54 protein-coding genes and 1 tRNA gene (1 of these 55 running past the window's edge) are annotated in these 56255 nt (G+C 68.2%); 27 read left to right on the forward strand and 28 right to left on the reverse strand.

From position 1 onward, the window contains the following. The 6 genes from AC3WRT_RS01830 to AC3WRT_RS01855 form a co-directional block, all read left to right on the forward strand. On the forward strand, positions 1 to 879 hold an 879-nt coding region (locus AC3WRT_RS01830; protein WP_492718447.1), incomplete at its 5' end, for a substrate-binding domain-containing protein. 74 nt (positions 880 to 953) lie between these two features. After that, positions 954 to 2024 carry an ABC transporter permease gene (locus tag AC3WRT_RS01835; RefSeq protein ID WP_492718449.1) on the forward strand — a complete coding sequence of 357 codons (1071 nt, stop codon included), beginning with the start codon at positions 954 to 956 and terminating at the stop codon, positions 2022 to 2024. 1 nt (position 2025) lies between these two features. Next, the gene (locus AC3WRT_RS01840) at positions 2026 to 2841 is read left to right on the forward strand and encodes an ATP-binding cassette domain-containing protein (RefSeq protein WP_492718451.1); all 816 of its coding nucleotides are present in this window, start codon (positions 2026 to 2028) and stop codon (positions 2839 to 2841) included. 13 nt (positions 2842 to 2854) lie between these two features. Next, on the forward strand, positions 2855 to 3268 hold the full coding sequence (locus tag AC3WRT_RS01845) for a universal stress protein (protein WP_492718453.1): 414 nt from the start codon (positions 2855 to 2857) through the stop codon (positions 3266 to 3268). Positions 3269 to 3349: 81 nt separating this feature from the next. Further along, a complete protein-coding gene (locus AC3WRT_RS01850) occupies positions 3350 to 4090 on the forward strand; it encodes a GntR family transcriptional regulator (RefSeq protein ID WP_492718455.1) in 741 nt (246 codons plus the stop codon). 104 nt (positions 4091 to 4194) lie between these two features. Then, the gene (locus AC3WRT_RS01855) at positions 4195 to 5172 is read left to right on the forward strand and encodes a Gfo/Idh/MocA family protein (protein WP_492718457.1); all 978 of its coding nucleotides are present in this window, start codon (positions 4195 to 4197) and stop codon (positions 5170 to 5172) included. Positions 5173 to 5203: 31 nt separating this feature from the next. Here the strand turns inward: AC3WRT_RS01855 and AC3WRT_RS01860 are convergent, their stop codons facing one another. From AC3WRT_RS01860 to AC3WRT_RS01875, 4 genes are all read right to left on the reverse strand, one after another. Further along, a complete protein-coding gene (locus tag AC3WRT_RS01860; protein ID WP_492718459.1) occupies positions 5204 to 5938 on the reverse strand; it encodes a sulfite exporter TauE/SafE family protein in 735 nt (244 codons plus the stop codon). A 37-nt stretch (positions 5939 to 5975) separates the two neighbouring features. Continuing rightward, entirely contained in the window at positions 5976 to 6869 is an 894-nt protein-coding gene (locus AC3WRT_RS01865) for a sugar phosphate isomerase/epimerase family protein (protein WP_492718461.1), read from the reverse strand. Next, on the reverse strand, positions 6866 to 7870 hold the full coding sequence (locus tag AC3WRT_RS01870) for a Gfo/Idh/MocA family protein (protein WP_492718463.1): 1005 nt from the start codon (positions 7868 to 7870) through the stop codon (positions 6866 to 6868). The genes AC3WRT_RS01865 and AC3WRT_RS01870 overlap by 4 nt, the downstream gene beginning before the upstream one ends. 179 nt (positions 7871 to 8049) lie before the next feature. Next, positions 8050 to 9102 carry a LacI family DNA-binding transcriptional regulator gene (locus AC3WRT_RS01875; RefSeq protein WP_492718465.1) on the reverse strand — a complete coding sequence of 351 codons (1053 nt, stop codon included), beginning with the start codon at positions 9100 to 9102 and terminating at the stop codon, positions 8050 to 8052. Between the two features lie 162 nt (positions 9103 to 9264). Here AC3WRT_RS01875 and AC3WRT_RS01880 point away from each other — a divergent pair, with 162 nt between their 5' ends. Together AC3WRT_RS01880 and AC3WRT_RS01885 are read left to right on the forward strand one after the other, a co-directional pair. After that, a complete protein-coding gene (locus AC3WRT_RS01880; protein ID WP_492718467.1) occupies positions 9265 to 10446 on the forward strand; it encodes a phytanoyl-CoA dioxygenase family protein in 1182 nt (393 codons plus the stop codon). Positions 10447 to 11438: 992 nt separating this feature from the next. Next, a complete protein-coding gene (locus AC3WRT_RS01885; protein ID WP_492718469.1) occupies positions 11439 to 12341 on the forward strand; it encodes a hypothetical protein in 903 nt (300 codons plus the stop codon). A 494-nt stretch (positions 12342 to 12835) separates the two neighbouring features. Here AC3WRT_RS01885 and AC3WRT_RS01890 read toward each other — a convergent pair whose 3' ends face one another. From AC3WRT_RS01890 to AC3WRT_RS01905, 4 genes are all read right to left on the reverse strand, one after another. Continuing rightward, complete coding sequence (locus AC3WRT_RS01890; protein ID WP_492718471.1) at positions 12836 to 13378, reverse strand: hypothetical protein; 543 nt, start codon at positions 13376 to 13378, stop codon at positions 12836 to 12838. Between the two features lie 135 nt (positions 13379 to 13513). Next, on the reverse strand, positions 13514 to 14044 hold the full coding sequence (locus AC3WRT_RS01895) for a DUF4304 domain-containing protein (protein WP_492718473.1): 531 nt from the start codon (positions 14042 to 14044) through the stop codon (positions 13514 to 13516). A gap of 115 nt (positions 14045 to 14159) precedes the next feature. Then, positions 14160 to 14888: a DinB family protein gene (locus AC3WRT_RS01900; protein WP_492718475.1), complete on the reverse strand. Its 729-nt coding sequence runs from the start codon at positions 14886 to 14888 to the stop codon at positions 14160 to 14162. Positions 14889 to 15014: 126 nt separating this feature from the next. After that, positions 15015 to 15446 (reverse strand): PH domain-containing protein, encoded by a 432-nt coding sequence (locus AC3WRT_RS01905; protein WP_492718477.1) that lies wholly within the window; start codon positions 15444 to 15446, stop codon positions 15015 to 15017. Between the two features lie 155 nt (positions 15447 to 15601). On the opposite strand from AC3WRT_RS01905, the gene AC3WRT_RS01910 reads away from it, so the two are divergent. The 3 genes from AC3WRT_RS01910 (at position 15602) to AC3WRT_RS01920 (ending at position 18383) form a co-directional block, all read left to right on the forward strand. Continuing rightward, positions 15602 to 16270, forward strand: coding sequence for a hypothetical protein (locus AC3WRT_RS01910; protein ID WP_492718479.1), 669 nt, complete (start codon positions 15602 to 15604; stop codon positions 16268 to 16270). Positions 16271 to 16932: 662 nt separating this feature from the next. Further along, a complete protein-coding gene (locus AC3WRT_RS01915) occupies positions 16933 to 17439 on the forward strand; it encodes an ANTAR domain-containing protein (protein WP_492718481.1) in 507 nt (168 codons plus the stop codon). Between the two features lie 203 nt (positions 17440 to 17642). Further along, positions 17643 to 18383, forward strand: coding sequence for a hypothetical protein (locus tag AC3WRT_RS01920; protein ID WP_492718483.1), 741 nt, complete (start codon positions 17643 to 17645; stop codon positions 18381 to 18383). 1047 nt (positions 18384 to 19430) lie between these two features. Here the strand turns inward: AC3WRT_RS01920 and AC3WRT_RS01925 are convergent. After that, on the reverse strand, positions 19431 to 20351 hold the full coding sequence (locus tag AC3WRT_RS01925; RefSeq protein ID WP_492718485.1) for a helix-turn-helix transcriptional regulator: 921 nt from the start codon (positions 20349 to 20351) through the stop codon (positions 19431 to 19433). A 156-nt stretch (positions 20352 to 20507) separates the two neighbouring features. On the opposite strand from AC3WRT_RS01925, the gene AC3WRT_RS01930 reads away from it, so the two are divergent. Continuing rightward, the gene (locus tag AC3WRT_RS01930) at positions 20508 to 21410 is read left to right on the forward strand and encodes an SDR family NAD(P)-dependent oxidoreductase (RefSeq protein ID WP_492718487.1); all 903 of its coding nucleotides are present in this window, start codon (positions 20508 to 20510) and stop codon (positions 21408 to 21410) included. Between the two features lie 211 nt (positions 21411 to 21621). Here AC3WRT_RS01930 and AC3WRT_RS01935 read toward each other — a convergent pair whose 3' ends face one another. From AC3WRT_RS01935 to AC3WRT_RS01950, 4 genes are read right to left on the reverse strand one after another with little or no spacing between them, the layout of a single operon-like run. Next, entirely contained in the window at positions 21622 to 22611 is a 990-nt protein-coding gene (locus AC3WRT_RS01935) for an aldo/keto reductase (protein WP_492718489.1), read from the reverse strand. 45 nt (positions 22612 to 22656) lie between these two features. Next, positions 22657 to 23706, reverse strand: a complete 1050-nt coding sequence (locus tag AC3WRT_RS01940; protein WP_492718491.1) for a zinc-dependent alcohol dehydrogenase family protein — start codon at positions 23704 to 23706, stop codon at positions 22657 to 22659. A gap of 51 nt (positions 23707 to 23757) precedes the next feature. After that, positions 23758 to 24132, reverse strand: a complete 375-nt coding sequence (locus AC3WRT_RS01945; protein WP_492718493.1) for a DUF2255 family protein — start codon at positions 24130 to 24132, stop codon at positions 23758 to 23760. After that, positions 24125 to 25549 carry an MFS transporter gene (locus tag AC3WRT_RS01950; RefSeq protein WP_492718495.1) on the reverse strand — a complete coding sequence of 475 codons (1425 nt, stop codon included), beginning with the start codon at positions 25547 to 25549 and terminating at the stop codon, positions 24125 to 24127. Before AC3WRT_RS01950 ends, AC3WRT_RS01945 begins: the two co-directional genes overlap by 8 nt. 100 nt (positions 25550 to 25649) lie before the next feature. Between AC3WRT_RS01950 and AC3WRT_RS01955 the strand changes: the two genes are divergently transcribed. Further along, positions 25650 to 26555: a helix-turn-helix transcriptional regulator gene (locus tag AC3WRT_RS01955; RefSeq protein ID WP_492718497.1), complete on the forward strand. Its 906-nt coding sequence runs from the start codon at positions 25650 to 25652 to the stop codon at positions 26553 to 26555. Positions 26556 to 26695: 140 nt separating this feature from the next. Here AC3WRT_RS01955 and AC3WRT_RS01960 read toward each other — a convergent pair whose 3' ends face one another. Further along, positions 26696 to 27112 carry a nuclear transport factor 2 family protein gene (locus AC3WRT_RS01960; RefSeq protein WP_492718499.1) on the reverse strand — a complete coding sequence of 139 codons (417 nt, stop codon included), beginning with the start codon at positions 27110 to 27112 and terminating at the stop codon, positions 26696 to 26698. A 168-nt stretch (positions 27113 to 27280) separates the two neighbouring features. On the opposite strand from AC3WRT_RS01960, the gene AC3WRT_RS01965 reads away from it, so the two are divergent. The 6 genes from AC3WRT_RS01965 to AC3WRT_RS01990 all read left to right on the forward strand — a co-directional run bounded on the left by AC3WRT_RS01965 (position 27281) and on the right by AC3WRT_RS01990 (position 31943). After that, on the forward strand, positions 27281 to 27676 hold the full coding sequence (locus AC3WRT_RS01965; protein ID WP_492718501.1) for an ester cyclase: 396 nt from the start codon (positions 27281 to 27283) through the stop codon (positions 27674 to 27676). Positions 27677 to 27885: 209 nt separating this feature from the next. After that, positions 27886 to 28257: a hypothetical protein gene (locus AC3WRT_RS01970; RefSeq protein ID WP_492718503.1), complete on the forward strand. Its 372-nt coding sequence runs from the start codon at positions 27886 to 27888 to the stop codon at positions 28255 to 28257. A 140-nt stretch (positions 28258 to 28397) separates the two neighbouring features. Next, complete coding sequence (locus AC3WRT_RS01975; RefSeq protein ID WP_492718504.1) at positions 28398 to 28988, forward strand: suppressor of fused domain protein; 591 nt, start codon at positions 28398 to 28400, stop codon at positions 28986 to 28988. A gap of 297 nt (positions 28989 to 29285) precedes the next feature. Next, the gene (locus AC3WRT_RS01980; protein ID WP_492718506.1) at positions 29286 to 30176 is read left to right on the forward strand and encodes a PAS domain-containing protein; all 891 of its coding nucleotides are present in this window, start codon (positions 29286 to 29288) and stop codon (positions 30174 to 30176) included. A 223-nt stretch (positions 30177 to 30399) separates the two neighbouring features. Then, positions 30400 to 30852, forward strand: coding sequence for a hypothetical protein (locus tag AC3WRT_RS01985; protein WP_492718508.1), 453 nt, complete (start codon positions 30400 to 30402; stop codon positions 30850 to 30852). A gap of 575 nt (positions 30853 to 31427) precedes the next feature. Continuing rightward, the gene (locus AC3WRT_RS01990; protein ID WP_492718510.1) at positions 31428 to 31943 is read left to right on the forward strand and encodes a lytic murein transglycosylase; all 516 of its coding nucleotides are present in this window, start codon (positions 31428 to 31430) and stop codon (positions 31941 to 31943) included. A 388-nt stretch (positions 31944 to 32331) separates the two neighbouring features. Here AC3WRT_RS01990 and AC3WRT_RS01995 read toward each other — a convergent pair whose 3' ends face one another. From AC3WRT_RS01995 to AC3WRT_RS02010, 4 genes are all read right to left on the reverse strand, one after another. Then, positions 32332 to 33036, reverse strand: a complete 705-nt coding sequence (locus AC3WRT_RS01995) for a CE1759 family FMN reductase (protein WP_492718512.1) — start codon at positions 33034 to 33036, stop codon at positions 32332 to 32334. Between the two features lie 16 nt (positions 33037 to 33052). Continuing rightward, positions 33053 to 34234, reverse strand: coding sequence for a CE1758 family FMN-dependent luciferase-like monooxygenase (locus AC3WRT_RS02000; protein ID WP_492718515.1), 1182 nt, complete (start codon positions 34232 to 34234; stop codon positions 33053 to 33055). A gap of 101 nt (positions 34235 to 34335) precedes the next feature. Next, complete coding sequence (locus tag AC3WRT_RS02005; RefSeq protein WP_492718518.1) at positions 34336 to 34716, reverse strand: DoxX family protein; 381 nt, start codon at positions 34714 to 34716, stop codon at positions 34336 to 34338. A 42-nt stretch (positions 34717 to 34758) separates the two neighbouring features. Then, on the reverse strand, positions 34759 to 35337 hold the full coding sequence (locus AC3WRT_RS02010) for an NADPH-dependent FMN reductase (protein ID WP_492718520.1): 579 nt from the start codon (positions 35335 to 35337) through the stop codon (positions 34759 to 34761). 80 nt (positions 35338 to 35417) lie between these two features. Here AC3WRT_RS02010 and AC3WRT_RS02015 point away from each other — a divergent pair, with 80 nt between their 5' ends. The 3 genes from AC3WRT_RS02015 (at position 35418) to AC3WRT_RS02025 (ending at position 38914) form a co-directional block, all read left to right on the forward strand. Beyond that, a complete protein-coding gene (locus tag AC3WRT_RS02015) occupies positions 35418 to 35906 on the forward strand; it encodes a MarR family winged helix-turn-helix transcriptional regulator (protein WP_492718523.1) in 489 nt (162 codons plus the stop codon). Positions 35907 to 36221: 315 nt separating this feature from the next. Then, positions 36222 to 36623, forward strand: a complete 402-nt coding sequence (locus AC3WRT_RS02020; protein WP_492718526.1) for a hypothetical protein — start codon at positions 36222 to 36224, stop codon at positions 36621 to 36623. A gap of 824 nt (positions 36624 to 37447) precedes the next feature. Next, the gene (locus AC3WRT_RS02025) at positions 37448 to 38914 is read left to right on the forward strand and encodes a right-handed parallel beta-helix repeat-containing protein (RefSeq protein ID WP_492718528.1); all 1467 of its coding nucleotides are present in this window, start codon (positions 37448 to 37450) and stop codon (positions 38912 to 38914) included. 355 nt (positions 38915 to 39269) lie between these two features. On the opposite strand, the gene AC3WRT_RS02030 is transcribed toward AC3WRT_RS02025, so the two are convergent. Then, positions 39270 to 39746 carry a transposase gene (locus tag AC3WRT_RS02030; RefSeq protein WP_492718531.1) on the reverse strand — a complete coding sequence of 159 codons (477 nt, stop codon included), beginning with the start codon at positions 39744 to 39746 and terminating at the stop codon, positions 39270 to 39272. Between the two features lie 662 nt (positions 39747 to 40408). Further along, positions 40409 to 40483, reverse strand: a tRNA-Ser gene (locus AC3WRT_RS02035). 342 nt (positions 40484 to 40825) lie between these two features. On the opposite strand from AC3WRT_RS02035, the gene AC3WRT_RS02040 reads away from it, so the two are divergent. The 5 genes from AC3WRT_RS02040 to AC3WRT_RS02060 all read left to right on the forward strand — a co-directional run bounded on the left by AC3WRT_RS02040 (position 40826) and on the right by AC3WRT_RS02060 (position 46533). After that, positions 40826 to 41908, forward strand: a complete 1083-nt coding sequence (locus AC3WRT_RS02040; protein WP_492718535.1) for a sugar-binding transcriptional regulator — start codon at positions 40826 to 40828, stop codon at positions 41906 to 41908. A 194-nt stretch (positions 41909 to 42102) separates the two neighbouring features. Then, entirely contained in the window at positions 42103 to 43662 is a 1560-nt protein-coding gene (locus AC3WRT_RS02045) for an FGGY-family carbohydrate kinase (RefSeq protein ID WP_492718538.1), read from the forward strand. Beyond that, positions 43659 to 44651: a sugar phosphate isomerase/epimerase family protein gene (locus tag AC3WRT_RS02050; protein ID WP_492718541.1), complete on the forward strand. Its 993-nt coding sequence runs from the start codon at positions 43659 to 43661 to the stop codon at positions 44649 to 44651. Before AC3WRT_RS02045 ends, AC3WRT_RS02050 begins: the two co-directional genes overlap by 4 nt. Next, complete coding sequence (locus AC3WRT_RS02055; RefSeq protein ID WP_492718543.1) at positions 44648 to 45562, forward strand: transketolase; 915 nt, start codon at positions 44648 to 44650, stop codon at positions 45560 to 45562. The genes AC3WRT_RS02050 and AC3WRT_RS02055 overlap by 4 nt, the downstream gene beginning before the upstream one ends. After that, positions 45562 to 46533, forward strand: coding sequence for a transketolase family protein (locus AC3WRT_RS02060; RefSeq protein ID WP_492718545.1), 972 nt, complete (start codon positions 45562 to 45564; stop codon positions 46531 to 46533). The genes AC3WRT_RS02055 and AC3WRT_RS02060 overlap by 1 nt, the downstream gene beginning before the upstream one ends. A 651-nt stretch (positions 46534 to 47184) precedes the next feature. Here AC3WRT_RS02060 and AC3WRT_RS02065 read toward each other — a convergent pair. The 8 genes from AC3WRT_RS02065 to AC3WRT_RS02100 form a co-directional block, all read right to left on the reverse strand. Continuing rightward, on the reverse strand, positions 47185 to 48231 hold the full coding sequence (locus AC3WRT_RS02065; protein ID WP_492718547.1) for a D-ribose ABC transporter substrate-binding protein: 1047 nt from the start codon (positions 48229 to 48231) through the stop codon (positions 47185 to 47187). 93 nt (positions 48232 to 48324) lie between these two features. Then, on the reverse strand, positions 48325 to 49419 hold the full coding sequence (locus tag AC3WRT_RS02070) for an ABC transporter permease (RefSeq protein ID WP_492718549.1): 1095 nt from the start codon (positions 49417 to 49419) through the stop codon (positions 48325 to 48327). Continuing rightward, entirely contained in the window at positions 49416 to 51023 is a 1608-nt protein-coding gene (locus AC3WRT_RS02075; RefSeq protein WP_492718551.1) for a sugar ABC transporter ATP-binding protein, read from the reverse strand. Before AC3WRT_RS02075 ends, AC3WRT_RS02070 begins: the two co-directional genes overlap by 4 nt. Further along, positions 51020 to 51709: a DUF2291 family protein gene (locus AC3WRT_RS02080; RefSeq protein ID WP_492718553.1), complete on the reverse strand. Its 690-nt coding sequence runs from the start codon at positions 51707 to 51709 to the stop codon at positions 51020 to 51022. The genes AC3WRT_RS02075 and AC3WRT_RS02080 overlap by 4 nt, the downstream gene beginning before the upstream one ends. A gap of 1006 nt (positions 51710 to 52715) precedes the next feature. Beyond that, positions 52716 to 53813 (reverse strand): 4-hydroxy-2-oxovalerate aldolase, encoded by a 1098-nt coding sequence (gene dmpG, locus AC3WRT_RS02085; protein WP_492718556.1) that lies wholly within the window; start codon positions 53811 to 53813, stop codon positions 52716 to 52718. After that, positions 53810 to 54790 (reverse strand): acetaldehyde dehydrogenase (acetylating), encoded by a 981-nt coding sequence (locus AC3WRT_RS02090; protein ID WP_492718558.1) that lies wholly within the window; start codon positions 54788 to 54790, stop codon positions 53810 to 53812. Before AC3WRT_RS02090 ends, dmpG begins: the two co-directional genes overlap by 4 nt. A 104-nt stretch (positions 54791 to 54894) precedes the next feature. Then, complete coding sequence (locus AC3WRT_RS02095; RefSeq protein ID WP_492718560.1) at positions 54895 to 55749, reverse strand: 2-keto-4-pentenoate hydratase; 855 nt, start codon at positions 55747 to 55749, stop codon at positions 54895 to 54897. Positions 55750 to 55829: 80 nt separating this feature from the next. Continuing rightward, positions 55830 to 56255, reverse strand: partial view of an IclR family transcriptional regulator gene (locus tag AC3WRT_RS02100; protein WP_492718563.1) — the 3' portion only. The gene runs 381 nt beyond the window's last position; the window shows 426 of its 807 coding nt (coding positions 382-807); the start codon falls outside the window, past its right edge — the gene reads right to left on this strand; it ends in the stop codon at positions 55830 to 55832.

Genomic DNA, 56255 nt, shown 5'->3' on the forward strand with positions numbered 1-56255 from the left:
GGCGGGGGAGGCGGCGGCAACAGCGGCTACACCTTCGCCATGATCACCCACGAGACGCCGGGCGACACGTTCTGGGATCGCATCAAGGCCGGCGCGCAGCAGGCCGCCAAGGACACTGGCTCCACCTTGAAGTACTCCGCAGACCCGGACGCCAGCAAGCAGGCTGTGCTGATCCAGAACGCCATCGACTCCAAGGTCGACGGCATCGCGACGACGCTGGTGACCCCGGACGCGCTCATCCCCACGATCAAGAAGGCCCAGGCGGCCGGCATCCCGGTCGACACCTTCAACTCGGGCATCGACTTCTTCCAGAAGGCGGGGGCCCTGACGCACTTCGCCTCCAACGAGAAGCTGGCCGGTCAGCAGGCAGGCAAGCGGGCCGCCGCCGACGGCGCCACCAAGATCCTCTGCACCATCCAGCAGTCCGGGTCGGTGGCCCTGGAGGACCGCTGCGCCGGCGTGAAGGATACCTTCCCGAACACCGAGAACCTGCAGGTCAACGGCGCCGACGACGCTGCCGTCACCAGCGCCATCCAGGCCAAGCTGACCCAGGACAAGACGATCAACTGGGTCGTCACCCTCGGCGCGCCGCAGGCGCTCGACACGATCAAGGCGGCCCAGACTGCCGGAGCGAAGGTCAAGATCGGGACGTTCGACACCAACCCGGACGCGGCCCAGGCGGTGAGCGACGGCAAGATCGAGTGGTTCATCGACCAGCAGCCCTACCTGCAGGGCTACATGGCCATCACCCAGCTGTACCTGTTCAAGAAGAACGGCAACGTCCTCGGCGGCGGCCAGGCCGTGCTGACCGGCCCCTCCTTCGTCGATAAGTCGAACATCGCCCAGGTCCTCCCGTTCATCAAGCAGAACACTCGCTAACCGCCTCCAGGGGGTCGGGTCCGTCCAGATCTGTCTGGGCGACCCGGCCCCCGCCGAACAGCACTGGAGCTGTCATGAGTAGCACCCCCGTCAAAACCGACCCTTCGCCCCCCGCTCCTGCCGAGGCGTCCAACCGGGTCACCCTCGGCTGGTCGAACCGGCTGCTGGCACGACCCGAGATCGGCGCCCTCGTCGCCGCGGTGGTCATCTTCATCTTCTTCCTCATCGTCGCCCCGGCCTTCCGCACCCCGGCATCCTTCTTCACCGTCCTCTACCAGTCCTCGACGATCGGCATCGTGGCCGTCGGGGTCGGCATGCTGATGATCGGCGGCGAGTTCGACCTCTCCGCCGGAGTGCTGGTCACCACTGCGGGGCTCTTCAACGCGATGTTCTGTTACCAGCTCGGGATCAACCTGTGGGTCGGCGCGATCCTGTCGCTGGTGGTCTGCCTGGCGATCGGGTTCCTCAACGGCTACCTCGTCATGAGGACCGGCATCCCGAGCTTCCTCATCACCCTGGGCACGTTCTTCGTGCTGCAGGGTGCCAACCTCGGCGTGACCAAGCTCGTCACGGGATCGGTGTCCAGCCCGAACATCAACCAGATGGCCGGGTACGACTCCCTCAACTGGATCTTCGCCCACGAGTGGGAGATCGGCTCGGTCACGCTGTCGATCACGGTCATCTGGTGGTTCCTCTTCGTCGCGCTCGCCGCCTACGTGCTGCAGCGCACCAAGATCGGCAACTGGATCTACGCCGTCGGCGGCAACGCCGCCTCGGCTCGCGCGGTGGGTGTCCCCGTCACCCGGGTCAAGGTCGGCCTGTTCATGACCGTTGCCTTCCTCGCCTGGTTCGCCGGCATGCACTACCTGTACAACTACAACACGCTCCAAGCCGGCAACGGCGTGGGCAACGAGTTCCTCTACATCATCGCCGCGGTCGTGGGTGGCACGCTCCTGACCGGCGGCTACGGCAACGCCATCGGCGTGGCCATCGGTGCCTTCATCTTCGGCATGACCAGCCTCTGCATCGTGTACGCCGGATGGGACCCGAACTGGTTCAAGGCCTTCCTGGGCGTCATGCTCCTGCTCGCCGTGATGGTCAACCTCTACGTCAAGCGACTCTCGACCGCCCGAAAGGTGAGTTGACATGACCGACACCCTTCACGACCACGCCGATCGCGACCTGTACAAGGGCGAGCCGCTTGTCGAGATGACGAACATCGGCAAGACCTACGGCGCGGTCCGCGCGCTCAAGGGGATCAACCTGACCGTCAACGCCGGCGAGGTCACATGTGTCCTTGGTGACAACGGCGCGGGCAAGTCGACCCTCATCAAGATCATCTCCGGGCTGCACCCGCACAACGAGGGGACGTTGAAGGTGGACGGCAAGAAGGTCTCGTTCTCGTCGCCGCGCGACTCCTTGGCGCACGGCATCGCGACCGTCTACCAGGATCTCGCGGTCGTCAACCTGATGGAGGTCTGGCGCAACTTCTTCCTCGGCTCCGAGATGGTCTCGGGCGGGGCACCGTTCGCCCCGCTGAAGATCAACGACATGAAGCGAATCGCCGACGAGGAGCTGCGCAAGATGGGGATCGTCGTCAAGGACATCAACCAGCCCATCGGCACACTGTCCGGCGGCCAGCGCCAGTGTGTGGCGATCGCCCGCGCCGTGTACTTCGGCGCCCGCGTACTCATCCTCGACGAGCCGACCGCTGCCCTCGGCGTCAAGCAGTCGGGCGTGGTGCTCAAGTACACCGCCGCGGCCCGTGACGCGGGCCTGGGCGTCGTCTTCATCACGCACAACCCGCACCACGCGTACCTCGTCGGCAACCACTTCGTGATCCTCAAGCTGGGACAGGCCGTGCTCGACAAGAAGCGCGCCGACGTGGGACTCGACGAGCTGACCCGCCAGATGGCCGGCGGGGACGAGCTCGCCGAGCTCTCGCACGAGCTGCAGAAGTGAGCGAGGTGACGTCATGAGCGTCGCCGTCGCGCACCACACCCGCAGCTCGAGCGCGCTCGCGCTGGAGGAAGGAGCTCGCCAGGCGGCCTACCGCGGGACCGACCTCGTGGTCATCCACATCGTCGAGTCGCTCGACAACGACATCGCGGAGGCCAACCGGGCCGGCATCTCCGACGCCGTCGAGAAGGCTCTCGAGGCTACCTGCCTGCCCGACCTGCGGTGGGGCGTCCAGGTGGTGCCCGGCGGCCGCGACATCGCGGACGTCTCCAGCGCGATCCTGCGCACCGTCGGCGAGCTCGGACCCGACGTGCTCGTCATCGGAGCGCGTCGACGGTCCCCGGTGGGCAAAGCGTTCCTGGGCAGCGTTGCCCAGAACCTCATCCTCGATGCCGACATCCCGGTTCTCGTCGTCAAGAGCCCGAGATGACGACCCGGCAGACGATGCCAGGAGCGGGCGCTGCTCCGAACGCTCTGCTGCGTGCGTTGCACCGCTCGCTAGTCTGCGGCCATGCCCGAGCCCATTGACGTCCGCATCGACCGCGAGACGCCTATCCCGCTCTACCACCAGCTGGCCGAGCAGCTGAGTGCGGCGATCGCCAAGGGTCAGCTGCAGCCGGGCGACGCGTTCGAGAACGAGGTCGCGATGGCCGACCGTCTCGGCGTCTCGCGGCCGACGGTGCGGCGGGCCATCCAGGAGCTCGTCGGGCAGGGCCTGCTCCTCCGGCGGCGCGGTCTGGGCACAACGGTGGCCGGCCGGCAGATCCACCGGAGGGCCGAGCTGACGAGCCTCTACGACGACCTCCGACGCGAGGGCTCGGGGGACCCCCGCACGGAGGTACTCACTCACGAGCTGACGACGGCCGACGTCGCAGCCAAGGCCATGGGTCTGCCCGTCGACACTCCGTTGCTGCGCCTCGTCCGTCTCCGTCTCGACGGGGATCGGCCGCTCGCGATCCTCCGGAACTGGCTGCCGCCGGCCTACTCCGACCTGAGCCGCGACGAGCTCGAGCACAATGGCCTCTACGCACTGCTCCGTGCGCGCGGCGGCAAGCCGGTCGTCGCCCACCAGCGCATCGGCGCCCGACAGCCGTCCGCCTCTGAGCGCAAGCACCTGCACCTCACGCCGTCCCAGCCGGTCCTGACCATGTCACGCACTGCCTTTGACGCCGTCGGCGGCCCGGTCGAGTACGGCGACCACTGTTACCGCGCCCAGGACTACTCCATCGAGGTCATGCTCGACGAGCGCTGACCTGGCGCCGGGCAGTCCGTGGCGCCCCACCGGAAAGGTATGCCGTGTCGCCGCTCTCGTTGCCCGACTCCCTCCCTCCCCCGCGCCGTCCGTCGCCGTCGTCCGTGCCGAGCCTGCGGTGGGGCGTGCTCGGCACCGGGTGGATCGCAGACCGCTTCGTCACGTCCGTGATGACATCGACGACGCAGCAGGTCGTGGCCGTGGGGTCTCGTTCGCAAGGGTCCGCCGACGCCTTCGCAGCTCGAGCCGGAATCGAGAAAGCATTCGGTTCGGCTGACGGTCTCGTCTCGGACCCGGACGTCGACGTCGTCTACGTGGCGACGCCGCATCATCTGCACCGGCCAGGCGCGCTCCTGGCGGTGCGCGCCGGCAAGCACGTACTCGTCGAGAAGCCGTTGGGCCTGGATGCCTCTGAGGCTGAAGCGATCTCGTCGGCGGCAGCGGCTGCCGGCATCTTCTGCATGGAGGCGATGTGGTCGCTCTTCCTGCCGCGCTTCGACGTCGTTCGCCGTGTGCTCGACGCGGGACTCCTCGGCGACCTCCGCACGGTCATCGCCGACCACGGGGAGCGCTTCAGTCCGCCGCACCGCATCCTCGACCCGGCGATGGCAGGCGGGTCGCTGCTCGACCTCGGCACCTACGTCACGACGCTGGCGACGTGGGTGCTCGGACCGGCGCTGACAGTCCAGGCAGCCGGGGAGATGACCGCGTCCGGCGTGAACGGTCAGGCAGGCATGGTGCTGACCCATGCCAGCGGCGCGACGAGTGTCCTGCACTCGACGCTGCTCACGCGTACGCCCACGTCCGCGACCATCGCTGGGACCTCGGCCACGCTGACGCTGCCCGGACCGTTCTTCCAGCCGGGCGACGTCGTCGTCACGTCTGCCGACGCCTCACGCTCGGTGCGGTGGACCGACCCCGAACCGATCGGCCACGGGGCGCTCTACCACTGTGCCCTCGAGGTGGCCCGCTGCATCGGCGCCGGCGAGCTCAGCTCACCGCTGCACCCGCCCTCGTCCGTGCTTGCCAACATGCGGGCCCTCGACGAGGTCACCCGGCAGGTCGGCGTCGCTTACCACTAGTGGCGGGACGCTCGCGGCGACGGGGCCGCTCTCAGCGCACGAGCAGCGTGAGCGCCGACACGACCGTGGCGGCCAACACCGCCTGGTCGAACCGGGTCTGGCTCAGACGACGGGCCGTGTGGAGGCCGACCCACGTGCCGACCAGCACGAACGGCAGGAGCGCCAGCGTCCGCCAGAGCGTCTCGCTGCCGAAGAGGCCCAGTTCGACGCTGAAGGGCACCTTGCAGAGGTTGACGCCGAGGAAGAACAACGCGCTCGTGCCGAGGAACCGCCGCTTGTCGACTCCCTGAGCGACGAGGTAGAGCGTCATGACCGGGCCTGCGGCATTCGCGGTCATCGTGGCGAAGCCGGCGGCTGCCCCTGTGCCCACGGCAGCCGCTCGTGACGAGCCCACGCGGGCGGCGTCCGGCGTCCTCCAGGTCAGGACGAGCTGCAGTGCCGCGAGGAGGAGGAGCAGGCCGCCGATGGCGCGACGGAGCGTGCTGTCGTCGACGCGGGAGAGGAAGAGCGCGCCGAGGACCAGGCCCGGCAGGACGGCAGGGATCAGCCGCCGGAGCAGAGCGAGGTCGCCATCGCGGCGGTAGTGCCACACCGCGACGACGTCACCGACCAGGAGCAGCAGCAGGATCGCCGCCGTGGACTCCTTGGTGGGCAGCACCAGGGCGAAGATGACGACGGCGATGCTCGCGACACCGCCGATGGCGGTCTTGGCGAAGCCGATGAGCAGGGCGGCGACGGCCAGCAGCGCCAGAGCCGCGAGCGTCATCGCCTCTTCCTGCGCCGCCGGCTGGCCGAGGCGCACCTCATCGAGCCACGACGCCCTGGTCGGCTCGCTCCAAGACGTGGCGTGCGGTGGCGGCGGCGCGGGCGAGAGCCTCGCGGACCGGCTGGGCTCGATGCTCGTCGGAGAGGATCTCGACGCCCCATGGCCCGTTCCACCCGGCCTTGCGCAGCGCGCTGATCATGCCCGTGAGGTCGAAGACGCCTTCACCGCAGTAGCGGCGGCGGTGCACGGTGTCCTCGAACAGGGTCCCGACGATGTGCGCGTCGGCGTCGTTGAGCTCCACGCCGACGATGCGGTCCAGCGGGACGTCCGCGAGCTCGGAGGCCGGCGTCTGCGCGCGCGCGACGTGCCACGTGTCGATGATGACGCCACCTGCCGGGTGTCCGGAATCGACGACGAGCCGCAGACCGTCGCGCAGCGTCTTGACGTTGGACCAGGGGAAGAACTCCAGGCCCAGGCGTGCGCCGACGTCGGCGGCCTGGGCCGCCAGTGCGGCGAACCGAGCTGTCCACAGGTCACGGTTCCACGGGCCGTCGTCGCCATCGGGAGTGACCTTGAGGTGTCGTGCGCCGAGCGCCTCCGCGGCTTGGAGCAGCTCCTGGCGGACTCGATCCGACTCCACGCGGTGGCGCCCGTCGTCCCACCAGTACGGGATGCCCTCGAGCTCCAGGGGGGCGATCCCGTTGTCGGCGAGCAAGACGCGGATGCCATTGAGACCATAGGCCGCCACGGCCGCCGGGAGGTCGTCGGAGAGCAGCCCGAAGCCGCGGAAGCCGGCCGCTGACGCGGCTTCCACCCGATCGCGCAGGCTCAGCAGGCTGCGCACGTCGGACCGGTCGGAGGCAGCATCGCCGGCGCTGGTCCAGCAGGTTGCGAGCAGGTCATCAGGCTGTTGAGGCGCAGCAGTCCTCATGACTGCCGGACCTCGTCGAGCCGCACCGGACGGTGCTCTGCCAGGGACAGGGCAGCGGCCTCGGCGATGTGAGCGACGGCAAGGGCGTCATCGACCGTGCACGGCGACTGCCGTCGCCCGGCGACCACATCCGTGAAGGCTTGCAGCTCCGCCTGGAACGCGGCCGCGAGCCGGTCCATGAAGAACGTGGCGGCTGGCCCGGAAGGCCACGCTGCGCCGGGTTCGAGGTTGCGCAACGGGGTGGTGTCACTCCAACCCGCGGCGACGCTGTCGCCCGTCCCGTGCAGCTCCAGCCGGACGTCGTAACCGCGTGGGTTGTAGCGGCTGTTCGAGACGACCGCGGTCGCGCCGTCGTCGAAGGTCAGCACCGTGGCCGCTGTGGCCACGTCTCCGAGCTCGGCGAAGAAGTCCGCGCCCTTTGCGCTACCGGTGGCGTAGACCTCGACGACCTCTCGACCGGTGACCCAGCGGACGGTGTCGAAGTCGTGCACGCTGCAGTCCCGGAAGATCCCACCGGAAGCCGCGATGTACTCGCGCGGCGCAGGCGCCGGGTCCAGGGTGGTCGAGCGCACCGTGTGGACCCAGCCCAGCTCCCCCGACTCCACGGCCGCACGGGCCGCGCTGAAGGCCGGGTCGAAGCGGCGTGGGTAGCCGACCTGCACCGGTACCGCCCTCTGCCTCACGTAGTCAGCGATGGCCGCGGCCTCGGCCAGGTCGGCCGAGAGTGGCTTCTCGCAGAAGACCGGCAGACCGGCGTCGACCCCGGCCCGGATGAGCTGCGTGTGGGCGTTCGTGGCCGCAGCGATGACGAGGCCATCGATGCCGCTGTTGAGCAGGCTCTCCGGCGAGTCGGCCTGCTCGGCGCCCACCCGCTCTGCGACGGACAGAGTCGCTGCAGGCACGACGTCCGTCACGACGAGGGTTTCGACGGCGGGCAGCCGGGACAGGGTGTCGGCGTGGAACGAGCCGATCCTGCCGAGCCCGATCAGGCCAAGGCGCATGGGTTCTCCTCGAGAGGGGCTGGTGGCGCCATGACGTCGGCCCCAGGCCGCGGCTGCGCCCGAGGACGTCGTGGTCCCAGGTCGGTCACCTCAGCGTGGGGGCACCAGTGCCGTCGTGGCACCGTGCAGACCCCTCAATAACCCCTCAGCACCGCGGGGACGGCGAACTGGCTTCAACCTCAGTGGGCGTGGATCCGCGGAGGGATGTTGTAGGCCGTGACCACCTCGACGTTGGCCGAGACGGACGTGGGGGCGCCGGGCACCAGCCGGTGCGCCCGCATCACCTGGCGCACGCCGTTCCGCATGTCGGCGTGGAGGTCGTGGTTGAGGACGGCGGTGAGCACTCCCGAGTGCAGCAGGTCGAGGTTGTCCTCGTCCAGGTCGTGCCCGATGAAGACTGCGGGAGGACGGCCCGCGGCAGTGAACGCCCGGGAGATGGCCTGGTTGCCGCCCCCGACCGAGTAGACCGCGCACACGTTGGGCTGCTCGGCGACCAGGTCGGCCACGAGCGCCCCCATCGTCGCGTCGAGGCCGTCGCTGTCGGAGATCGTGTGGATGCGTCGACCGGGCGCGAGGCGCGAGAGCGCCGACGTGAAGGCGTCCGCCCGCTCCCGCTCGCCGAAGAAGAAGGACCGGCTCAGGGTCAGGAGCACGTCCCCGGACCGGTCGCCGAGGACCTGCGCCACCAGATAGGCGGCTGTGGCCCCTGCCGCGGCGTTGTCCAGTCCGACGTAGGCCACCCTCGCGCTGTCGCGCACGTCAGTGACGAGGGTGACCACGGGGATGCCGCGGCCGGCGAGCCGGTCGACGGCGGATGCAACAGTGGGGTCGTCAGGGGCCTTGAGCACCACACCGTGGCAGACGCGTCCGCGCCGACCCAAGGCGTCGAGCACCTCGACCGCGGCGGCGACATCGGCGTTCTCGCGCAGGTGGAAGCGCGCCCGGACCGCGGCTGGGCGCAGCGCGGGCAGCTCGTCCTCGAGTGCCGACCTCACAGCAGAGCTGAACCGCGACGGAGCCTGGATGACGACATCGAGCAGCAGCGTGCGCGCGGCGAGACGCAGCTGGGTCTGCTGGCGGTCCAGGTCGAGCACGGCCTGTTCGACCGCTCGTACCGCCCGCGCGCTCGCCCCTGGACGGCCGTGCAGCACGCGGTCGATCGTCGCCTCCGAGAGCCCCGACTGCTCGGCGATGTCCCGTACCCGGTGCGACCTGGGGCGCGCTTGGTCCATGCCTGCGAGCGTAGCTCCAGGCGCACTCCATGAGGTCTTTCTGAGGGCTTTCACCTCTTCGATGACAACGGTCCCGCGCGATCCTTGAGGCATCCCCGGCACCACACCGCAGCGTCGCAACGGCCCGCCCCGGTGACCGTCGTTCCTCCCGAGGAGGGCACCATGACCATGACATCGACCGGCTCGCGCCTGGACTGGATCCGTCCCGAGGACGCCCGGCTTCCAGACCTGCTCGCGGTGCTCGCCCAGCAGACCGAGCTCGCCGACTACCCGCACGCGACCCGCGTCGAGCAGGAGGTCCTCGTCTACGACTGGGCCACCCTGCGGCATACAGCCGGTGAGGACGCCACCCGCCGGGACGTCCAGGCCGAGCTGGCGCGTGCCCTGTCCGACGGCCCCGGGATCGTCGTGTTCGCAGGGGCTTTCGAGACCGCCTCGCTCGACCGCGCCACCGCGGCCTTCGAGCGGATGATCGCCGAGCAGCGCGCAAGCGGCGCGGCCGCCGGTGACCACTTCGCCAAGCCCGGCGCCAACGACCGGATCTGGAACGCCCTCGAGAAGTTCGCCGTCGCCGACCCCGAGGCCTTCGTCGGCTACTACGCCAACGACGGCGTCGCGCTCGCCGCGCAGGCCTGGCTCGGGCCCGGCTACCAGGTCACCTCGCAGCTCAATGTCGTCAACCCGGGCGGCGCCGGCCAGACCGTCCACCGCGACTACCACCTCGGCTTCCAGTCCGCCGAGACCTGCGCGACGTACCCGGCGCACGTGCACGCCCTCTCACAGGTGCTGACCCTGCAGGGCGCCGTCGCCCACGTCGACATGCCGGTCGAGTCGGGACCGACGCTCTACCTGCCGCACAGCCAGAAGTACTCGCACGGTTACGTCGCCTACCAGCAGCCCGAGTTCCAGGACTACTTCCTCGCCCACCATGTGCAGCTGCCGTTGTCGGCCGGCGATGCGGTTTTCTTCAACCCGGCGCTGTTCCACGCCGCCGGCACCAACCACACCACCGACGTGCGCCGGATGGCGAACCTCCTGCAGATCAGCTCGGCCTTCGGTCGAGCCATGGAGACCGTCGACCGGGCTCGGGTCGTCCAAGCTGTCTACCCCGCGCTCCTCGCCGCCCGGGCCGTCGGCATGACGCCTCGCGCGATCGCCAACGTCATCGCCTCGGCCGCGGAGGGTTACGCATTCCCGACCAACCTCGATCGCGACCAGCCCATCGACGGGATGTCGCCGCCAACCCAGGCCGAGATCGTGAACGAGGCCCTGGCCGACGGCTACCCTGCAGCTCACCTGACTGACCGACTGGCACGCCAGCAAGCGGCGCGAGGCAGCCACTGAACCGACCACGGCGCAATCCGGAACGGGCCGAGCAACGCCGATACCACGGCGCGCCCGGTAGTCCTGCAGTCCCGAGCTCATCAAGCGCTCTTACCTGCACCCGGAGAAACCCGATGGTGACGGCGCTGAAGTCCGCCGCGATTGCATACGCCCTCCCCCACATCGCTACAGGTGAGGCACGGGGCGCGCAAGATGCGCCATCCCGTGCGCAACTTCGCCACGCCTTCCCCATAGAACCTTCCGGCCGCGTCGTTTCCCCAGTCAGCGGCGCGCGCGTGCCTTCGGCAATCAACACCGCCGGATACCCGGCTACGAACATGGGAGAGGCCCTGATCGGCGTTTCCGCTGGTCAGGGCCCCTCGGGGTACTGGGTGGCAGGTGAAGGATTGGAACCTTCGTAACTGTCGCAACGGAATCACAGTCCGAGCAACGCGAGACGCTGATCAGCGCGGATTCATCGCACGCCGCAACTTCCGCACTGATTCCCCACAGACAGTCGACACCAGCCGATAACCATCGACGCGAACCGAACGCGCCTGGAGCGGAACGGAGCCGCTCTCGCTGCCCATTTCTAGCCGGTCGTTGTTTACCGGATCTGCCGAGAAGCGGACGTGCAGGAGCTTGAAGAACTCCAGAGGCATTGGCGCCTGCGCGGCCCTGGGCGGTGGGGACGGGACGGGCAGCTCAGCCTCCGTCGACCGTAACTGGTCGGCGTACGAGTCCGGCGACCTGGTCGTACGCGAGTCGGACCGCGGCCTTGTCCTGGGGGCTGGTCACGACGAGAGTGTGGGCCAGTTGCCACCCATCTGAGGCGCTCCTCGCTAGGCCGCCGCGGCCAGGGTCACACGCGCTTGCTCAACAGCTGCGAAGAGATCTTTTGCCGCAATGGGTCGCTATCTCGCATTCTGCCGGACCGATCCAGCCTTTGACCGGACGAGACTCCGGCGGCTGCCTACCGTCGAAGGGGTCAGGGAAACCAAAGAGGGGGTCACATGTTCCACAGGATCACAGCAGCGGTGGCAGTCGCCGCCGTAGCTCTGCTCGGCGCGAGCGCCTCAGCCTCGGGGGCACCGGGCGGAAACCTCTCCGGCGCGATCTTCACCACCGATGTCACCGGCGTGCCGGTGAACCTCAACCACTACCAGAACAAGCAGGACGTCTACCTCAACGGCGGGCCGGGGATCAACGCCCCGGTCAGCGCGGCGGGGCTCCCCGCTGGGACGTACTCCTACCAGGTCACGAACCCGAACGGCAAGGTCCTCCTGTCACAGGACGACGTCAGCTGCCGCCAGTTCACGGTCGACGGGTCGGGCCGGATCGCGACGGTGATCGCCACCAGCCCCTGCACGACCGGGGCCCACGTGCAGAGCACCGACCTGGAGGACCTCGGGCGGACGGTCCAGCTGTATCCGTTCGCCGACACGCCGAACCCGGGCGGGGTCTACAAGGTCTGGGTCTCCCAGACGTCCGACCTCAACTGCAACGCACCGGGCAACAAGAACTGCTTCGTGCCGAGGTACAGCAAGACCGACAACTTCAAGGTCAAGGCCAACGCGATCGTCGAGCTCGACACGCGCTTCTGGCGGCCGGGCTCGGACACGCCGCTACTTGGAATGGCGGCGGGATGGGTCGACACCAACGGCGCGAGCAACGTCAAGTTCTCCGAGTACAACCCGGCGATCCTCGCCTACAACGAGGCCCACGTCGAGGCGGTCGAAGAGGGCACCCACACGGTGACCGTGTCGAACCAGGCAGGGTGCACCATCGACCGCGTGGTCGGCCCGCGCGGTGAGACCTACAAGAACGGGTCGGGAAAGTACTCCGTATCCGTAGCCGTCGCACCCTCCAACGCGGGTGACGACACCACGTACCGCGTGGAGGTCTTCTGCAAGTAAGGACCTCGGCAGGTCAGGTGACGGCGGGCGGGGGCCCGCCGTCATCCACGTGCCTCACCAGTCGCCCGTCGGCGCCCCGACCGCGGCTCCCCTGTCCAAGTCGAGCGAGAAAGTCCCGGTCCCGCTGCTCCGCCAGCGCAGCGGCCTCGCCGTTGAAGGCCGCGGCGCTGGCGTCGGCGAAGAGGTGGCCGCAGCCCGGGTAGGTGAAGAGCTAGCCGTCGTCAGCCGCAGCGACGATGGACCGCGCCGCGTCACGTCCCCCTCGTCGATGAAGAACTCATCGGCCTTACCGCCGTGAATCTGCACCGGGACGCCTTCCAGCCAGTCGGGCGCGAAATCCCTGTTTACCGGATTTGCCGCGCGGAGGACGTTGGGCCGAGCCTGTCGCGCGGTGCATGTGGGGCCTCACCTTGCAAATGATCTGACTCTGGAGGAGCACGCACGGCGGAGACCAGGAGACTTCGGCGCCCCCAAGCAACAGGCGGACATGTGGCTCAGCTCCGACGGGACCAGAACATGAATCGCGAGGAGAGTTGCATTGCCGGGGTCACAGGTTCCTCCGCCTCCTGCCAAGGGAACTCACTCCGGTACTCGTCGAGAGACTTCTGCGTCTTGTCGAAGTAGTCAGGATCGACTAACCACCGGGCCACGATGCCGTTCATCACCCGAACATCAGTCGACGGGATGTAGGTCCGCCACTCGGCGCGCTCATCAAGGAAGATCTCCGTCATCAGCATTCCCAGGTGAGGGCTCACCCCCATGGCAAGCACTCGGGCAAAATGCAGGTTCCGGATGGTGTCCTGATGCACGTCCGTAACCCGCTGCCCCTCGCGATTGCGGGGCGCCTGGTCGGCCAGACTGCGTGTGCCCTGCGAAAGCATCTCGGCGAGCCGCTCCCTCTGCCGGAATGTTCGCTCGCGCTGCCATTGCCCTCGAGTCGTACTCCATGAGGCCAGCGCGGTCAGCCCGCCCCCGACCACCGCCCCTGCTACAGCGCCCCAGAAGGCAATCCAGCCCGCAGCCAGTGCCGAATCCATGGGCGCATCTTGCCGGAATGGACGGACACGGTCTCTGCACAGAGCCCGGTCCGTCCGCCAACGACTACCGCACATGCCGCCGATCGGTCGTGCCGATGAGCGCTCCTCGGGAGCCGTGAGTGGAAGCACATGGGCTCAGGCTTCGCCATGTGCGGGCAGTTCATAACCGTGGTCGGCCAGGTAGCCACGCAGGGACAGCATCGCGAATCCGGGTTTCGCCCTGAGGAGCGGCACGAGATCGATGACCGATCGCGAGCGGTTCATCAGATCCGCCACGGGGATCGCGACAACCTCATGAAGCCTCGCGGCTAACTCGTCCTCGGCCATTCGCCTGCTCGTCTCGACGTCCAGCAGGCTGATGCCCGGCAAGTCGATGGTGGTTTCGCCGTCCGGTCGGAGCCACTCGATGTCTGGGATGGCCCCGGTGCGTTCGGCCCTCAGCGTGAGCAGGCACTGGTGTGCCGGGCGGAACTTGCCTGCCGGAACGTCTGGGTCCCAGCCGAGGTTGAGGTAACAGTCACCGCCGCCCCACGAGGATCTTTGGAGATTTACGACCTGGTAGTCGGAACCGGAGGAAGTGCGGAACCAGTTGAGACCTCGTTTACGAAAACCGAGCGGCTTGAGGGCACCGGCGAGCGTGCGCTCGGCCAATCCGGCTACGTCCATAAGCGCAGCCTGTCAGAGCTCCATGGCTGGACTCGTTGCCGCGCCGAGAAGCTCCTCTGTCCCAGGTCGCGACGCCGTCGGACGTCCCGTCATGCCGCCAGTCGTGACCTGCCCGTCACGAGTGCGACGAATCCTGAGTCGACAGTTTGTTGAGGTCGCGTTTGCAGAATCCGTGGTGAGCCCATTCCTCGTTGAGCACGGTGCCCAGGCATTGCCGCACTGTCCGCCCCTTGGCGTACGGGGGCCATCTGTCGTCGTCGGGGACCGGCGCGGTCTGCCCGAGCTGATCAGGCGTGACCGCGGCCAGCCACGTCTCGATCTCCATGGCTTTCCGGTTCCGTACGGCGAGCACCTCGTCGAGGCTCGGTTGGGCGGACGAGTCGAGCCCGCTCTCCTCTTGGTTCATGACCAAGGGTGGACCCAGCCCCATGGCTGTGAACGGCTCAGTGAGCCCGAGCACGCAGCGTCGGAACCAGGAGTCGTGCACGAAGACCAGGTGACGCAGGGTTTCGACCATCGACCACTCGCCGTCGACGCCATGATGTTCGCTGTTCTCGGGCATGGACCGGACTTGCTCCGTGGTCGTGGCCCATTCGTCCCGGAGTTGCCGCCAGGCCTCTCGCAGGTCGTCCGGCTGATCGGAGCGGATCAGCAGCCGTACCGGGTGACGGCAGTCGAGCTCCGCCTCGACGTACGGCATCACCTCGACCCCGTTGACCACGAGATTGGTTACCAGGCCGTCGATCTCGGCGTCCTGCATGACCACGCCGACCATCCGCGCTCTACTCAGGTCGCATTCGCGGAACTCTGCGCCGGTGAGGTCCTCGTCGTCGAAGCGTCGCATCCAGACAGACTAGGTCGCTCCGCACACCCCACGCCCGGTCTGCCGCGTGTGGACTACCTCGTGGTCATCGAAGGGACCAAGCTGGGCTGAAGCGCACGTCCGCACGTAGCCGCGGCGCGGGCATCCCTATCGACGTCGGTATCGCTTCACGACCGCCTGAATCTGCAGGGCCGCCCCGGCGTTGCGCGATCTCACCGAGGGAAGCGGTCCCGGCACATCCGTGAAGGCCGAGACACCCGAGACACCTATTTCTCGACCGGAATGCAGACGGACGCGCACCCCGCCACTGTCGACCACACGATCGACCTGCGACCACTCCAAGATGTACGTCCGGGCCAGGTTGGCGATAACCAGGCCGTCGCCCGATACATCCAAACGCATGCGCCAGTTGCGCATAGTCACGACAGGGCCCAAGACCACGGCCAAGGGACTAAGCCAGGACAGCAGGCCTCCCGCGACGAATGCCGCCCCGGACAGCATGAGCGCGAATGCAGCCAGCAGCACCGTGGTCAGGACGCGGAGAGCCGTCGGTTGCCTCATCACCAAAGCGGCTGCCACGCCAACATTATCGGCGGCCAGATCGTCGTCCGCGGAATGGAGGAGCCGCGCGCCCCCTAGCGACCGGATCATCCGCAACTGCCGCCGAGCGTGCCGCGCCGAGGCCTTGCCGCTGTGCGCGTCTTACGGCGGGCTTGTGTGTCAGTGTTTCGCTCGTGACCATCGCCGACCTGCTTGAACGACTTCCTTCTCCAGACCGCTTGCGTGAACTGTCCGTCGCTCTCGCCGTCCTCGACGTCGCGATGAGCCCTCAAGACGACCGGGAGGATCGCTACTTCCAGTTCGATCCGCGCGACACCTCCGGGGTCGCGTTGGCCAGCATGGACAACGGTTCAGGCGACCGCTACTACATCGCCTTCAGCGGAGACGCAGTGTTCGGTTGGGGATTCGCGCATGAGTCCCCCATGAGCCCCCTCACACGAACACCTGTCTCGCTGTGGCCTGGCCTTCTCGACGGCATGCCGGCTGAGTTTGAACCTCTGACGCGGGACGCCCGTTTCCAGATCGCCGACACCTTCGTGGCTACGACGGCCTTCTGGTCCGAGGGGGGATACGCGTGGCGCACGGGGTCCGCCACACCCCGGACGGACGACCCGGACGCTGACGGCGCCGAAGAACTCTTCGAGCTGATCCTCAACGACAGCCCCCAAGCGTTCGCGCGCTTCGCCCAGGACTACCTCGAGATGGACCCCAGCGAAGCAGCGATCAGCGCCGTCTACACATCACACCCGCTCGACCCCCAGATCCTCGCGAAACTCAACGCCGACGCCGACTACGACGACGTCAGCGAGCAGGCGCGTGCGCTGGGGCTTTCCGCGCCGTAAGCAACATCCGGACATGCCGCGGACGGGACGTCCGATCTTGCCGCAAGCTGCGCGGCTCTGTACCCAGCTCAGGCCGCGCGTGCAACCTTTCAGTGCCCACAGGTGTCGAACCATCGTGACGCCAGACTCGCTGCGCCGGCTCCTGATCATGACCGCCCTGCTGCTCCCCGCGTATGCCGCGACGGCCTGCGCGGCGCCGGCACCGGCCACACCCGTGACATTCCATAAAGGACTTATGGCGGGGGGGCGACTCGACCTCGATCACATTGGCCGCCGAAGCATGCCAGCGAGAGCCCTACAACTCACGCATCTTCGAAACTGCCAAGCAAGTACGGGTTGCACTGAGTGCCGTACCGCCGGTAGGCGATGCTGCGCCGGCGTGCAGTGACCTGGTCGTCGTGCGACTCAGCCGGCCGGTAGGCGACAGGATTCTGGTGGACGCCAGCACCGGCCGCCAGACGCCTCTCGTCAAAGGAGGCGTCGGCGCCAAGACCTAGATTCCCGGGTGGGCCGGCGCTCGCGCCAGACGACTAGTGACGAACGTCCGGAAGTGCCGCCGTAGCGCGGTCGTGCCGATGGGCGGACGCGGGGTAGTCCGGCTCAGGACAGGGAGGCGCCTTGATCCGGCACGCGCAGAGGGGCCGCGGCCTAGGGTTGCGCTCATGGATGCGGATCAGCCCGACACCAACACCAAAGTGCAGGAACAGATAGACGATCTGCGTTCGCGCGCCGATGCAGCCGACGAGCGGGCTTCCGCGAGTGAATCCCGCGCCGACAAGGCTGAGTCGCGCGCTGATGACAGCGGCACCCGGGCGGATGCGGCTGAATGCCGGACGGACGCGGAAGGCGAGCGTGCAAAGGATGACCGTCGCAGGATCGCAGAGGTCGAGGGCCGACTCGACGTCCACGAGGAGATGATTGCCGAGCTCCAAGCCGAAGGGCTCATCAGCAGTAAGCAGGCAGCGCAGCTAGACATTGCCCTACAGACCGCCCGCACGATCGGTGCCGCCGTTGGGATTGTCATGACTCTGTTCCGTGTCAACGAAGCGGGGGCCTTCGCGATCCTGAGGAAGGCAAGCCAAGACAGCAACCGCAAACTGCGGCTGGTGGCTCAAGAGGTCGTCCTGACGGGCGATGTTCCTAGACTGCCTGACCGACACGGGCACTGAGGGGGACGCACTCATATGCCGCTCTGCGGGCGAACGCCCGACCATGCCGCGGACAGGTCGTGCCACGGGGAATGGTCCTACAGCGGGGCGAGCTCTGCGGGCGGCGCGGTTGGGCCATACTCCGAGTCGTGAACAGGGCACGCCGACGGGGGCCGGCACGGCGTAGGGCGGGTTGGGCCGTCAGCGGCTTCTGGTGCTTGGCGATGATCGTGCTTGTCGCGGGCGTCGGCGATGCCCTCAGCGACGACGCGCGGTTCATGGCCCTACTCGTCGGACCAGGTCTCGCCGCCATCACCGTGACGCTGACTCTCGGCAGACCTGAGCTTCCGTCCTGGGTGTTGTGGTCTGGCCCGTGGAGCGACAGACCGGCTGCCCCCCGACTGTTGAAGCCATGTCTGCCCGGGGTGCTGGCTGCGATCGCTGTCGCCGCGAGCGCGTACGTCGGGGCAGGGTGGTCGCTGCTGCGTGCAGCCGCGCAGGGTCCGCGCCTTCAGCCGAGTGCGGCCAGTTCGTCTCTCGACGGGAACTTGCCCCTGATCGGCGCCGTGGTGGGGGTCCTCGCCGGGTGCCTCTTCGTGATGGTCGTGATGCTGCCGGCCGGCGCAGCGCTGAATGCGCGGCGGGAATGGAAGACCGATAGGCCCGAGGCCTTGCGCCTGCTCGCCTTTACGGGCTCCTGCCTTGGGTTCTGGACCGCCGCAGTGGGCGTCATCGTGGCCGATCCGACACCGATCCAGATGAGCACCGATCCCGAGTCAGGCTCGCTCGCGCGCAGGAGTGCCGACCTCCAGCTCTTGGTCAACGTGCTGGTCGGGGGTTCCCCGCAGGCACCCGTCTGGGCAGCCGGCGCCTGGATCGCCAGGACCGGGATCGTGCTACTCCTGGCCTCGCTGATCACTTACTGGCTACCCCGGTGGAAGCCGACCGGCAAGAAGGCAGACTGACGCGTGTCCCGGGCTCACTGCGCTACAGGTTGCAACGTCCCCTTCTGCTGCCGGGCGGGCGTGCCATCGTGGACTGGCGATTCGCCGTGGCCCTCCCGTGTGGTTGCGTTCGATCGGCCATCACGGGCGCCAGCGGGCCTCCATCGGCCCCGGCATCAGCGACTATTCCTACCGAGGCGTGCCTGGACCGCGAAGCGGGCGCAGGCGATGACGAGTAGGCCGGCGAGCGTGGTCGGCCTGGCGCGCACCGCTAAGCGCACCGGATCCCTCTCGTGGCACTGCGCGCCCACGGCAGGGCATCGATCCTCGAGGCCACGGCGCGCCCCGGGTGCCAGGTGGGCTGGGCGACGCTGGCGGCTATCGGTGAGGTGGAGTCCGCCCACGGGACGATCGCCGGAACTCGTCTGCTGCAGGACGGGCGTACCTCCCGGCCGATTGTCGGCCCGGCGCTCGACGGCGAAGGCGGGGTGGCTGCGATCCGGCCCGACCCGGACGGAGAACGCGTACACGGTGACGACACCTGGGAGCATGCCATCGGTCCGATGCAGTTCCTTCCCGGCTCCTGGCGCACCTTCGGCGCCGACGCGGACGCGGACGGCGTCGCAAAACGCGGGTGTAACGCCCGTGGATGGAGCTCGTCGACGCGACTGCAGCGTGCAGATTGCAGCAAAAGACCAGCCCCCGTGATGCTTCACGGGGGCTGGTCGTGCCCGGCTGGCCCACCGTGTGGTTGCGGTTCGGGGTGGGTCCAGGGCCGGGGGTCTGAGAGGTGATCTTCGCGACCACGTGTGACACGGTCCTGACTCGGACAGAACCGGCAATCAGGCTTGATGTGATCTCCGTCGCAGCGCCGCCAACGTCATACACCTTCGCCCTGCAAGCCTGACGTTGCTGCCCTCGTTCGACGCGGACGTCGCGTTTTGCCGCTGTCCGAGCGATCGTGCCGAATAGCGGACGTACGTCCGCAGCATCCGGCCTCTGGTGTGCGGCGGCTTGGGCGTCGCCGGTCCGAAGCCACCGAAGCTTCTGTCAAAGACCAGTGCTGGTTCAGGGTCGCTGCTGGTCGGCAGGTGCGTTGTAGGTGGGGATCGTCTCGCTGATGGCCCAGCTGGCGAGCAAGGCAAGCGCGTCGTGGGTTGGGGTGCCGGGCTCGGGGAGGTACGTGACGAGGCTGGTGCTGCCGCGCGGCTCGAGTGGCAGTGACTCGAAGGGCAGGTCGAGGTCACCGACGACTGCGTGGTGCAGCTTCTTGACGCCCGTGTTGTGGATGCGGACGTCGTGAGCCGCCCAGCGGAGTCGGAAGTCCTCGCTGCGGGTGGACAGCTCACCGATCAGGTCGAAGAGCCCTCGGTCGTAGGGGCTGCCCCCCGCTTCGGCACGCAGCAGGGCGACCGTGTCGTTCGCGACGGTCTCCCAGTCGCGGAAGAGGGCCGCTGCCTGTGGGTCGAGGAAGACGAGGCGGGCATTGTTCACCGACTGGCCGGTGTCGTACCAGGGCGAGAACAGCGCGCGGCCAAGGCTGTTGGCGGCGAGCACGTCAAGGCGTCCGTTCAGGACGACTGCCGGCACAGTTGGCATCGCCTCGAGCAGGCGTTGGATGGTGGGGCGAACACGAGTGGGCGCCGGCGGGCGCCGTTTCACGGCGCGCGCTGGCGCGCCGGCGGTGCGAAGCAGATCGAGCAGGTGAGCTCGTTCGGCGTCGTCGAGGCGCAGCGCGTGGGCGATCCCGTCGATGACGCTCTCCGAGACGCCGGCGGCGTCGCCGCGTTCGAGCCGGATGTAGTACTGCGGGGAGACTCCGACCAGAAGGGCGGCCTCCTCCCGTCGCAGCCCGGGCACCCGGCGGCGGTTATCGCCGTAGGTCGGCAGGCCGGCCTGTTCGGGCGTGATCCTGGCTCGACGGGTGCTGAGAAACTCCCGGATCTCAGCCCTGACGGTCTCTCGCGGGCGCGGGTCCGGTGCAGTCACATCGTCCACTGTAAGAGGCCCTCAGACGGGATGGGGGTCCCTGTCAGTGGCTCCCACGCCAGGGACTGCCACACCTGCGCGTGCGCTGGTTCTCTGGTTGACGGCGCCTCATCCGAGGTGCACATCGAAGATCCTTCCCAGGAAAGCGCGGCAGCAATGACCGAACAGACCCAGACCACCGAGACCATCCCGGCCGCCAACGCGGCCGCCCAGCCGAACGAGAAAAAGGTCTGGTTGGTGACCGGCGCGGGCCGCGGCCTGGGCGTCGACATCGCCGAGGCCGCCTTGGCCGCCGGCTACGCGGTGGTGGCCACCGCCCGCGACGTCGAGAGCATCACCCGGGCCCTGGGCCAGCACGACGACCTGTTGGCGGTCGCCCTCGACGTCACCGACCCCGCCGCTGCCGAGGCCGCGGTCACAGCGACCGTCGAGCGGTTCGGGCGCCTCGACGTCCTGGTGAACAACGCCGGCAACTTCCAGGCCGGGTTCTTCGAGGAGATGAGCCCGGACGCGTTCCGCTCGCAGATCGAGACCACCCTCTTCGGACCGGTCAACGTCACCCGCGCGGCCCTGCCGCAGCTGCGGGCCCAGCGCTCCGGCCTGGTGATGACGATCTCCTCGACCGCCGGCATCGCCTCCACCGGTTACTTCCTGACCGCCTACGCCGCGTCCAAGTTCGGGGTCGAGGGCTTCATGGAGGGGCTGGCCTCCGAGATCGCCCCGTTCGGGATCCGCACCATGCTGGTCGAGCCCGGCTTCTTCCGCACCGAGCTGCTGACCCCGCAGTCCACGCAGTACGCGCAGCCGTCCATAGCCGACTACGCCGAGCGCACCGCCGCGACCACCGAGGCGTGGCAGGGCATGGACGGGAAGCAGGGCGGTGACCCGGCGAAGCTCGCCGCCGCCCTCGTGCAGCTCGCCGCGCGCGAGCAGCCACCAACACGGTTCGCCGCCGGCGCCGACGCCGTCGAGCTCTTCGAGACCAAGGCCCGAATCCTCCTGGCCCAGGCCGACGCTCACCGCGAGCTGTCCTGCAGCCTCGCCCACGACGACGCCTGAAGACGCCTGAACAGGACTCGCAGCTGTCAGAAGGCTCCTGGTGGTGCATGCGAACATGCCGCCGAGCGGTCCTGCCGATGAGCGCGCGTTTCGTCTGCGTGCGGCTCCTCCGGCGCAGGCCCACGTCCGGCCCCTGCAGCGGTGGAGACTGCTGGCGCGGACTCGGCCGGCGGGGTTGGACCATTCGCTGCGCCAGCATTCTCCTGCGCGGTCAGCGGTCGATCATCTTCTGCATGGCCTCGGGATAGCGGTCGCCCTGGACCTGCACGCTCGCTGATGCGCGGTCGAGCTCTGCGAGGTCATCCGCCGAGAGTTCGAGGTCCACCGCCTCGAGGTTCTCGTCGAGGCGCTCGAGTCGCCGGGTCCCCGGGATCGGGACGATCCACGGCCGCTGGGCGAGCAGCCAGGCGAGGGCGACCTGACCGACCGTGGCGCCCTTGCGCTCGGCGACCGCCTTGATGAGGTCGACGAGGGCGAGGTTTGCCTCGAGGGCCTCCCGCTCGAAGCGTGGGAGCGAGGAGCGGATGTCTCCCTCGCCGAACTTCGTGGAAGCGGTGACCTGACCGGTGAGGAAGCCGCGTCCGAGCGGGCTGAAGGGCACGAACCCGATGCCGAGCTCCTCGAGTGCGGGCAGGATCGCCTCCTCGGGTTCGCGCCAGAACAGCGAGTATTCGCTCTGCAGGGCGGTGACCGGCTGCACGGCGTGGGCGCGGCGGATGCTCTCGGCGCCGGCCTCGGACATGCCGAAGTGGTGCACCTTGCCGGCCTCGATGAGCTCCTTGACGGTGCCGGCGACCTCCTCGATCGGGACGTCGGGGTCGACGCGGTGCTGGTAGAGCAGGTCGATCGCGTCGGTCCGCAGACGCCGCAGGGACCCGTCGACGGCGGCGCGGATGTTCTGGGGCCGGCTGGTGACGCCGGTCTGTGCGCCGTTCTCGTCGAAGGCGAAGCCGAACTTGGTCGCGATGACGACCTGGTCGCGGACGGGTTCCAACGCCTCGCCGACGAGGTCCTCGTTGTGGAAGGGGCCGTAGACCTCGGCGGTGTCGAAGAAGGTCACGCCGCGCTCGACGGCGGCGCGCAAGAACGTGATCATCTCCTCGCGTGGGGGTCGGGGCCCGAATGACTGGCTCATGCCCATGCAGCCGAGGCCGAGGGCGGAGACCGTCAGTCTTTGGCTGCCGAGGGTGCGTGTCTGCATTGCTGTTCTCCTTGGGTGCGATCTGGTCGGGGGTCGTCGCGGCTATCAGGGGTTGCTGACGGTGAGCAGGGACTTGATGGCACGGCGTTCGTCCATGGCGGCGTAGGCGTCGGCGACGTGGTCGAGGTCGGTGCTGTAGTCGAAGACGAGGCCGGGGTTGATTCGTCCGGCGAGGACGTCCTCGAGCAGTTCGGGGATGTACTGGCGGGCGGGCGCGACGCCGCCCTTGATGCCGATGTTCTTCCAGAACAGCGTCTTGTACTCGAACTGCTCGTAGAGGGGGACCCCGACGGCGCCGATCATGCCGCCGGCGCGGGTGATGCCGGCGCAGGTCTCGATGGACAGGTCGGTGCCGACGCACTCGAGGGCTGCGTCGACGCCGGCCCCGTCGGTCAGGCGAAGGACGGCCTCGACTGCCTCGTCGCCGCGTTCCTCGACGATGTCGGTGGCGCCGAACTCCTTGGCCACGACCTGCCGTGCGGGGTTGCGGCTCAGGGCGATGATCCGGGTGGCGCCGAGCTTCTTGGCGCCCATGACGGCGGAGAGCCCGACGGCGCCGTCACCGACCACGGCCACGGTGTCGCCCGGCTTGACGCCAGCGCTGACGGCCGCGTGGTAGCCGGTGCAGGCCACGTCCGACAGGGCGGTGAACGACGCGAGCTGTGCCTCGGTGAAGCCGCCCTCGGGCGGGTTGGGAACCTTGACGAGGGTGGCGTCAGCGAACGGGGCGCGGACCTTCTGGCCCTGGCCGCCGTCGGTGTCGCCGTTGCCGAACGCGCCGCCGTGAACGCAGTTGGACTGGAAACCGGCCTGGCAGGCCGGGCAGGTGCCGTCGTTGTAGGTGAACGGGGCGATGACGAAGTCGCCGTCGGCGAGGTCCTTCACGTCCGGGCCGACGGTCTCGATGACGCCGATGAACTCGTGGCCGATGCTGCCGACCTTGTGCGGGTTGATGCCGCGGTAGTACCAGAGGTCCGAGCCGCACACGCAGCCGCGCACGACGCGGACGATGGCGTCGGTCGGGTCCTGGATGCGGGGGTCGGGGCGCTGTGCGACCTCGACGGTGTTCTTACCTTTGAAGATGGCTGCCTTCACGGCGGGGTCTCCTCGAGTGGGGGTGTGCAGGACTGCCGGTGAGTCCGGTGGTCAGGCGGGGTGGACTTCGAGCGTGGCCGACCGTGGGCCGGTCTCCTCGAGGTGGTCGACGATGCTGGCGTAGTGGCCGTACTTGGCGCGGTAGCCCGCGTCGGCGGCGGCCAGGTCCGCGTCGTCGTCGACGTGGGTGAACGTGACGTCGTGGGCCACGCCTCGGGCGGTGAGTGGTCCAGCCCCGGTGTCGGTAGCGGCCCGGTACCAGGCGGCGCCGGGTCCGTTGGTCGATCGGATGAACACGCGCTGGCCGTTGGTGACGACCCAGATGATGCGTGGACTGCGCAGGCTCCCGTTCGCACGTCGCGTGGCCAGGTGCACCTCCTCGGCCGAGGCCAAGGTGCGCAGGGCCTGGCTGGACCAGTCAGACATGGCGCTTCCTCTCTGCGGGGACGATGACCGTTAGGGCGACGACGAGCGCGACCGCCAGCAGGCCGCTACCCCAGGTCAAAGCGGTGGATACCCGATCGGTCAGGTCGGTCACGGAGGCGGAGGCGGCGACCAGAACGGCCAGGCCAGCTGCGGTACCGAGCTGGTGGGCGGTGTTGACCAGGCCGCTGGCCGCGCCAGCGTCGGCGGCGCTGGCACCGGCGATACCGAGGCTGGTCAGTGGCGCGAAGGCCAACCCTTGACCGGCGCCGATGAACGCCATCGGCACGGCCACACCGGTCAGGTAGACGCTCGTCTGGTCGACCTGCGCCAGCCACGCCATGCCGGCCATGGTTAGGGCGATGCCGGCAACCAGAAGGGCGCCGTTGCCGAAGCGGGTGGTCAGCCGCGGGACGGCGGTCGCGACGGCGAAGTTCATGGCCGTCATGGGGAGGAACCCGAGACCGGCCTGGAAGGCGGTGAACCCGAGCACGCCCTGCATCAGCTGGGTGGTGAAGAAGAAGAAGCCCATCATCGCCCCGAGGTACAGGGCGCGGGCGGCGTAGGCGCCCCACCGGCGGCGGTCGGCGAACAAGCGCAGCGGCATGATCGGCTGATCGGCCCGCCGCTCGTGCATGACGAGCGCGACGAACAGCGCGGCGGACATGATGAGTGAGCCCAGCACGGCCGCAGAGGCCCAGCCGTGCTCGACGGACTCGAGCACCCCGAACACCAGGGACCCCACCGCGAGGGTGGCGCCGAGGGCGCCGGCGACGTCGAAGCGACCACGCCCGCGCTCGACGGCAGGCAGGTAGCGCGGCGCCAGGACGGCCATCGCGATGCCCAAGGGGACGTTGATGAAGAACCCGGCGCGCCAGGACACCCACTGGGCGGCGGCGCCACCGACGAGCATGCCCACGCTGGCACCGATGCCAGCGGTCGCGGCATACCAGGCCACCGCCTTGTTGCGCTGCGGCCCAGCGGGGAAACTGGCGGTGAGCAGGGACAGGGCGGACGGAGCGACGATCGCCGCGCCGATGCCCTGGATCCCGCGGGCCCCGATGAGCCACCACCCGGTCGGCGCGACACCGACGAGGAACGAGGCCGCGATGAACACCGCCAAGCCGGCGATGAAGACGCCCCGGCGCCCGAGCAGGTCGCCAAGTCGGGCGCCGAGCAGCAGCAGGCCGCCGAACACGAGGGTGTAGGCGTCCTGCACCCACGAGAGCCCAGCCGCGTCGAGATGCAGGGCGGTGGCGATGGAGGGCAGCCCGGTGAAGATGACCGAGTTGTCGAGCAGGATGAGGAAGTAGCTGACCAGGACGATCGTCAGAATGGCGCGGGGGTGCGCTGGGCCGGTGGCTTCCGTGCGTGGCGCGGTCGCTGTCGAGGCTTTCGGGGAGGTGGCTGTCGTGGTCACGCTTCAAGGGAACGGCACCGGTGGGCCTCTCAACAGGCCCTGTCGAGAGGGGTACTGACAGGGCCTGCCACGTCGCCCGCCGGGCCGTACCGTGAAAAGCGTGACCGCCAAGACCGACCTGCGCGACTTCCTCACCACCCGCCGCGCCAAGCTCGCTCCCGACCAAGCGGGGCTACCCGTGTACGGCGCCAACCGCCGCGTGACCGGGCTGCGCCGGGAAGAGGTGGCTCTGCTCGCCGGTATCAGCGTCGAGTACTACACCCGGCTCGAGCGCGGCAGCGTCGGCGTCGTGTCCGACAGCGTCCTGGACGGCATCGCCCACGCGCTGCAGCTCGACGACGCCGAACGCGACCACCTGCACCGCCTCGTCCGCACCCTGTCCACTCCGCGCAGCAAGCAGACGCCGCGCCGGACCCCGGCCAAAACCCGGGTGCGCCCGGTCATCCAACGGATCCTCGACCAGATGCCAATGCCGGCCTACCTGCGCAGCGGCCGGTTCGACGTCCTCGCCGCCAACGACCTCGGCCGCGCCCTCTACAGCCCGCTGTACGAGCAGGCCGGACCGGGCAGGACCCCGAACAGCGCCCGGTACACCTTCCTGGACCCGCACGCCGGTGACTTCTTCATCGACTACGACAGGACCGCCAACGACTGCGTCGCGTTCCTGCGCGCCGAGGCCGGCCGCGACCCGTACGACAAGAACCTCACTGACCTCATCGGCGAGCTATCCACCCGCAGCGAGGACTTCCGCCTCCGCTGGGCGGCGCACGACGTGAAGTACCACCGCACCGGCCGCAAACGCCTCCACCACCCCCTGGTCGGGGACATCGAGCTCGACTACGAAGCGTTCGAGCTGGCCGGCGACCCCGGTCAACGTATCAACGTCTACACCGCGCCACCCGACAGCGCCGCCGACGAGGCCCTACACCTGCTGGCCAGCTGGACACTCCAACAAGCCCCACCCGCGACAGCAACCACAGCCGACGAGGCGCCGTCCAACAGCTGACCCCCGAACTACTCACCACGGGCGCACAACGGGTGCAACGCCCTGTCATCAGCTTGAGCGTTTACCGGATCTGCCGCAATCCGCGCGCGTTTCTGAGGGTGCTGGCCCCTTAGTCAGCGTCTCCCCGGATCAGCAGGGGGTCAGTGCGACGACGACGTGGGAGGTTTGTACAGCTTCCGCACCGCGGCCTCGATGTCGCCGCCTCCGCCTTCGACGGCCTCCATGTACAAGCGGCCCTCGGCGACCAGACCATCGCGCACGACGAAGATCGTGACTCCCCGCATGGCGAAGACCGATCCGTCCAAGTGGCGGCCTTGCCAACTCCACTCGCCCCACTCGGTCTCGCCGTCCACCGCTGAGGCCACCAGCTCGGACGTGAAGTCAGGGACTCCCTCAAAGGCTGACGACCAGTTCTCGAGCACCTGAGCGCTCCCACCAAACCCACGACTGGGGTGCACCGGCTGCGCGCTTCGGTAGTCAGGAGCGAAGAGGGACGCCAGCCGCCGAGCGTCGTGCGCGTTCGTCGCATCCCGGAGCCGCTCCATCATGGTGGTCATATCTTGACGGTAGCCCGGCCGGCCGGCGCTGATGCGCGTTCGGCGGCACGTCCGCACGTGCCGCGCGCAGGACTTTCAACGATGCCTGGACCCGAGGACGTGACTATGAGCGGGGGTGTCAGTGGGCGGGCTCTGGCCAGCCGCTAACGCTCTGCGAGACCATCAGACATGGAGCCCTCGTCGCCCGTCGTGACCCGCTGGTTGGCCGCTGGTGACTCAGGTGAGGTCGAGGCGTTCGACGAGCTCTTGCACGGCGATGTCGTCGTCCATGCACCAAGAGGCCTATCGACCAAGAATCTCGAAGCAGAAAAGCAGGTGTGGCGGGACGCCGTGGCAGCGATAGCGGATCTTCGCCACGAGGTTCAGGAGGTCGTGGCGGAGGGGGACGTCGAAATGGCACGCGTCGTCGTCACCGGCAAGCTCCTTCGTCAGTTCGCCGGCGTCTCTGGGAGTGGCCGATTATTCCGGATGGATCAGGCAGTGATCTGCCATCTGGATGGCGGCAAGATTCTCGAAGCCTGGGAGATCGCCGACCTTGGGTCCTTGGTCGACGACATCTCGTGACACGGCGGCACTGCCCGCGCCTGAGTGAACGTCCTGTCATGCCGCGACGGGAGCGCTGTCCATGCCGTCGGCGGCGGCCTACGATTCCCGAGTGCCAAGACAGCGGAAGCGTGAGCCGGGGCGAGTGCTACGAATACCGCTCGGCGACGGATACGTCGGTTGGGGTCGCCAACTTCGCGGCGCCCAGGTCGAGTTCTACGCTCGCTTCGATGTCGTCGACGACGCGCAGAACGTCGACGTCCGCGACGTGGTCGGCAGCAAGGGCGTTCGCGCTGTCGGTGATGGACAGCGCCTTTCGGGAGTCGTCAGGCTGGGAGCTGCTTGATGTCGCCGCCCTGAGCCGCGACGAAGCGGCTGAGACCTACCGGTCGTTCAAGCAGGATGCCCTTTCTGGAGCACTCAGCCTGTGCTGGGTCGCGCCGGACGGATCTTGGGGAGAAGAGGAGGCGACCGCCTCGCAATGCGCCGGTTTGGAGCGCGCGGCGGTCTGGTCTGCTTCGCACGTGGAGGATCGCCTTCGTGACTATCGAGCCGGGCGTCCGAACAAGTGGACCCAGGCTTTGACGCTGAAGACTGACTAACGCGCATCTTGCTGCCGCAACCGCTGAACTCACCCGAAACCGCTCCAGCCACGACCGATATCCACGCATGCCACCCCTCGAACTGAACGCATCAGGGCGCAGGAGACCGACAGAAGTCTCGCGTCGGTAGGTTGCGTTCCATGCACGATGACGAAGGTCCAGGCTGGGAAGCGATCGAAGCCGCGGTGAGCGAACACCTGCGTCCGGAAGGCAAGCCGGTGCACTGGTCGACCGGTGTGCTACCTGGTCAAGGCGGCGTTTACGGCATCAGTGCCTATCGGCTTCCCGGCACATGGTTCTTCGTTACGTTCGGGCTGACCGAGCAGTACGCGAAGGAGAGTGAGGACGCATCGGTTAGCGGCTGGGGCTTCGAGTTGACGATGCGCACACCCCGAGCTTCCGACGAGATGCATCCGCCGGCGTGGCCGCTCACGCTCTTGAGCCGGCTGGGGGCATACGTGTTCACCAGCGGCTCGCCCTTCGCGACAGGGCACCGGCTGGATCCTGGCGGACCGATCACGGGGTCGCAGGACACACGCCTGACCGCCGTCGCTGTCGGCGCCGACCCCGACCTTCCGTCCCTGACCACCGCGAACGGGTCGGTCCAGTTCCTGCAGGGCATCGGCATCACGGATGCCGAACTCGAGCTGATGAAGCGGTCCTCGACAGCCCAGGTACTCGAGGACCTGAGCCTCAAGAACCCGACACTGGTGACCGACCCCGGTCGATAGATGGTGCGCGCTAATGCCGCTCTGCGGGCGACGCCCGACCATGCCGCGATGAGCGCGGTTCTGACGAGATGATTGCGTCCCGAGCGACGGGGATGAGACGGTCGCACAGCAGTTTCACCGCATCGAGCGCCTCCCTCACCTACCGAATCACCAACACGAAGAGCAGCGACACGTGCGCACCCGGCCACGCCACCGGTGTGGTGCGGATGTGACTGGAGCGGATAGCGGGCACAGAGGGCCGTCCAGTCGGGTCTTTCGCCCCGTGACCACGCGAAGCATGGGGCGCAGGCTGGATTCATGGACGCCGAGGCCCTCCCCCTGCACCCGTCTGCCGACGAGTTGCTGCACGCCCTCGGGCACGCCGTGATCGCGACGGACACGCGGGGGACGGTGCTGTCCTGGAACGACGCCGCCGAGCAGCTGTACGGCTGGCCCGCCGCGGAGGCCGTAGGGCGTGACATCACGGAGGTGACGGTGCCGGAGGTCTCCCAGCAGGCGGCGGCGGAGATCATGGCTGCTCTGCGGGAAGGCCGTCCATGGTCCGGTGGATTCCCGGTTCGAAACCGGAGCGGCAAGATTCTGCACGCACTGGTCACCGACAGCGGCGTGTACCGCGACGGGGAGCTGATCGGCATCGTCGGCGCCTCCCTCAACCTCGGCGACGCCGTCCGGCACCTGATGGAGCGCTCCAGCGACGCCGCAGTCCTGGTCGACGAGCACCATGTCGTCGATTACGCCAGCCCAGCGGTCGCGAACCTCTTCGGCTGGCCAGTCGACGAGGTCGTAGGCACACCCATCACGGACCGCATCCACCCCGAGGACCACCAAGCCTTCGAGGAGCTGCTGGCGGCCGACCCGCCCCGGGCGGAGCGGGTCGGTGAGCTCCGGGTCCGCACCGACGGCGCCTGGTCTCGGGTGGAGGTGGCGGTGACCGACCTCTACACCCAGCCCGGGTCGCACGGCCACGTCTGCAACATCCGACGCAGCGAGCGCCTCGCCCGCCTCGAGGAGCGCGAGCGCATCCTGGAGGCGGTCCACTCCCAGGTGCTCCAGGACCTGTTCGCGGCCGCGCTCGAGCTCGACCGCGCGCTGATGCACGCGACACCCTCGAGCGCGGCTCGGATCGATGCCGCTCGCGACGCCGTGGGTCGAGCCATGGAAACCCTCCGCGAGGTCGTCAAGCCGTAGTGGCCGGTTGAGCTGTCGTGGAATGCGTGACCGTCGCGACCTTCGCCGTGAGCCGAGCCCCCACCGCCGCACACGACCACCCAGAAGCAACGCACTCATCTGCCGCGACTGGTGAGTTCTCACCGGCTTGTTGTAGGGCGACCGTTAGCGCGCCGACAGCCCGCAGCACGTCGGCGATAGTCGGGACGCCCGACAACTCTCGCTGGGCGCTAGCCTCGAGTGCGTGGCGGCGCAGATCGAATACCGGTTCCTGTCTGCGATCCCGCCCCGGGCGGCGGGCATCACGCCGTACTTGCCGGCCGGAGACCCGTCGCAGCCGCGCACGGTCCGAGGACCCCTGGACCAGTACGCATACCTTCGGCGGCTCGCGCTGGACTGGCTCGACCGGTACGACAAGGCGGCCCTCGACGAGGCCGACGTGTTCGTCACATCGCACGAGGAGGGCATCGACGCAGAGCAGGCCGGGCACGACTTGTCGGTCTACCTGTGCAACTGGGTTGTCATGAACTCCGCGGCCGCCCAGTGGTTCCTCGACCCCCGTGGAGGTACCTGCTACGTGGAGCTCCCGGGCAGGCAGAGCCTGCTCGACCCCTACCGCCACGTCGTCGCCTGCCTGTCTGACCGCACTCCGGTCGCGCATCGGTTCGCACAGCAGGCCCGCAATCTGGGCGCATGAGCCGGCCCTGATCCAGCTCCCTTCACGGCTCTAAAAACGGCTACAGGCCGTGCGACTCTGCCGCTCGTTGGACGTTCGGCCGCCCGACCGTCGGTCGCGTCGATGTCCTGCGCCCACGCGAGGGTTCGAACGTCGACGCAGCGCTGGGGCGTGGTCCACCAAGATGGCAGTATGCGAAGCACTTCCTTGACTGTCTGGTCCTGTGCGGCCATGAGGGCCGACCATGCGGCACAGGGCCAGCGCACCGCCGACGACCTCACCGACCGGTTCGGCTAACGGTGCCCAGACGTTCGCAACATCGCCCCCGCTCGGCTCAAGCAGCCGTACTCGTTCTCCCCCTCGCCCTCCTCGGCACGGGGTGGCTCGCTGGGCACCGGTCAGACAGTGTCGTCGAGGCGCCGGCGTCGAGGTCCCTCGTCAACATCGTCGACACCACCGCCTTGACCGCGCCCGCCGTGAGGGATGCCAAGGCATCGTCGACGGGGGCCGGCCACGATGCAAACGCCAAAGGGCTCGTGGTCGAACCCGACCCGAGGTGGTTGGCGCGCACCGCTAAGCGCACCGGGATCCCTCTCGTGGCACTGCGCGCCTACGGCAGGGCATCGATCCTCGAGGCCACGGCGCGCCCCGGGTGCCAGGTGGGCTGGGCGACGCTGGCGGCTATCGGTGAGGTGGAGTCCGCCCACGGGACGATCGCCGGAACTCGTCTGCTGCAGGACGGGCGTACCTCCCGGCCGATTGTCGGCCCGGCGCTCGACGGCGAAGGCGGGGTGGCTGCGATCCGGCCCGACCCGGACGGAGAACGCGTACACGGTGACGACACCTGGGAGCATGCCATCGGTCCGATGCAGTTCCTTCCCGGCTCCTGGCGCACCTTCGGCGCCGACGCGGACGCGGACGGCGTCGCAGACCCCTCTGACATCGACGATGCGGCATGGGGAGCGGCGCAACACCTGTGCTCGGGCGGACTCGATCTCCGGGACGGCGCCGACTGGACGCAAGCCGTGCTGCACTACAACGCCTCTGACGCGTATGTCAACAAGGTATTCAACGTCGCGGAGGCCTACGCACGGTCGGCCTCGAGGGGCTGATCGGCCAGCAGCCGTGGGCGAGCATGTACGCCCAGGGCCATGGTCGCCACTGGCTGTCGACCAGCCACCTCATCGAGGCCCACCAACGCCAGTGGGCCCAGCCTGCACCTGAGTCACCACGACGAGCCCGTGAGCCCGTCACGCTCATGCCGCTGATCGGTCGTGTCGATGGGCGGACGTCCCCAGCCACCACTGCGGGATTGCCGCGCTCGGTGCATTCGAGGCGGCGGCAGTCGTGCTATCTGAGAGCCTCCACCGTGTGGTGGCTGCGTAGGCGAGGGGCGATCCTCGCAGTGCGGACAAAGAGTCCCGCTATCGCCGACGCCAATCCGCTCTTGCCTTTCTGGGTGCTTCGGTCGCTCGACGGCCGCGGTTGACTTGCGTGGGCTCAGCGTGCGGGTGAAATGCCCCCGGACGCCAGGCGCATCAGCGGCGTGTCGAAGTCGGGATCCTGCGAGGTGGATGGCCGGCGGGCCGAGGTGCTGCCGAACGGGTGCTGGTAGGTGTCCCACGAGGTGTTGAGCACCTCGTCTTCGAGGCCGCTGCGGTACAGCGCAGCGGCCTCGACCGCGGCGCGCGTCATCCGCGTGGTCATTGACGGGTCGGCCCAGTCCTCAGGTGCGGCGAACAGCGAGGTCGGTACGGTGACCGCGCGCATGAAGGCGAACAGTGGCCTGAGGTGGTCGTCGAGCACCATCGCGTGGCGTGCGCTGCCGGCGGTGGCGGCGAGCAACACGACCTTGCCGACCATGAGGTCGTTGTCCAGCACGTCGATGAAGGACTTGAGCAGGCCGCTCACACCAGCCTTGTAGATGGGCGTGCTGGCAATCAGTACGTCGGCCCCGCCGATGGTGTCGATGGCCTGTTGCAGGGCAGGGCTGGTCAGGCCGCCGACCAGCGTGCTGGCGATGTCGGTGGCCAGCGGCCCGAGCTCGACTGCTGAGGTGCGCACGGTCAGCTGGTGCCGGCCGAAGGCCTCGCGGACCGTGGCGGCGAGCCGGTCGGCCAGGAGCCGGGTTGACGAGGGCTCGCTGACCCCGGCGCTGATCACCGCGACGTGTACCTGACCGCGGTCGACTGTGGTGGTTTCCATGGGCTGCGGACTCGGCTCAGGCGGTGGCGCGGTCGGTGTGGACGGCATCGTCTGAGTAGGGAGTGGGTCCGGTCAGGTTGTCTCCCCGGTTGGCGTTGGGGGTGGGCTGTCGAGCCTGCTGGTCGCCGTACTTCGTGCGCACCAGTGTTTCGTGGGTCGGGGCGTCGGGCGCGCCTGGTGCTCGAACGCCCGCCATCTCGCGGCGGAGCAACGGCACTACCTCGGTGCCGAGCAGCTCGATCTGGTCGAGCACGGCCTCTACCGGCAGCCCCATGCTGTCGACGTTCCACAGCTGGCGCTGGTAGTCGCCGAAGCCCGTACGGAAGCTCATGGTCTTGTCGATGACCTGCTGTGGACTGCCCACGCTCATCGGGGTGTCGCGCATGTAGTCCTCGAGAGAGTAGGAGTGGCCGTAGATCGGGGAGTTCTCGAAGAACGGCCGGAACCCGGCGACGGCGTCTTGTGAGCGTCGGGCGATGAACGAGTGTCCGCCCAGGCCGACGATCGCCTGCTCGCGGGTGCCGTGGCCGTAGTGCTCGAACCGGCGTCGGTACAGATCCACCAGAGGCTTGAAGTGGAAGTTCGGTGCGAGGACGTTGTTGGCGAAGAACCCGTTGCCGTAGTAGGCCGCCTGCTCGGCGATCTCCGGCGTGCGGATGGAGCCGTGCCACACGAATGGTGGCACGCCGTCCAGGGGGCGCGGCGTGGCGGTGAAGCCCTGCAAAGGCGTGCGGAACTGGCCTTCCCAGTCCACGACGTCCTCGCGCCAGAGCCGGTGTAACAGGTTGTAGTTCTCCAGGGCCAGCGCGATGCCCTGGCGGATGTCCTGACCGAACCATGCGTAGACCGGGACGGTGTTGCCGCGGCCGACCATGAGGTCCAGCCGTCCGCGTGCAACGTGTTGGAGCATCGCGTAGTCCTCAGCGACCTTCACCGGGTCGTTGGTGGTCATCAACGTCACCGAGGTGCTGAGGATGATGCGCTCGGTCAGCGCGGCGATGTGGCCCAGCAGCGTCGTCGGGGAGGAGGGGATGAACGGCGGGTTGTGGTGCTCGCCGAGCGCGAAGACGTCTAGGCCGACCTCGTCCGCCTTCGTCGCGATCCTGATCAGCGACTGGATGCGCTCCGCCTCGCTGGGGGTCCGCTCGCTCACCGGGTTCCGGGTGACATCACCGACCGAGAAGATTCCGAACTGCATGCTCATTTCCTTCGTCGTAGGTACTTGCTCGGTGACGCAGATCCTCGAGGGCATCCATTCGGAGTGCCATGGTGTGGTGAACCGGGGACGAGCGCCGGAGGTCAGCTGAAGGAGTAGGGGCCGAAGCGCCCCCAGGCCACGACGACGGCCATCACGAGCAGCACCACGTTGATGACGATGTTCCTGGTCTCACCACGTCGGGCGTGGGTGATCACGGCGCCGATCATCAGCAGCACCAGGCCAGCAGCAGCCAGGGGGACGATGATGGGTGCAACGTCGAGCACAGCGGGAAGGATCAGTCCGGTCGCGGCCAGGACCTCCAGGGTCCCGATCAGCTTGAGCATCTGGGGAGAGAAGTCCTCGGTCCACGCCATGTTCGGTGAGGCGGCGAGCTTCTCCTTTGACTGCAGCAGCTTTCCCGCGCCGGCCGCCAAGAACATGGCCGCGAGCAGACCTGCGAGGATCCAGAGGAAGACGTTCATCGGCGGTGCCCTTCCGGAGCTTCAGTCGAGGTCGGCAATGGGTCATGCCGCCGGTGCGGTTGCCGTCGTGCGCAGGGGGGCGAGTGCATTGGTCCAGGCGATGACCTGATCCAGCTGAGTCGACAGCGACGAAGCGAGGTAGTCTTTCGGCTTGAAGACGCTGAAGTTCTCGAACTCGGTGAGCAGTGAGATGGCGACCTGCTGGCGGACGTCAGCCATCTGCAGCTCACCGGCCACCAGACGCAGGTGCTCGACCGCACGGGTGCCGCCAGCGGTCCCGTAGGAGACGAATCCGACCGCCTTGTTGTTCCACTCGCGGTGCAGGTAGTCGATGGCGTTCTTGAGCACGCCTGAGGTGCTGTGGTTGTACTCCGGGGTCACCATCACGAACCCGTCGAGCGAGGCGATCTTCGCCGCCCAGACCTTGGTGTGGTCGTTCTGGTACTGGCCCAGGGAAGGTGGTAGCGGCTCGTCCATGTGGGGAAGCCGGTAGTCCTGCAGATCGACTAGCTCGAACTGCGCGTCTCCGCGCCGGGACGCAACGTCGAACACCCACCTGGCCACCTGTTCGCCGTTGCGGTTGGGGCGGGTGCTGCCAAGGATGATGCCGATCCGAGCCATGACGGTGCCTCTCCACGAGATAGTTGCTAGAGCAAGCAAATACCTTGAATACTTGTCGTGTCAAGTACTACGATGGGCGGGTGAGCAAGAAGGACACAGATGCCTCGCCGGTCCCCCTGACTGCGGACGAGGAGGACTTCTTCCGTGCGTTCATGCGCGCGATGATCGCCGTCCCCCGGGCGTTCGATGCCGACCTGCTGGGTGAGCAGGGGATGTCCGTGAGTGAGTACGGGGTCCTCATGCGTCTGTCGGAGGCACCTGAGCGGCGGTTGCGGATGAGCGACCTGGCGGTCGCTAGCTCACTGTCTTTGAGCGGGATGACGCGGATCGTCGCCCGCCTGGAGAAGCAGGATCTGGTGCGACGCGAGCGGTGTGCCACCGATGCGCGCGGCTGGCTCGCAGTGCTCACCGACAATGGTTGGGAACGGCTTCGGGCGGCATGGCCGACACACTTGGTCAGTGTGCGGCGCCACATGATGGACCACTTGAGCGGACTCGAGCTCGGGCCGCTGACTGCGGCCTTTCGCTGTTTTGCAGCGGATGCCGACGCGACTGAAGTGAACTCATAGCTCGCGCCAGTTCACCTGCGACCGACGTGGCCGGAGTTGTTGGTGTGCGCCCGCGGAAGCACAGCGGGCATTCAGACATCTGCGAGAAGTTGCATACGTCCAAGAGCGGACGCGCGCTACGTGGCAAACGAGTCATCTTCACTTGGCTGCTGAGCTCGACGTCCGATCATGCCGCTCTGCGAGCGATCGTGCCGATGTGTGAGGCCCCCATGGAGATCGGAGCTTCACCTCGCCTTCACAGCTGCTTTGGATTGGGTAGCCTGAACGAAGGCGGCGAATCCTGCCCATGGATTCTCTGGACTGAGGGGCGGCGGCATGACGGCATCAGAGGTCGCAGGCGACAAGGTCGAGCGCGCCTCCGTCTCCTCTGATGTGGCCCCCGCTCTCGGCCGCCTCGCGGAAGCTGCACTGCAGGCCGCGGCTGCCAAGCTGTCGCACAAGGTCGATGACTGGATTCGCGAGATCGAGGAGTACTCGGCCTCCGAGGGAGCGACCGGGAGAGCCGCCCTTGAGGGCCTGAAGGCCCGCTTGCTGGGAAAGAACCCTGTGTGGGCGGCGATGAAGGGCGCGTGGTGGGGAGCCAGCGTCCCGCTCAGGTTGGTCGCGGTGCTGGGCCTGCTGCTTGTCCTGCTGCTTGCCCCGGAGGTGTTGCTGCTGCTGCTCCTCGGACTCCTCGTCGCCGCGATCGTGGCAGGCATTAGAGCCGCCACTCGGTGACTGGTGTGGGCGCTGTCTAGGCTGCGTCATGCCGCTGCCTGGGTCACTCGTGTGCCGATGGGTGATGCCTGAGGTGGCTGCTGCCCCCATGGGAGGTGGACCGCTACCTGCCCCTTAGTCCTCGACGACGTCGATTGCGTTGGCGGCTAACCTATCGGCTTCGCCCGCGAGCTCTCGTGCAGTGTCGCGGTGCCGAAGATGACCTCCACGACGTCCGCGAAACCGCTGGGTGCTGGCGCTCAAGGCCCCTCATACAGCTGCTCGGTCGTGATCACGTGCGTTCGATGGTTGGGCAGCCCCTCGCCGCCCTGATCAGCTGGTGGTCTTGCCCGGCCCTTGGTTCCGCGGCTCCTGAAGGTTCGGCTGGCCTTCGGAGAACAAGAGCGTAGTTCTGTCGTCGAGAACCACCGAGTCTGCTCAGAAGGAGCGCCCGGGATCCCACCTCGGACGCTGCGGGAACGAAAAGAGGGCTCTACCTGCATCAGCCGTGCGGAGCTCTCTCATGTTCTGTTGTGAAGAGGTGAGGGGGGCGGCGGCCGCTCGGGGCTTCGATGGCCGTCCGTTACCCGCTCCATCGCCCCAGGCGAGAGCCGTCAAACGCGAAGGCTAGCCGTGGGATCAAGCACGACTACCGAAACTCGGGTCATGCGTGGGCGGTTCGCACCTTGGCCCTCACGGGCCGACCCCCCAGACGCTGAACGGGTGCTGGCCCAGGGCTACACCAAAGGACGTAGAGCCCGCTACTGCCGCGAGGGGAAGCGCCCGGAGCAGCGCTTTCGCAGAGTAAGGCTGTCACGTACACAACTCGGGGCCAAGGGGACCTGATGAAGCCATGTCCGAACTCACGTCAACGCTCCACCTCGGCCACGATCAGCAGACGACTCGTCCCCGCTGTCGGGGCCCTGAGCCTCGTGGGCCTCGCCATGGTTCCCGTCGGCGCCGCGAGCGGGGCATCGACGTATCTTTACGTCCGCACCACAGGCTGCTCTGACACCGGGACGGGCACGGCGACTCTGCCGTACTGCACGATCGTCAAGGCAGCCAAGGTCGCTGTCGCCGGCCAGACCGTCGTTGTCTCGGCCGGCACCTATACCGGGGAGGTATCCCCCTGGCACTCAGGTGTGTCGGGCTCGCCGATAACCTTCCGGCCGGCCACCGGTGCCACCGTCGTCATCTCGGGTCCGCGCCACGGGTTCACGATCTCCAACCAGAGTTGGATCACGGTGTCCGGGTTCCGGATCCAGAACACGACCAGCTCCGGCGTGTATGTGTCCAATGCCAAGGGGCTCAGCATCACCGGGAACAGAGTGCAGACCTCGGGACGGCGCGTCTCCGGGGCCACGGGCTACGGGATGTACCTCAATGCCATGAGCTCCTCGTCGGTGAAGAGCAACGTCGTCACCAACAACGCTGGGTCGGGCATCTTCATCGCCGGCGCTTCTACCGGTAACCAGGTCACGAGCAACGAGGTCTCCTACAACGCGTTCGGCTACGTGCGCAACGCGGTGGGCATCGACGTGCGTGGGCCGGGCAACCTCATCAAGGCCAACCGGATCCACCACAACGAGGACTCCGGCATCCAGATCTTCACGGGCGGGGACCGCAACCAGATCGTCAACAACATCGTGTACGCGAACATGGGCTTCACGACCACCGCGCAGACCAACTGCGCTCACCCCAGCACCGGAAACACGTCCGGCTGCATCACCGGTGACCATGGCATCGACAGCTCTGGGGTCACTGGCGGCTCCATCGTCGGGAACACCGTCTATGGCAACGCGACCTCGGGCATCAACCTCGAGGGACTGGCCGCCGGCACGAGCAGTGGCGTCACGATCGCCAACAACATCGCGACCGACAATGGTATCCGGTGCCCAAATGGCGTCGGCGGGACGGTCAAGTGCCCCAGGACGGGCGGCAATATTCGGGTGGACGCCAACTCGAGGTTGGGCACCAGCGTGAACTTCGACCTCGTGAACCTGAGCGCTCCAGGGACCATGATGGTTTGGGGTACGACCTCCTACACCACCCTGGCGGGCTTCCGCACCGCCAGCGGCCAGGAGGCGCGGGGCCTGCAAGCCGACCCGCGCTTCACCAATGCAGCCACGGGCACTTTCACCCTCGCGGCTGGGTCACCGGCCGTCGACTCGGCCAACTCGGGGGCGCCGAGCCAGACCACATCCGACGCACCCGGCCACACACGCGTGGACGACCCTGCTACTCGGAACACCGGCATCGGCCCTCGATCCTTCGATGACCGGGGCGCCTACGAGTACCAGCCGGGAAGCTAGGCGGCAGCCGTCAGCGGCGTAATGCACGGGACCAGAAGCTCCGTGCCAGCCGCCAGGATGTCACGGTCGAACGTATGCGGCTGGCCAGGAGTAGGTCACCGATGAGGAGACCGTGACCGCGCAGTCCTCAGGCGCCATAGGGCCGAACGTCCGGTTACCTCCGGCAGGAGCCGCGCGGCTGGCCACTCGCGCCGGCGGTAGGTGAGGGCGCCGGATGCCATCCACCTACGCGCCGGAGGCACACCTCTCGGTTGGACGCGACAGGATCCAAGCGCACGCACTTCGATCGTCACCGAGCATTGGTTCGTGCTCCCAGCTCGGATCTAACCGTCCCACGATCGTCGCTCGCGTGAAATCAGACCCGAGCGTGCAGCGGGGCAACCAGGGACATCGACGCGCCAGCGCGGCGTACTTCACAGGCAGCCTGCGATGACCGACGAGATACCCCGCGAGGGGTTCTCAATGCCGCAGAAGGCTCACCCCGCCCCAGCTCCTGAGCGCCGTCCCCCAATCTCGGGGTGACGGCCGATTGGAGTGAATGCCGTTCGCCGCAGTCCCTTCCATGACTCTGATCGTGCCGTGACCGGCGATGACCGGATCCCGCGCCCGCTGCTGGGTGACGATGGCGTACGGCTGGCGCAGGATCGCCGCAGCGATCGCGGTTTGCGCCTGGCGTAGCGGGCGGCGTACGCCCGGTTGGTCTGCAGGCACCCCCACACTGTCCGCCAGGACGCGACCGCAGCCGGGGACGCCCGGCGCCGGTGAGGCGGGCGCGGGCGGTGAACGTGCCGGACTTGCGCTCGCGCGGTGCGAGTCCGGCGTGTTTGACCACGGCCCGGCGGAGGTGAACCGGGTCAGGTCACCGGTCTCGGCGAGGATCGCCACAGCCCCGACCGGTGACAGCCCGTCGATGCTCGTGGCCAACGTCGTGAGTCCGAGCTCGTCGAGCGTTGCAGTCGTGGGCGCCTCGACGTCGGCCAGCTTGACGGGGGTCTCGTCCCGGGGAAGTTCATGGTGCGTCTTGGGGCGGAGTACGACAGGCCTGCGCCAGTGCCGGCGGAAGAGTCCTCGGGAACTACGGCGCACGCTCCGGGTTCCGGTGCACGCTACAAGCCGTCCCGGATACGAAGAGCTGAGAACCCTGTTCCTCGTGCAGGCAGCTCTCGCGGACAAACGTCCGGAACTGTCGCAGACCGGACACTGCGGCTGGCTGCCTCGCGATGGTCTTCAGCACCGTCGATGCCTGGCGGTTTCGTCGCCCTGGTGCGAAGGGTCGCTGATGAGAGCCTCACCGGACGTCCTGGCCGACAGGATGGCTACCTCCTCGACGTGAGTGCATCGCCCTGCGACGCGACGCGGGCTGCGATACCTGCCCCCAGCAGTGCGAGCGCGCATCCCACAGACCTGACCCAACTACCCGGCTCCCCGAGGCGATAGAGGAAGGGCCTCCGAACCGGCGTTTCCGCAGTTCAGAGGCCCTTCTCGGCACCGGGTGGCAGGCGAAGGATTCGAACCTTCGTAGCTCCCGCGACGGATTTACAGTCCGCGCAATGTGATTTGCTCACCTGCGAGGACGCAGCAGTGCCAACACCTTCCCCACGAAATCCCCACAAACAGTCGCTGCCAACCGCCGAAAGGCGTGGCCCATCGGACGCCCGCAACGCGCTGCAGCCGTGACCGCCTGTAGCGGTGTATTGGACTGAGCCTCGATCAAAGGAAGTTCATGTCTGTTCCGGATCTGCCGTCATCGCGCGACGGGTTCGGCCGGGAGGCCCCCGAACGGCTCTGACATTGCTTCACCCTCGACCTTGAATGTATATTCGCTGTTGAATCGTGAAAGATCGAGCACGCCTTCGAGAGGGGGCGAGCGTGTCACGAGCTCATGACCGCGAAGCGAGCACTATGGGCGTTATGCCCCAGAAGCAGATGTGCGACGCCGCGACGGCGTGCCAGAATCTCCTGCGCCCGTCCCGTCACTCCGGAGGCATGATGGTCAACCCGTTGAACGCTGGCGACGACTCCGCAGCTGGATTCGCGACGTCCGAGGACACGCGCCTCATGACGAAGGTGGCGCGCATGTACCACGAGCAGGGGGTGCGCCAGCCCGAGATCGCTAAGCGCTTGAACATCTCGCAACCGCGGGTCTCCCGCCTGCTCAAGAAGGCCGTCGCCACTGGGATCGTTCGCACGACGGTCGTCGCCCCTCGCGGCGTCTTCGCCGAGATCGAAGACGAGATCGAGAAGCGGTACGGCCTGCGTGAGGTCGTGGTTGCCGACACCGGCGAGGAGGACGACGAGTTCGTCATCGCCCCGGCACTGGGTGCTGCGGCGGCGTTCTACCTTGAAACGACCTTGGCCGGCGGTGAGCGCATCGGCGTCTCCTCATGGAGCTCCACTCTCCTGGCGACCGTCGACTCCATGCGGCCGCGCACCAGCCACGAGTGCGAGTCCGTCGTGCAGGTGCTCGGCGGCCTCGGACAGCCTTCCGCCCAAGCGCGCGCGACGCATCTGGTGGGCCGCCTGGTGCAGGTTACGGGCGCCTCCGCGACTTATCTGCCGGCGCCCGGACTCGTCACGTCTGGCGCCACGCGGCGTGCGCTGATGCAGGAGGACAGCATCGCGCAGGCGATCGAGGCCTTTCCCCAGCTCACGGTTCTCCTCGCCGGCATCGGCAGTCTCCTGCCCTCCGCCCTGCTGCGCGCCAGCGGCAACGCGGTGAGCCCCGAGGACGAGGACCTCCTGCGCGACGCCGGCGCCGTGGGCGACGTGTGCATGCGGTTCTTCGACGCCGAGGGCAAGCCAATGAAGAGCCATCTGGACGATCGGATCCTCGGCATCGACAGCACTTCCCTCCTGCAGATCCCCCGCCGCATCGGCGTCGCCGGGGGCAGACGCAAGCACGAGGCGATTCGGGCAGCCCTGCTCGGCGGCTGGATCAACACGCTCGTGACCGACAGCGCCACCGCTGCCTACCTGCGAGCCGCGTCGCACTGAGCTCGGGCACGGAACCCAGCGCCTGAATTCCCCAATAGAGACCTGTAGCCGGCTCACGTGTACGAGCCGGCTACTGGCGTCCCCCCCAGCGCGGCGGCACCCTGCCGCCGGCCGACGACCGGGCGACCGTTGACACCCCCCGGGAGCCCGCCCTACCCTGTGACTGTCTTCATTCACTAGCGAATGGATATTCGATGACGAGTCCGGAACGTCCCCGTCCCATGCGAGGCGGGGCGGTGCTCGCCATCGACCAAGGCACGACAAACACCAAGGCGATGCTGCTCGACGCGGCTTCCGGCCTGGTCCTCGCCGAGGCCTCCGCTCCGACGAGCATCGTCTTCCCAGCGCCTGGCTGGGTCGAGCAGGATGCCGAACGCCTCTGGGCTGCGACCCTCGTCGCCATCGACGACTGCCTCGCGCAGCAGCCGGGCGCCGAGGTGATCGGCATCGGCATCTGCAATCAGCGGGAGACCGTCGTGTGCTGGAGTCGGAGCACGGGCCGTGCCCTTGGCCCGGTTCTTGGCTGGCAAGACGCCCGGACCGCCGCGTGGTGTGCCGATCTCGCGAGCCGGGAACCTACTGCAGTAGAGACGATTCGGCAGCGCACGGGGCTCTCCCTCGATCCCATGTTCTCGGCGCCGAAGTTCCGTGCCGCGATCGATGCTGCCGTCGCTGAGGGCGCGGATCCGACCGAAGTCGCTGTGGGCACCGTTGATGCTTGGCTCGTCTGGCGGCTGACCGGTCAGCATGTCACCGAGCTCGGCAACGCGTCGCGCACCCTGTTGCTCGACCTTGCCAGCCTGACGTGGCACGAGGACCTGCTGTCGCTCTTCGGCATCGACGCCACCCACTTGCCCGAGCTACGCCCGTCCGATGCCTCTTTCGGCGTCACGTCGACGGGGCACGGCCGGCTCCCGGCCGGCGTTCCGGTGCGCGCCGTCCTTGCCGACTCCCATGCGGCTCTCTACCATCACGGGTGCACGACGCCCGGCACCGGCAAGGCAACTTACGGGACTGGGACCTCGATCATGAGCCCTACCACCGACGCGACCCCCGGACCGCGCGGCATCGCCACGACCGTCGCTTGGCACCTGGGCGGGCGGCCGACCTACGCCCGCGAGGGCAACATCGTCGCCTCGGGCTCGGCCCTGGACTGGATGGCCTCAACACTCGGCTTCCCGGAGGGGACCGCGGGCGGGGCGCATCTGACTGCGCTGGCCTCCGAGGTGACCGACAGCGGCGGCGTCTGCTTCGTGCCCGCGTTCTCCGGGCTCGGTGCTCCGTACTGGGATCGTTCGGCGGTTGGCGTGCTCGTGGGCGTCTCCGCGGGCACGACCCGGGCACACCTGGCCCGCGCCGCGCTCGACGCGGTGGCACACCAGGTCGCCGCCGTCGTCGAAGCGATGGAGTCCGACGGCTCAGCCCGGATCAACACACTCCACGCCGACGGCGGTGCCACGGCGTCGGGACTGCTGATGCAGATCCAGGCGGACCTGCTAGGGCGGCCACTCGAGGTGGCGCGTAGCCCTGCCGCGTCGGCCCTCGGCGCCGCCCGCCTGGCCGCCGAGCAGCTCGGCGTCGCCACCCCACCGGCTGAGCAGGGACATCGCGTCGCACCCCACTCGGGCAACTGCCCCGACACGGACGCGGCCCGTCGCACCTGGAACCAAGCCATCGCTCGCTCACGCGGAATGCCTGTGCCGCAACCCCCTTCACCGCTGGGCGAGGACACCACCGAGAGGAACAACCCATGACCGACTACCCACCCTTCGGAGCGGGACTGTGGCACTTCGCGTCCTACGTGGACCGCTACGCCACCGACGGATACGCGCCCGAGGTGTCAACCTTGGAGCAGATCGCGCGCGCCGGCTCCGTAGGTGACCTGTCCTACGTCGACGTCCCCTACCCCTTCTCCGAGGGCGTCACAGCCGACGACGTCAAGCAGGCACTGGCCGACCACGGCCTTCAGGCCGTTGGCGTCACCCCCGAGATCTACATGCGCCGTTTCAGCAAGGGCGCGTTCACCAACCCCGACCCGGAGGTGCGCGCCTCGGCGCTCACCGTCCTCAACGAGGCAGCCGACATCGTCCGGGCCCTCGACGCGCGCTACCTCAAGGTGTGGCCGGGTCAGGACGGGTGGGACTACCCCTTGCAGGTCAACCATCACGAGCAGTGGGAGCTGGCCGTGTCCGGCATGCGCGAGCTCGCCCAGGCCAACCCCGATATCAAGATCGTCATCGAGTACAAGCCGCGCGAGCCGCGCAACAAGATGTTCTGGGACTCAGCGGCAAAGACCGTCCTCGGCATCAAGGCGATGGGCGTCGACAACGTCGGTGTGCTCCTCGACTTCGGCCACGCCCTCTTCGGCGGCGAGTCGCCCGCGGCCGCCGCCCAGCTGCTCATCGACCACGACCTTTTGTGGGCCATGGACGTCAACGACAACTTGCGCAGCTGGGACGACGACATGGTCGTCGGAACGGTCCACCCCATCGAGCTGTTCGAGTTCTTCTACACCCTCAAGATCAACGGGTGGGAGGGCGTCTGGCAGCTCGACCAGTTCCCCTTCCGTGAGGACACCGTCGAGGCGGCCAGGCTGTCGATCCGCTTCCTCAAGGCCATCTACCGCTCCCTGGAGCAGCTCGACATCGAGGCGCTCAGGGCCGCGCAGGCCCGGCAGGACGCCCTCGGTGCCCAGAGGCTGGTCCAGAATGTCCTCTTTGCCAACATCAGGGGGGAGGAATGACGACGACGGAGGACCTCGTCCCCCATGTCGACGCCGGAGCAGTACCCCAGGACACGCTCACGGTCCTCGGGCGGGTGGCCGCCGACGCAACGCCCAAGCAGGCCATCGCGCACCTCGCCGAAGCTGCACGTCTGGTCCGACGCCGGGATATCGAGATGGTGCGAGCGGCGGGGCTCGGGCACGTTGGCGGTGAGTTCTCCGTCATCGACGTCCTCGTCACCCTCTACCTGCACGCCATGAACGTCTCGCCGGACCAACTCGAGGACCCCGAGCGGGACCGGTTCATCCTGTCCAAGGGCCACGCCGCTGCCGCGCTCTACACGACGCTGGCGATGGCCGGGTTCCTCGACCCGGCCCAGCTCGAGACGTTCATGCAGCCGCAGTCTCAGCTCAACGGCCACCCGGCTCGGACGAAAATCGCCGCCGTCGAGGCCAGCACCGGGCCGCTAGGGCACGGGCTGCCCATCGCGGTCGGCACGGCGTTCGCCGGCAAGCTCGACGGCTCCGCCCGACGCACGTTCGTCGTTGTGGGTGACGGCGAGCTGCAGGAAGGCTCCAACTGGGAAGCCCTCATGACCGCTGGAAACCACCGGTTGTCCCACCTGTGCGTCATCGTTGACCGCAACCGCTTGCAGCAGGGCGCGCGAGTCGCCGACACCAACGACCTGGAGCCGCTCGCCGACAAGCTCGCCGCGTTCGGCCTAGAGGTTGTCGAGGTGGACGGGCACGACCACGGCGCGCTCCTCGACGTCTTTGCGCACGTGCCCGCGGCATCTGGAAAGCCGACCGCTGTCGTCGCGCACACGTTGAAGGGCCACCCGATCTCTTTTATGTCCGACAACGTCGCCTGGCACCACAAGGTCCCCTCGGCCGACCAAGTGACCCAGGCCCTCGCCGAGCTGGAGCAATGATGACCACCACCACCGCGCCGACGACGCCCACGACCCCGGCACCACTGCACGACTGTCGCGATGCGTGGGTGTCCGCCCTCGTCGAGCTGGCAGAGGCTGACGATCGCATCGTTGCCGTAGTGAACGATTCGGTCGGCTCGAGCAAGCTCGCCCCGTTCCAGGAGCGCTTCCCCGAGCGTCTCGTCAACGTGGGCATCGCCGAGCAGGACATGGTCGGCGTTGGCGCCGGCCTCGCCAACGGCGGAAAGGTGCCGTTCGTCTCCGCGGCCGCGTGCTTCCTCACCGCTCGGGCCATGGAGCAGATCAAGGTCGACGCAGCGTACTCGCGGCACCACATGGTCCTTGTCGGGCAGAGCCCGGGCATGGCCTACGGCGAGCTCGGCCCGACCCACCACTCGATCGAGGACCTCGCCTGGCTGCGGGCCATCCCCGGGCTGACCGTCATCGTGCCGACCGACCCAACTGAGACGGCGCAGGCCGTCCGCTGGGCAGCCGGCGCGGGGGTCCCAGTCTTCATCCGAGTCAGCCGCATGGGCGTACCTGAGGTCATGCCGGACGGGTATGAGTTCCAGCCGGGCCGTGCGGTCCAGCTCCGCGAGGGGAGTGACATCACGGTCGTCGCCACTGGCACCGCGGTGGCCCGCGCCCTCGAAGCGGCGACGCTGCTGGAGGGCCAAGGTGTCGACGCGCGGGTGCTCGCGATGCCGACGATCAAGCCCCTGGACGGCGACGCCCTGCTGAGCGCCGCCGCAGAGACAGCCGGCATCGTCACCGTCGAAGAGGCACTCACTTCCGGTCTCGGAGGTGCTGTGGCGGAGTACCTGTCGACGCGACGGCCGACTCTGCTGCGATTCGTCGGCGTGCCGGACACGTTCGCGCCGACCGGGTCGGTCGAGTGGCTGATGGACCATTTCCGGATCAGCGCCGATGGCATTGCCGCAGCGGCCCAGGAGATCCTTGTGCGTCGCTGAGCGGCACGCCTGTCCATGCCGTCAACCAGTCGCCGGGTCGGTGTCCACCCCAAGGGGGACACCGACCCGGCTTCGTTTTGGCGTCAGTCGCATCCGGGACAGCGCTCACTTCGGGTCTTCCCCACGTCGCCACACGTCGGGTGACTTCGTATGCCGGCGGCCGCGATGAAGTTGCATCGCGTCCTTGGTGCAGTGCGCCGCTGAAGGCTCTGGGTTTGAACGTCTCGAAGCACGGGTTGGGTGGTCGTCCACTGGTGGGCAGCGTCAGTGCAAGGGCTCTGGACGTCCGGCTCACCGCAGATGGGGCTCCTCGCTCGGGCGACCTGGGGCAGGCGGCGCTTCGCCCGCTGAGTTGGCGACTCCGTGCCTCGCTCGTGGATCTTCTCGAGAGCCTCGCCGCGTGCCCGACTGGCAAGACGCCGGCCCCGCAGTGGAGAACTCACTCCCCCGGACGATCGGCCCCGCGTCCCTCCAACGCTTGCGGAGCAAACCGCCCGCTAGCGAGGGGCGCCGCGGGAGCCGGCAGCACGGCCTCGTCGAAGCACGGAGACCGCATCGCCAACACCCGGGGGACGCCGGCGCATACGCCGGAGCCGGGGCGGCCGCTGATGCGACCGCCCCGGCTCCGAGTGACGGGTGAAAGAGGGTGCGTCAGCCTGCGACGGCGAAGTTGTTCACCTTGTCGGCGTTGTCCTTGATGACGAGGATGCAGTCGACCGATTGCTTTTCCGGCTGGGAGGCCTTGCCGCCGGCCTTGATGTAGCCGTCGGCCTGCTGGACGGCCATTTCGGCGATCTGGCTGGCCGGCTGAAGAACGGTCGCCTTGATCTTGGCCGCAGTGATCGAGCTCACGACGTCCGGGCTGCCGTCGAAGCCGACGACGACGACGTCCTTCTTGCCGGCCGCGTCGAGTGCCGCCTGCGCGCCAAGGGCCATGGTGTCGTTGCCGGCGATGATGCCCTTGATGTCGGGGTGGGCCTGCAGGATCGTCTGTGTCTTCGCGAGCGCCTCGGCCTGGTCCCAGTTGGCCGTTTGCTGGGCGACCATCTTCATGGCCGGGATCTGGTCGAGGATGTCGTGGTAGCCCTTCGAGCGGACACCGGCGTTCGTGTCGGTTTCCTTGCCGAGCAGCTCGGCGTAGCTGCCGGAGTTCTTCATCTCCTTGGCGAACTCTTGCCCGCCGAGGGAGGCGCCCTGTGCGTTGTTGGAGACGATCTGGGCGACGGCGACACCGGTCTGGTTGATCTCACGGTCGATGAGGAACGAGGGGATGCCCGCGTCCTTGGCCTTCTTGACGGCGGTGACGGTGACGTCGGCGCCGGCGTTGTCGAGGATGATCGCCGCGGCCTTGCGCGAGATCGCGGTGTCGAAGGCCTGGCTCTGCTTCGTCGGGTCGTCGTCGTGGCTGATGACGAGCGTCTCGTAGCCGAGCTCTTTGGCCTTGGCCGCCGCGGCGTCCTGCTCGGCCTTGAAGAAGACGTTGTCGGGAGAGGGCGTGATGATGACGACGAGCTTGGACCCCGAGCCCGCGGCGGCGGCCGCGGAGGAGGTGCTGTCGCTGGTCGAGCCGCCGGAGCTGCTACCGCAGGCGGCCGTGCCGAGGACGAGGGCCGCAGCGGCGACGGGCAGCAGCGCCCGGCTCATACGTGAGGTGTGACGGAACATGAAGGTCCTTTCGGGATGGCTGAACTGGATCACTGCTGAATCGTTGGAGCTGGTGTGGTTGATTGGTGGTCAGGCGTTGTGTGTGGGTGCGGGCGTCCCACCGTTCGCGAGTCGGTCGCGTGCGGTTCAGGCGGCCCTCTGCGACAGCGCGGTCTGGAGTCGCTGCTGGGCCTGCTCAAGGACGATGGCCAGGATGATGACGGCGCCTTTGACCACGGACTGCCAGAACGTCGAGACGCCGACGAGGACAAGGCCGTCGGCCAGGAAGCCAATGACGAAGGCGCCCATGACGGTGCCCACGATGCTGCCGCGACCCCCACTGAGCGCCGTGCCGCCGAGGACGGCTGCAGCGATGGCGTTGAGCTCGTAGGTCGTGGCGGTGTCGGGGTAGGCCGCACCGAGCTCGGAGGTGAGGAGCATGCCGGCCACGGCCGCGCAGGCTCCGCTGATGACGTACACGGCGATGGTGATCCGCGGGACGCGAATGCCGGCGAGGACCGCCGCGCGGTCGTTGCCGCCGACGGCGTAGATACGCCGCCCAAACGGCGTCTTGGTCGTGACGATGACGGCAATGACCGCGACGACAATCATGATCCACACCGCGACGGGGATTCCGAACCAGCTGTCGACGCCGATGATGTGGAAGCCCTCGTTACCGTGCGCCGGGCTGCCGGCCAGGTTGGGGAAGGTGCCGCCGTTGCTGAGCAGCTGAGCCGCGCCCCGGGCCACGTAAAGCATGCCCAAGGTCGCGATGAAGGGCGCCACCCGGAACTTCGTGATGAGGATGCCGTTGACCCACCCAACCAGGCACCCAACGAGGATGCCGACGAGGATGACAGCTCCGACCGAGAGGTAGAGCACTCCGCCGCCGGGCAGCGTGAGACCGGCGAAGAGCAGGCCGCCGACGATCATGCTGGACAGGCCGGCGATTGACCCCACGGATAGGTCGATGCCGCCGGTGAGGATGACGAATGTGACGCCGATCGCCAGGATCGCGTTGATGGCCACGTGCTTGGTCATCACGATGAGGTTGCTCGAGGTGAGGTAGTCGTGCGACATCGTGCCGAAGAGGATGATGAGCAGGACGAGGACGACGAGCGTGCGACCGCGCAACAGCAGCAGTCCAATTCGGGCCAGCGTGTCACCGCGCTTGCCATCGTCGTTCTGCAGCGTCGGCGGTGGCTGAGTCGACGTGGCGGGCGCGACGTCCGTGTTGCTCATTCGGGGACCTCCGTGGCTGGGGTGGAGAGGATGTCGGCTCCGGCCGCCGCTGCGGCAAGCACGGCGTCGGAGGCGGAGGCGGAGACGAGTGCCTCCTCGGTCAGGTCGGCGCCAGAAAGCTCGGCGGTGATGCGTCCCCGGGCCATGACGAGGACGCGGTCAGCCATGGCCATGACCTCGGCGAGCTCGGAGGAGATGAACAAGACGCCGTAGCCGGCACTCGCGAGATCGCTCATGATCTCGGCGATCTGGCTCTTGGCTCCGACGTCGATGCCGCGCGTCGGCTCGTCGAGCAGGAGGACGACGGGTTCGGTGAGCAGGGCCCGGGCGAGCACGACCTTCTGCTGGTTGCCGCCGCTCAGCGACGTGATGGGAGCGGCGAGGGCCGGGATCTTGATGGACAGCTCACGGACCTTGGCTCCGGCGATGCTGCGCTCGACCTTCTGGGCTATAAGGCCGTTTCGGGCCAGCCTGCCGATCGTCGAGATCAGGACGTTGTCGCCGACGCTCATGGTCTGCACGAGCCCGTCGCGCTGACGGTCCTCGGGCACGAGGGCCAAGCCGGCGGCCTGACGCGCGCGGACGTTGCTCTCCTTGACGAGGGCGCCCCGAACAGAGACCCGGCCGGTCGACGGGCGGCTGCCCATGAGCGCCTCGAACAGCTCGGTTCGCCCGGCCCCCATGAGGCCGTAGATGCCGACCACTTCACCCGCGCGTACCTGGAGGGACACGTCGGAGACCAGGTCGCGGGGAGAGCCGGGCACGGTCACACCCGACACTTCGAGCAGAACGTCGCCGATGTCGCCGGTCGACCGGGAGAACAGGGCGTCGGGGTCCTGGCCGACCATCTGCCGCACGATCCAAGCGGTGTCGGTCCCAGCCATCGGCTCATGGGCGACGACCGATCCGTCGCGCAGTACCGTGACGTAGTCACCGATGCGGCGGAACTCGTCAAGTTTGTGCGAGATGTAGATGATGGTGACGTCGTCGCGACGCAGGTCGTCCATGACCTTGAACAGGACGTCGACCTCATGGTTGGACAGGGCCGAGGTCGGCTCGTCCATGATGAGGATGCGCACATCCTCCAGCAGCACCCGGGCAATCTCGACGAGCTGCTGCTTGCCGATCGGCAACTCGCCGACGAGCATGTCCGGATCCAGCTCCTGCCCGAGACGCTGGAGAGCGCCGGCTGCGCGCCGCCGCTGGGCGGCGTGGTCCACGAACCGCCGCCCACGCCGCAGCTCGCGCCCGGCGAAGAGGTTCTCGGCGATCGACAGGTTTGGGAAGAGGCTCAGCTCCTGGTGGATGATGCCGATGCCGTACGCGATCGCATCACGCGGACTGCCGATGCTGACCGGCTCGTCATCCAGCAGGATCGTGCCCGAGCTCGGCTGCTCCGCACCCGCCAAGATCTTCATCAAGGTCGACTTGCCGGCGCCGTTCTCTCCAACAAGAACGTTGACCCGTCCGCGGTAGGCCTCGAACGTGACGCTCTTGAGGGCCCGGACGCCGCCGTAGGTCTTGGTAACGTCCACGGCGCGCAGGACGACGGCGTCGTTCGCTGCCGGCGTCGACTGCTGGGCTGCTGCAGGAATGCTCGTCACGAGGCAAGCGCCAACTGGGTCGGGACCATCAAGACCACGCCGGGGGCGACAAGCGAGAATGCCCCGGCGAAGGTCACCTTCTTGCCGACGAGGTCTTTGGCCTTGACCTTCGCGAGGACGTCGGATTTCACCTTGTTGTTCAGCTCGGTGGCAGCGTCGGCGTAGTTGAGTTGGTTGGTGAAGTCGCCGAACTTGATGAACTTGACGGCGTCGCGCAGGCCCGTACCGGCGATGACCGGCCCGGTCACGACCTGGATCTGGCCGGTCTTGCCCGCCAGCCCGTCGAGCCTGACCGTCAGAGGGTGCGTAGGTGAGTCCATGTCGACGGCGGTCACCGTGCCGGCGCCCTTGAGGAGGAAGGCGTACGGGCTCCCGGTGCCAGCCTGGTTGCCGTACTTCTTGCTCGCAGCGTCCTGGTCAGCCTCGAGCGCGGGAAGCAGCTCCGCCGCCGGGACGGCGTCCTTCTCGACGGTCGGCAGGACCTTCGAGGCCCAGATGCCGCTGACATACGCCTTGGCGTCGAAGGCTGCCGCAGCTCCACCGGCGCCGGCCGACTTCTCCTGGCCGGCCGGGACATAGGTGTACACCCCCGGGACGCGCGAGCAGGCACCGAGGGATCCGCCGACGATCAGAGCGGTGGCAAGTGCCACAAGTGAGCGGGCTGCAGTGTCGGACTGAATACCCATTCGCCATTGAACGAACATACGATGATGATGTCGAGCCCTGGCGCTCGTGTCAACGATTTGTCGAATTTCCGGCGCGCGCATCTCGAAGCCGCGGCTCGCGCGCGACCGATTTGAGCCCGACCCTCGCGAGCGCACTGGGGGCGAGCTGTCACCGTCGCCTGCCCGACGACGACATCGTGCGAGACCGGTCCGCTGGACCGCCCCCGGCCGACCAGCTCCTCGCAAGGGATGAGGAGAACGTAGGGCGTTGCACGTCTCACGGTGGAGGGGCTCGGCGCGCGACCTTGGGCTGCTCCACCCGGCCGCCGAGAACTTGGCGACGGCGGCAGAAGTCCGCCGCGATTGCGTACCCCTCCCCCATAGCCGCAGGTCAAGCAGGGCGGTCCCGACGGACGGACCATCCCGTGGGCGCAACTTCGCCACGGATCCCCCACAAGGCGACGCACCTGCCGCGTCTCCGCAGGTCAAAGGCTGGCGGAATTTGTCCAGAGTCCGGAGCGCCACATACTCGGGCGGGGTACGTGCGAGAGGCCCTGCCGGCGTTTCCGCTGGTCAGGGCCTCTCGGGGCACTGGGTGGCAGGTGAAGGATTCGAACCTTCGTAGCTCTCGCGACGGATTTACAGTCCAGACAGGGCAGTTCGCTGACGTGCGACGTTGCAGTGGCGGCGCAAACTTCCCCGCGAATTCCCCACGGACAGTCGTCGCCAGCCCCGAACAGTGGACACCAACCGGATACCTCGCGCCATGAGGCGACGCCGCCACGCCCCACCCTGGCGATCACCGCACGACACCCCGCTGCCCGTCGAAGCGCTGAGCACAGGGCGCCATACCAGTGCTACCAGCCTTCAGGGATGAGGTGGTCTCCGTACACATAGAGTCGTTGAGTGAGGTCCTACGTGCCCCGGCGGAGACGAGATCAGCTGCCGAACAGTGGAGCTCAAAGCCCAGGGGCCAGCGTTCGCAGATCGCGAAACGCGGGGCCCTACGGCCTCGGGTGCGGCTGGTTCAGCTGGCCTGACTGTCGCTGACGAGGTCGAGCGCGATGTCGACGATCATGTCCTCCTGCCCGCCGACGAGTTTGCGACGACCGACCTCGAGCAGGATCGAGCGCACGTCGATGCGGTAGCGCTGCGACGCAGCCTCGGCATGACGGAGGAAGCTGGAGTAGACCCCCGCGTAGCCGAGGGTCAGCGTCTCCCGGTCGACCTGCACCGGGCGGTCCTGCAGGGGACGCACGAGGTCGTCGGCGGCGTCCTGCAGCGCGAAGAGGTCGCAGCGGTGCTTCCACTGGTTGAGGTTGGCGACGGCGACGAACGGCTCGATGGGGCAGTTGCCGGCACCAGCGCCGTGTCCGGCGAGCGACGCGTCGACGCGCACGACCCCCTCCTCGACGGCGACGACCGAGTTGGCGACGGCGAGCGACAGGTTCTGGTGAGCGTGTATGCCGATCTGGGTGCTCGGGTCGAGCACGTCACGGTAGGCCCGGACCCGATCCCGCACGCCGTCCATCGTCAGGCGTCCCCCGGAGTCGGTGACGTAGACGCAGCCAGCGCCGTAGGACTCCATCAGCTTCGCCTGGGCGGCGAGCTCGGGGGCGCTGCTCATGTGGCTCATCATGAGGAAGCCGGAGACGTCCATGCCGAGCTCTCGGGCCTTGCTGATGTGCTGCGCCGAGACGTCCGCCTCGGTGCAGTGCGTGGCGACGCGCACCGAGCGAACGCCCAGGGAGTACGCGTCCTCGAGCTCGCTGATCGTGCCGATGCCGGGGAGCAGGAGCGTCGTCAGGGTGGCCTGCGAGATGTTCTCCGCGGCGGCCTCGATCCAGGCCCAGTCGCTGTGCGAGCCGGGCCCGTAGTTGAGGCTGCCACCGGCGAGCCCGTCGCCGTGCGCGACCTCGATGGCGTCGACGCCGGCCGCGGCGAGCGCGGCGACGATCCGCCCGACATCCTTCGGGTTGATCCGGTGACGGACAGCGTGCATGCCGTCGCGCAGGGTGACGTCCTGGATGTAGAGCAGGGGGGTCTCGGTGTTCGAGAGGGTCACGGGTCGGTCTCCTGGGCTGGTGGCGCTGTCGCCGGGGGTGGTGGTCGTCGTGGCGCTCATGCGGTCACCCCTGCGTCGGCCCGCGAGGGGAGGCGCTCGGCGAGGGTCTCGGCCACGCGCCTGGCCGCGGAGGTCATGATGTCGAGGTTGCCGGCATACGCAGGCAGGTACATCGCCATGCCCTCGACCTCGAGGAAGACGCTCACCTTGGTCGTCACCGCGGGGGCGCCCTTGGGCAGCAGGGTGTGCACGGGCTCGTCGGGTGCGATCGGCGTGAACTGCACCTGCTGCTTGAGCCGGTAGCCGGGCACGTACTCCTGCACCTTCGTGACCATCTCGTCGATGGCGGCTCGGATCGCCTCGTGCGTCTGCTCGTCGGTCTCGCCGATGAGGGCGAACACCGTGTCACGCATGATGAGAGGCGGCTCGGCGGGGTTGAGGATGATGATCGCCTTGCCGCGCAGGGCTCCCCCGACCTTCTCGATGCCTGCGGTGGTCGTCTCGGTGAACTCGTCGATGTTGGCGCGCGTGCCCGGCCCTGCCGACTTCGAGGCGATGGAGGCGACGATCTCGGCGTACGGCACGGTCGTCACCCGCGAGATGGCCGCGACGATCGGGATGGTGGCCTGTCCGCCGCAGGTGACCATGTTGACGTTCTCGACGCCGGGGCCGTCGTCCTCGAGGTAGCGGTCGAGGTTGACCGGCGGCACGACGTACGGGCCGATCGCTGCCGGGGTCAGGTCCACGAGCTTCTTGCCGTATGCGGCCAGCTTGGCGGCGTTGGCCACGTGGGCCTTCGCGGACGTGGCGTCGAAGACGATGTCGATGTCGTCGAAGCCGTCGAGGGCGATGAGCCCGTCGACGCCCTCGTGGGTCGTCGGGATGCCCAGGCTGGCGGCGCGGCGCAGCCCGTCGGAGGTCGGGTCGATCCCGACCATCGCGGCCACCTCCAGGGTGGTGGACAGGCGCATCACCTTGAACATCAGGTCGGTTCCGATGTTGCCGGGGCCGATGATGGCCACCTTGGTCTTCGTCATCTGTGCTTTCCTTCAGTCGTTTCGGGAACGCGAGGGCGTGCGGGGCGCACGGCAGCGCGCGACGGCGTGGGTCACGGCGCCGGGGCTCGAACGGGCGGGGTCGGTCAGGCGGGCGACGGGGCGAAGCGTGCGGTCACGGTGCCGAGCGACGACAGCTCGGCCCGCACCACTTGGCCCGGGGTGACCGGTCGCATCGGCCCGAGGGCTCCGGACAGCACTACCTGGCCGGCGCGCAGCGGGTCGCCCACCTGTTGCGCCGTGCGGGCGAGCCAGAGGAGGGCCTCGAGGGGGTCGCCGAGGCAGGCCGCCCCGTTGCCCTCGGAGACGAGCTCGCCGTCGGCGTACATCTGCATCTGCACGTCGACCGGGTCGAACTCGTCGAGCCGCAGGCGCCGGTTGCCGAGGACGAACATGCCGCTCGAGCCGTTGTCGGCGATCGTGTCGGTGATGCGGATGTCCCAGCCGGCGATGCGACTGTCGACGATCTCGATCGCTGCGGCGGCGTGGTCGACCGCCGCGCGGACGGTCTCAAGGTCGAGGTCGTCCCCGTCCAGGTCGGCGCCCAGCACGAACGCGACCTCGGCCTCGGCCCGCGGCTGAAGCAGGGCCGACGTCGGGACCTGCTCTGCCGCGGAGACGTCCATGTCGTCGAAGAGGACGCCGAAGTCGGGCTGGCCGACGCCGAGCTGAGCCTGGACGGCCGGCGAGGTCAGGCCGATCTTGCGTCCGACGACGCGGGCACCCGCCCTCGAGCGGCGCAGCGCGAGCTCGTGCTGGACGGCATACGCGAGGGCGAAGTCGGTCTCGCCGAGCATGTCGCGCACCGGCGCGCAGGCCGCACCGGTCGCGGCCGCGTGCGCCAGGCGGTCGGCCGCCACGAGCACGACAGGCGGGACGTCGGCCGGGGCAGGGCGGTCGGCGTCGACGACGCCGCTGCCGGAGGGGCTGGAGATGGTCATGGGCACTCCTTGTCTGTGTGCCCCCAGAGTGCGCGAGCCAGGCCCGCGCCCGCCATCCGACCGTTCCACTCAGTGGACCGTCATTCCCGGGCGGGCGCGCGCCGCAGCGTCACGCGCCGCGCGAGCGTCGCAGCGACCCCCGCGGCCGCGGCACGCACGGCCACGGCGTGCTTGTCGGGGTGGAAGCGCGTCACCGGGCCGGTGACGCTGATGGCGGCGGTGGGGCGGTCGTCGGGGCCCAGGACGGGCGCGGCGACGCAGACCAGGCCCGTCGCGGACTCCTCGTACTCGTAGGCGACCCCGTCGTCGACGATGCGGTCGAGCTGCCGTCGCAGCGCTCCCGGCGCCGTGATGGTGCGCGGGGTGCGGCGCGTCAGGCCGGCGGCCACGACCTCGCCGAGCAGCTCGGGCGGTGAGTGGGCCAGCAGCGCCTTGCCGATCGCGGTGCAGTGCAGCGGCATCCGGCCCCCGATGCGCGAGGGCGAGCTGGCCTGTCGGTGCCCGCC

The organism is Terrabacter sp. FW104-15G4B, from assembly GCF_058790095.1.

Excerpts from the sequence above, each read along its gene's own strand:
- AC3WRT_RS01835 (WP_492718449.1), top strand. The coding sequence starts at position 954 with ATGAGTAGCACCCCCGTCAAAACCGACCCTTCGCCCCCCGCTCCTGCC.
- AC3WRT_RS01840 (WP_492718451.1), top strand. The coding sequence starts at position 2,026 with ATGACCGACACCCTTCACGACCACGCCGATCGCGACCTGTACAAGGGC.
- AC3WRT_RS01845 (WP_492718453.1), top strand. The coding sequence starts at position 2,855 with ATGAGCGTCGCCGTCGCGCACCACACCCGCAGCTCGAGCGCGCTCGCG.
- AC3WRT_RS01850 (WP_492718455.1), top strand. The coding sequence starts at position 3,350 with ATGCCCGAGCCCATTGACGTCCGCATCGACCGCGAGACGCCTATCCCG.
- AC3WRT_RS01860 (WP_492718459.1), bottom strand. The coding sequence starts at position 5,938 with ATGACGCTCGCGGCTCTGGCGCTGCTGGCCGTCGCCGCCCTGCTCATC.
- AC3WRT_RS01865 (WP_492718461.1), bottom strand. The coding sequence starts at position 6,869 with ATGAGGACTGCTGCGCCTCAACAGCCTGATGACCTGCTCGCAACCTGC.
- AC3WRT_RS01870 (WP_492718463.1), bottom strand. The coding sequence starts at position 7,870 with ATGCGCCTTGGCCTGATCGGGCTCGGCAGGATCGGCTCGTTCCACGCC.
- AC3WRT_RS01875 (WP_492718465.1), bottom strand. The coding sequence starts at position 9,102 with ATGGACCAAGCGCGCCCCAGGTCGCACCGGGTACGGGACATCGCCGAG.
- AC3WRT_RS01880 (WP_492718467.1), top strand. The coding sequence starts at position 9,265 with ATGACCATGACATCGACCGGCTCGCGCCTGGACTGGATCCGTCCCGAG.
- AC3WRT_RS01885 (WP_492718469.1), top strand. The coding sequence starts at position 11,439 with ATGTTCCACAGGATCACAGCAGCGGTGGCAGTCGCCGCCGTAGCTCTG.
- AC3WRT_RS01890 (WP_492718471.1), bottom strand. The coding sequence starts at position 13,378 with ATGGATTCGGCACTGGCTGCGGGCTGGATTGCCTTCTGGGGCGCTGTA.
- AC3WRT_RS01895 (WP_492718473.1), bottom strand. The coding sequence starts at position 14,044 with ATGGACGTAGCCGGATTGGCCGAGCGCACGCTCGCCGGTGCCCTCAAG.
- AC3WRT_RS01900 (WP_492718475.1), bottom strand. The coding sequence starts at position 14,888 with ATGCGACGCTTCGACGACGAGGACCTCACCGGCGCAGAGTTCCGCGAA.
- AC3WRT_RS01915 (WP_492718481.1), top strand. The coding sequence starts at position 16,933 with ATGGATGCGGATCAGCCCGACACCAACACCAAAGTGCAGGAACAGATA.
- AC3WRT_RS01920 (WP_492718483.1), top strand. The coding sequence starts at position 17,643 with ATGATCGTGCTTGTCGCGGGCGTCGGCGATGCCCTCAGCGACGACGCG.
- AC3WRT_RS01930 (WP_492718487.1), top strand. The coding sequence starts at position 20,508 with ATGACCGAACAGACCCAGACCACCGAGACCATCCCGGCCGCCAACGCG.
- AC3WRT_RS01935 (WP_492718489.1), bottom strand. The coding sequence starts at position 22,611 with ATGCAGACACGCACCCTCGGCAGCCAAAGACTGACGGTCTCCGCCCTC.
- AC3WRT_RS01945 (WP_492718493.1), bottom strand. The coding sequence starts at position 24,132 with ATGTCTGACTGGTCCAGCCAGGCCCTGCGCACCTTGGCCTCGGCCGAG.
- AC3WRT_RS01960 (WP_492718499.1), bottom strand. The coding sequence starts at position 27,112 with ATGACCACCATGATGGAGCGGCTCCGGGATGCGACGAACGCGCACGAC.
- AC3WRT_RS01965 (WP_492718501.1), top strand. The coding sequence starts at position 27,281 with ATGGAGCCCTCGTCGCCCGTCGTGACCCGCTGGTTGGCCGCTGGTGAC.
- AC3WRT_RS01970 (WP_492718503.1), top strand. The coding sequence starts at position 27,886 with ATGTCGTCGACGACGCGCAGAACGTCGACGTCCGCGACGTGGTCGGCA.
- AC3WRT_RS01975 (WP_492718504.1), top strand. The coding sequence starts at position 28,398 with ATGCACGATGACGAAGGTCCAGGCTGGGAAGCGATCGAAGCCGCGGTG.
- AC3WRT_RS01980 (WP_492718506.1), top strand. The coding sequence starts at position 29,286 with ATGGACGCCGAGGCCCTCCCCCTGCACCCGTCTGCCGACGAGTTGCTG.
- AC3WRT_RS01995 (WP_492718512.1), bottom strand. The coding sequence starts at position 33,036 with ATGGAAACCACCACAGTCGACCGCGGTCAGGTACACGTCGCGGTGATC.
- AC3WRT_RS02000 (WP_492718515.1), bottom strand. The coding sequence starts at position 34,234 with ATGCAGTTCGGAATCTTCTCGGTCGGTGATGTCACCCGGAACCCGGTG.
- AC3WRT_RS02005 (WP_492718518.1), bottom strand. The coding sequence starts at position 34,716 with ATGAACGTCTTCCTCTGGATCCTCGCAGGTCTGCTCGCGGCCATGTTC.
- AC3WRT_RS02010 (WP_492718520.1), bottom strand. The coding sequence starts at position 35,337 with ATGGCTCGGATCGGCATCATCCTTGGCAGCACCCGCCCCAACCGCAAC.
- AC3WRT_RS02020 (WP_492718526.1), top strand. The coding sequence starts at position 36,222 with ATGACGGCATCAGAGGTCGCAGGCGACAAGGTCGAGCGCGCCTCCGTC.
- AC3WRT_RS02025 (WP_492718528.1), top strand. The coding sequence starts at position 37,448 with ATGAAGCCATGTCCGAACTCACGTCAACGCTCCACCTCGGCCACGATC.
- AC3WRT_RS02040 (WP_492718535.1), top strand. The coding sequence starts at position 40,826 with ATGCCCCAGAAGCAGATGTGCGACGCCGCGACGGCGTGCCAGAATCTC.
- AC3WRT_RS02045 (WP_492718538.1), top strand. The coding sequence starts at position 42,103 with ATGACGAGTCCGGAACGTCCCCGTCCCATGCGAGGCGGGGCGGTGCTC.
- AC3WRT_RS02050 (WP_492718541.1), top strand. The coding sequence starts at position 43,659 with ATGACCGACTACCCACCCTTCGGAGCGGGACTGTGGCACTTCGCGTCC.
- AC3WRT_RS02055 (WP_492718543.1), top strand. The coding sequence starts at position 44,648 with ATGACGACGACGGAGGACCTCGTCCCCCATGTCGACGCCGGAGCAGTA.
- AC3WRT_RS02060 (WP_492718545.1), top strand. The coding sequence starts at position 45,562 with ATGACCACCACCACCGCGCCGACGACGCCCACGACCCCGGCACCACTG.
- AC3WRT_RS02070 (WP_492718549.1), bottom strand. The coding sequence starts at position 49,419 with ATGAGCAACACGGACGTCGCGCCCGCCACGTCGACTCAGCCACCGCCG.
- AC3WRT_RS02080 (WP_492718553.1), bottom strand. The coding sequence starts at position 51,709 with ATGGGTATTCAGTCCGACACTGCAGCCCGCTCACTTGTGGCACTTGCC.
- dmpG (WP_492718556.1), bottom strand. The coding sequence starts at position 53,813 with ATGAGCGCCACGACGACCACCACCCCCGGCGACAGCGCCACCAGCCCA.
- AC3WRT_RS02090 (WP_492718558.1), bottom strand. The coding sequence starts at position 54,790 with ATGACGAAGACCAAGGTGGCCATCATCGGCCCCGGCAACATCGGAACC.
- AC3WRT_RS02095 (WP_492718560.1), bottom strand. The coding sequence starts at position 55,749 with ATGACCATCTCCAGCCCCTCCGGCAGCGGCGTCGTCGACGCCGACCGC.